The organism is Flavobacterium laiguense, from assembly GCF_003097655.1.
In the GTDB taxonomy this organism is placed as follows: Bacteria; Bacteroidota; Bacteroidia; order Flavobacteriales; family Flavobacteriaceae; genus Flavobacterium; species Flavobacterium laiguense.
In genome coordinates this window covers 115,344-173,014 of record NZ_QCZH01000004.1, presented here as the reverse complement: position 1 = coordinate 173,014, position 57,671 = coordinate 115,344, and the positions used below count along the sequence as shown (strand labels likewise).

The following is a 57,671-nucleotide window of genomic DNA, read 5'->3' as shown; positions in this document are numbered from 1 at the left end:
GTTGTGGTTGGGAATAAAGGAAGATTCAATACGTCTATTTGTTTTTTTCTTCGAATAGCAAACGTGTTTTTACGTTTTGAATCATTTGCTGTGATTGAAGCTACACGGTTTTTCACAACAGAGTTGTGTATTAGTTTGGATGTTTTGCGGTTTTCATTGGCAACGGTATTTTCAATGAATCGCAGTGAACTTTCGGCTTCTTGCTCATTCGATGCAAAAGATTTTAGAAGCGTTACTTCCTCAATCTTTTGTTTGGCAAAAGCCAGCCATTGTTTGATTTCGGGAGTCAAGGTGTCGTCATTGGTTTCCAAATCCAAATTACACGGGCTGTGAATAAGCGAACAAGAAGGAGCGATCATAATCCTGTCTTCACCTAGAGCATCGATTGCTTTTTTGATAGTCGCTAGTGATTTTGTGAAATCATTTTTCCAAATGTTCCTTCCGTCAACAACACCGAGGGAAAGCGTCGTGTTTTTGGATAAAAGTTTAGATTCTAAAATATCATCCAACTGAGACGAGCAACGCACCAAATCCAAATGCAAAGTGTGTACAGGCAAAGCCAAAACAGTGTCCAGATTCTCTCCAAAACAGTCAAAATAATTAGCTAGAATTATTTTTATAGTTGGGAACTTTTTGTTGATTTCGTTGTAAACATAAGTAACGGCATTGCGTTCTTTGTCGGTCAAGTTCAAGGCCAAAAAAGGTTCGTCAAACTGAATCCATTCTGCACCTTCTTTTTCTAATGCGCTTAGAATGTCAAAATATACAGGCAATAATTTTTCGATAAGGTCAATTCTATGGAAACCTTCTTCTTTTTCTTTTCCAAGTAATAAATATGAAACAGGCCCGATAAGTACCGGCTTTGTTGCTATTCCTAGTTTTTTTGACTCGATGAATTCGGCAATTATTTTGGTCGAAAACAATTCGAATTTTTGGTTTTTTGTAAATTCAGGAACGATATAATGATAGTTGGTGTCAAACCATTTGGTCATTTCCATAGCCACCACATCTTGTCCTTCTTTTTGAGCGCCTCTCGCCATTGCAAAATACAAATCAAGGGAATTGTTTGTTCGGGCAAATTCGTGGTAGCGCTCTGGAATTGCGCCAAGGGTTAGTGTCAAATCCAATACTTGATCGTAAAGGGAGAAATCATTGGAAGGAATTAAATCAATTCCTTTATCCGCTTGCAATTGCCAGTTTTGTTTTCTAATTGCTGCGGCTGTGGACAAAAGTTCTTCTGCCGAAATTTTGTTTGTCCAATACAGTTCATTGGCTTTCTTTAATTCTCTGTTGCTACCAATTCTTGGGTAACCTAAATTGTTTGTTTTCATTTTCTGTCAGTATTTATTACTGGACAAAGTTATTGTATTGGAAAATTAAACTTAAATTAGCGTCTTAATTCAGTAAAATGATGTGTATTGGGTTGTTTTGACAGTAATCTGTCCGAAATAAAACTTTGTAATCGAATGCTGACGGTAAAAAAAACTATGGAAAATATTGACACTATCGATTTGCAAATCTTAAAACACCTGCAGGAAAACTCAAATATCAATACAAAAGAGTTGGCTAGTAAATTATTCCTCACGGTTACTCCAGTTTACGAACGCATCAAAAGACTGGAACGCGATGGCTATATTATGAAGTATGTAGCTCTATTGGACAAGAAAAAACTCAATCTCGGGATGACCGTATTTTGCAATGTTCGCCTCAAAGAACACGCCAGAAATGTGGGAAGTAATTTTGTAAAAGATATAGTGGCACTTCCAGAAATCATCGAATGCTACAACATTGCAGGGGATTATGACTTTATGTTGAAAATTCTGGTCGAAGATATGTCCAGCTATCAGGATTTTGTGATGAACAAACTCTCGACTATCGAGAATATTGGGAATACACAGAGTGTTTTCGTGATGGGCGAAATCAAGCACAGTACGGCATTGGCTATTTGATAACGCTAAATTGTTATTTTAGGATTTGATCTTAATGATTTTTCAATGCTGAAGAAAGTCTTAAAATAAAATGTATTTTTGGTTCTTTTAAATCTAAAATCAATTCCGATAGTTATCGGGACGTTAATCTACAATCATAAATCACAATGAACTGGGAGCAATTATTATCACTAAAACGACAAGGAGACACAGGTAAAAGATTAAGAATCGAGCAGGACGAAACCCGTTTGGGTTTTGAAGTCGATTATGATCGAATTGTATTCTCAGCAGCTTTTAGAAGTTTACAGGATAAAACACAAGTGATACCGTTGTCTAAGACAGATTTTGTACATACCAGATTGACACACAGTCTGGAGGTTTCGGTTGTGGGACGATCATTGGGACGATTGGTTGGAAAAAAAATCTTGGAGAAATATCCATATTTACAAGAAGTTCATGGGTATCAGATGAATGATTTTGGAGCTATTGTGGCGGCCGCATCTTTAGCACATGATATTGGGAATCCTCCTTTTGGACATTCTGGGGAGAAAGCGATAGGCGAATATTTTTCTATAGGAAACGGACAAAAATACAAAGATGGGTTAACCGATAAAGAATGGCAGGACTTAATCGATTTTGAGGGAAATGCCAATGGATTTTCGGTTCTCAATAGTTCCAGACCCGGTGTGGAAGGAAGTTTGAGATTGTCGTTTGCAACCCTTGGTGCTTTTATGAAATATCCAAAAGAGAGTTTGCCTAAAAAACCAACGCGAAACATTGCCGATAAAAAATATGGTTTTTTTCAAACCGACAAATCTTTTTTTCAGGAAGTCGCTTCAGATATGGGAATGATTGCCAATAAAACCGGTGATGATATTGGTTTTGAAAGACATCCGCTTGCTTATTTGGTAGAAGCCGCCGATGATATTTGTTACACCATAATTGATTTTGAAGATGGGATCAATTTAGGTTTGGTTTCAGAAGATTTTGCTTTAGAATATTTAATCAAATTGGTGAAAGACAGTATTGATACCTCAAAATATAAAACATTAGAAACTAAAGAAGATAGAATTAGTTATTTGCGTGCTTTGGCAATTGGGAGTTTAATCAATGACGCCGTAAAAGTTTTTGTTGAAAATGAAGAAGCGATTTTGAATGGACAATTCCCTTTTGCATTAACGGATAAAAGCAAATACAAGGCACAAATGGATGATATTATCAAAATTAGTGTCAAAAACATCTATCAAAGCCGTGAAGTTATAGAGAAAGAGATTGTAGGCTATCAAATTATACAAACCATATTGGACAAATTCATTACCGCTTTCAATAATAAGTATGAAGGGAAAATGTCTAATTATGATGGGTTAATATTAAAAATGTTACCCGAAAAGCATCATTTGGAGAAAGAGAATTTATACGAAAGACTACTTCATATTTGTCATTTTGTTTCTATGCTAACCGATGGGAATGCTTTATTGTTTTATAAGACAATAACCGCGGCAAAAAGTTAAATAATTAACTTTAAAGTCTGTTAAAGTTTTAAAAACGCAAAAAACGTTTAAATTTGTACGTAATAACCAACATTTAAACAAACTTAACCGATTTATGAAAAAAATTACTCTTTTGTTCTTTTATTTAATTCCTTTGCTTGCATTTTCACAATCAAATAAAGAAATAATTCAAAAACACTTAAATTCAAACACTGCTAAGTCGGGGCTTTCTGCAAGTGATGTGAATGATTGGATTATAGAAAGTGAAGGAACTACATCAAATTCGGCTATTACCAACTGTTATGTACTACAAAGATATAACGGTATTGAAATATTTAGATCTGTTTCCAATTTTTCAATAAAGAATGGACAGGTTGTGAATGCTGATAAAAAATTTGTTGCCAATGTGTCTAAAAAAGCAAGCGCTAAAAATCCTTCTCTTTCAGTAACTGAGGCGTTGAAAAAAGCTTATGAGCAATTAAAAATTTCACCGACAACTTCATTTGCTATTTTGGAGACGATAAGTAAATATAAGTTTGTAATTAGTAATGGGTTAGAGAAAGGAGAGCCTGTTTCGGCTAATTTAGTGTATTTTACAACCAAAGAAAAAACATTGGTTTTGGCTTGGGATTTTACTATAAATACTAATGCTCCAGAACACAAATGGAGTGTTCGTGTAGATGCACAGACCGGTAAGATTTTAGAAAAAAAGGATTGTATTATTTCTTGTAATTTTGATAAAAAAAAGCAAATTTCAGTAGTTGCTGCGGATGTTTTGGTAGACGCAAGTCCATTAACTTACAAGCAATTGTATTCAAAAAGAATTGCTGTGGTTAATGAGGGAACCTATAATGTAATTCCATTTAATTATGAAAGTCCCAATCATACTGCTAGAAAATTAATTTCTAATGCAGCCAATTCAACGGCATCACCTTTTGGATGGCACGATACGAATGGTGTTTTAGGTTCTGAATATACAATCACTAGAGGGAATAATGTTTGGGCACAAGATGATATGGATGGAGATAACGACACAGCAGGAACAAGTCCTGATGGAGGTGCTTCATTAGTGTTTGATTTCCCATATTTGGGAGCAAATGTTGCCGCTTCCAATTCATTAAATGCCGCCAATACTAATTTGTTCTATATGAATAATGTGATGCATGATGTATGGTATCAATATGGGTTTGATGAAGCCAATGGTAATTTTCAAAAAAATAATTATGGTAAAGGTGGTGCAGGTAATGATTTTGTACATGCTGATGCTCAAGATGGATCGGCTGCCAGTCCACAGAAGATGAACAATGCCAATTTTTCGTCTGGGAATGATGGAAGAAATGCGAGAATGCAAATGTTTTTATGGAATTATTCGCCTCCAATAAAACCTTTGATAGTTACTTCCCCTTCTTCTATAGCGGGGAGTTATGTAGTAAAGCAAAACGGGTTTAATCCTGGTCGTGTTGATTTGCCTGTTGCTCCGTCTTTTTTGCAATCTGATTTAGTATTGTATGTAAATGCTACCAATCCAGCCGATGAGGGTTGTTTTTCGCCAGCTAATGGAGCGGCTTTAAACGGAAAAATGGTAATACTTAGAAGAGGTGGTTGTAATTTTTCAGTAAAAGTTAAATTTGCTCAAGATGCAGGAGCAATTGCTGTAATCGTAGTGAATAATAAAGCTGGAGAAATCACCATGTCTGGTGCTGATGCAACCATTACAATTCCTGCTATAAGCGTAAGTCAAGAAGTTGGAGAATCGTTAATTGCGCAAATGCAAACACAAGCTGTTAACGTAAAATTGCAATTGGAGTCAAATCCTTTTGTGAATTCTGATGGAGATTTTGACAATGGAATAATTGCCCATGAATACGGGCATGGTATTTCAACTCGTTTAGCAGGTGGACGTAACAATTCAAGTTGTTTGGATAATACGGATCAAATGGGGGAAGGGTGGTCAGATTGGATCGCATTGATGATGCAATTAAAACCCGGAGATGTAGGTACAGCCAGAAGAGGCATTGGGACTTATGTTTCCAGTGAGCCTACCGATGGCCTTGGAATAAGGGATTATCCTTATTCTACCGATAAAGGGATAAATCCTATGACGTATGCCAATACCAACAAGTATCAATATAAGGATGAAGAAGGTGTAGAACAAACAGAAGAACACGGAACTGGTGCTGTTTGGGCTACTGTATTGTGGGACTTGTCTTGGGCTTATATCAATAAATATAGTTACGATGACAATAAATATAATGGAAAAGGAGGGAATAATAAAGTGATGCAAGTAGTGCTTGACGGGATAAAATTACAGCCCTGCAGTCCTACTTTTGTAAGCGGAAGAGATGCGATTATAGCCGCAGATCAAGCGATAACTGGCGGTCAGAATTTCTGTATGATTTGGGAAGTTTTTGCCGCAAGAGGGTTAGGGAAAAATGCTTCTGCTGGGGATGCGAATGTAGGAAATGATCAAGTTGAAGATTTCACAATGCCTAGTTGTGTACTTGCCGTAAAAGATTTTGAAAATGAAGAGGTGATGAAATTATATCCTAATCCGTCTAGTGGAATTGTAAATATACGGGTAAGCCAATATATTGGTAAGGTTTCAATACAAATTAATGACATTACGGGAAGGGTTGTTTACACTCTTAAAGATGCCGATTTTGAAAGCGAAAAAACCTTGGATCTAAGTTCTCTTGCCAAAGGGGTATACATTCTTACCATGAAAGGAGAAGGATTGAACTATGTTGAAAAAGTGATTATAGATTAGATATCATATTTTAGAATCAAAAAAGAGTCTAAATACAGGCTCTTTTTTGGTTTTAAAAAGTATATTCAAGACCAATTCCCAGAGCTTGTTTTAATTGAATTTTCGCCCCTTTATTTACAGACACACCATTTTCAACCTCTATGATTTCGATGTCCTCATCATATATTAAATGGAGCCCAATGTTTACTTTAACGTGTTGGTTAACTTTGAAATCTGCCAGAAATTGCCAATCAACATCGATGTTGCCAAAATTATGAAGGTAGTCCGTAAACAATATCAAACGGTTTTTTACTGTTATATTGGTGGCAATTTCTCTTTCGATATAATTCGTAACCAAAATACCGAGTTCAGTTTTAGATTTTCTCCCTTTGGAGATTAAATTCCCTTGAGAGTCATAAACGGCTTTCTTTACACCATAAGCACCTTGATTGGCCAAAGTTTGATCTAAAACTAGAGTGTTCTTGAAGGTCAATGGAGAAGCATAAAAATTAAATTTTTCGGCTTTATTAATGTATTCAGAACCTATTCCTAAAAAGGTGTAGGCTGGAGCAAATGGCTTTGAAATAGGTTTTTTGGTATTTGGATAATTATATCCATTCGAGAATTGGGTGTTAAAGTTGAATTTAGCCGAATGGTACCAATTCGATAAAGTGTCTTTTCTGTAGCCGTAAGTAGAGTTTATTTTAAAGACATCATCCGTTTTTCTGAGTTCAATTCCTTCTTGTTTGTTTAAGCCATATCTAAAAATAAGTTCATTTGACCAAACTTGATAATTATCTCTATAATCTCGTTTGATGTGTCCTTTTAGCAATCCGGTTATGGAGCTTGTTCCCCCGGCACTCCAGTTGACAAAGGCAATCTCTGCAATATCTATGCCGAGAGTGTTTTTGTTTGTCCAATGCGAAATGGTGTCATTGGATTGGCTTTTCGTAATGGTGTCAGAAGGGGAGTCCGGTAGACTTGTAATTATTTTAACTTGCGAGAAACTACATATAGAAAATAGTAAAAATAAAATTACATAGGGTTTGCATAAAAAGATCATAGAAGGATAGTGGTATTTTAAGGGCGCAAAATAATTAATTTCAATAACTTGAGAAAATTATTTTCAAACTATCAACGGATATTTTGCAATATTGTTGTAGTTCGTCGATGCTGCCTTGCTCAATAAATTCATCGGCAATGCCCAATATTTTTATTTTTGAGGTATAACTATAAGTTGCTGCAAATTCCGAAATTGCACTACCAAATCCCCCTTTTATTACCCCGTCTTCAACAGTAATTATAGTTTCGAATTGACTAAAAATAGAATGCAGTTCATTTTCGTCTAATGGTTTGATAAAAGCAAAATCATAATGGGCAAAATTCTCGGGATGTTGAATTTTGGCTAGAGCCAAAGAGACATTATTCCCAATAGTTCCAGTGGATAAAATGGCTGTTTTCAACCCTCTTTTGAGTTGCTTGGCTTTTCCAATTTCGATTTTTTCGTACTTACCGAAACGGGAGGTTTTCCAATTAACCGTAACCCCACGACCTCGTGGGTAGCGAATGGCAATAGGATGATTTATGCCTAATTGGGCAGTATATAAAATGTTTTGTAAATCAATTTCATTCAAAGGTGCATAAACAATCATGTTTGGTATGCAACGTAAATAAGCCAAATCAAAAACGCCGTGATGAGTAGCTCCGTCTTCGCCTACCAAACCAGCTCTGTCCAAACAAAAGATTACGGGTAAATTTTGCAATGCCACATCGTGAATCACTTGGTCGTATGCGCGCTGTAAAAAAGTAGAATAGATATTGCAATACACAATCATTCCCTGTGTGGCCATTCCGGCAGATAAAGTCACCGCATGTTGTTCTGCAATCCCAACGTCAAAAGCGCGTTTCGGGAAAACATCCATCATGAATTTTAGAGAACTTCCAGAAGGCATGGCTGGAGTAATCCCAACAATTTTTTCGTTCTTTTTGGCTAAATCCAAAATGGTTAAACCAAAGACATCTTGATATTTCGGCGGTAAATTTTCTTCCGATTTTATAATGATTTCACCAGTTTTAGCGTCAAATTTACCGGGGGCATGGTATTTCACCTGATTTTCTTCCGCTTGTTGGAGTCCTTTGCCTTTGGTGGTAATTAGGTGTAAAAATTTTGGCCCTTTTATTTTTTGCAAATGCTTCAATTCTTTTACCACGGCAAAAATATCATTGCCATCTATCGGTCCCGAATAATCGAAATTTAAGGACTTAATCATATTATTTTGCTTCGGGTTCTTTCCCTCTTTCACGGAAGTGAAATATTTCTTGAGAGCGCCTACACTAGGGTCTATCCCGATTGAATTATCATTGAGAATGACCAATAAATTAGCATCAGTAACACCGGCGTGATTTAAACCTTCAAACGCCATTCCTGAGGCTATTGAAGCATCACCAATAACCGCAATGTGCTGTTTTTCGAAATCTTCTTTTAAATTGGAAGCAATCGCCATTCCAAGTGCTGCTGAAATAGAAGTAGAGGAGTGGCCTACGCCAAAAGTGTCATAAATACTCTCACTTCTTTTTGGAAAACCAGAAATGCCTCCCAATTGTCTGTTGGTATGAAAAACGGTTCGTCTCTCTGTTAGAATTTTATGCCCATAAGCTTGATGACCCACATCCCATACCAATAAATCTTCGGGTGTGTTAAAAACATAATGCAAAGCAATCGTGAGTTCCACCACACCAAGACTGGCGCCAAGATGACCTTCTTTGGTGGCGACAATATTGATAATAAAATCACGTAATTCTTGAGCCAATTGGGGAAGTTGCGCTTCATCAAGTAAGCGTAAATCGATTGGGGAATGGATATGTTCGAGTAAGTTGCTTTTCATTATAGTTTAAAAAGCGAATTTACGGTTTTGTTTTCTATTTTTGTATTTCAACTTAATAATTCCATTCGTGGGACTTTGGGACTTATGGAAAACATTTTTACGGACGAATACTTTATGAAGAAAGCTTTGCAGGAAGCTGAAATGGCCTTTGATAAAGGTGAAATTCCTGTGGGAGCCGTTATTGTGGTTAATAATACCGTTATTGCCCGAAGCCATAATTTAACCGAATTGCTCAACGACGTTACCGCTCACGCCGAAATGCAAGCCATAACCGCGGCTGCCAATTTCCTTGGCGGAAAATACCTCAAAGATTGTACGTTGTATGTTACACTTGAACCTTGCCAGATGTGTGCAGGCGCTTTGTATTGGAGTCAGATTACTAAGATAGTTTACGGAGCGAGCGATGAACATCGTGGTTTTATGAAAATGGGAACCAAATTACATCCTAAAACCGTTGTTGTTCATGGGGTTATGGCTAATGAAGCAGCTGATTTGATGAAGCGGTTTTTTGTCGAGAGAAGGAAATAAACCTGTTAAAAGGAATGTCGTAATTAATTCGCTTCCCTCACAAAAAGACACAAAAAAACCGCCAATCTCACGAAAGGCGGTTGTTTCTATTTTATTCTTTAATAACATTTCCTTTTTTATCATAGAAATGATATTCTAGATACGTGTAAGCGTCACGTGGTATGATTTTCACCCATTTTTTGTATTCAAAAAACCATTTTGAACGCAATGATGGAAAACCTTTACTGAGGTATGCAGCCACGAACGGATGTACATTAAGCACTACGTTTTTGTGGGTTTTTAAAACTCTTTCTAGATCGGAAGCAATTCTGTCAATGATCAATATTGGCGCTTCAATTTCGCCATGCTCATTGTTAGGATCTTCTTCTCTAGTTTTAATGTTAACTTCTGGTCTTACGCGTTGTCTGGTAATTTGGACTAGCCCAAACTTACTCGGTGGTAAGATTTTATGTTTCGCTTTATCATCGCTCATTTCTTCTCTCAAGAAGTCGAACAAAACTTTACGATTTTCGGGATTAGACATATCGATAAAATCAACTACAATTATTCCACCCATATCACGAAGACGCAATTGTCTCGCTATTTCGGCGGCAGCAATCATATTAACTTCCATGGCTGTATCCTCTTGGTTGGTAGCTTTATTAGAACGGTTTCCGCTGTTTACGTCTATAACGTGCAAAGCTTCAGTGTGTTCAATAATAAGATAAGCCCCTTTACTCATGGAAACTGTTTTTCCAAAGGAAGTCTTGATTTGTCTCTCTATATTGTATTTCTCAAAAATAGGCGTATCATTTGACTGATAGAACTTAACAATTGATTGTTTGGATGGTGCAATCTCTTGCAAATAATCCTTTGTTTGGTTGTACAACTCTTCATCATCAATCTGAATACCGCTAAAGGTATCATTAAATACATCTCTTAATATCGAAGAAGCTCTGTTGAGCTCTCCCAATACCTTGGATGGATGATGAGCAGTTGGTAATTTTTTACACATTGCATTCCATCTGCTGAGCAGGTTCTGCAAATCTTTTTCTAATTCTTCTGTATTTTTGCCTTCGGCTACTGTGCGAACAATAACACCAAATCCTTTTGGTTTGATGGATTGTACGAGTCGTTTCAAACGTTCCTTTTCTTTTTTGTCTTCTATTTTTTGTGAAATAGAAACACGATCAGAAAACGGAACCAAAACAATAAATCGTCCGGCTAGAGAAAGCTCTGCGCTAATTCTAGGTCCTTTGGTAGATATTGGTTCTTTGACGACTTGTACCAAAACAGATTGATTGGCGCTTATTACATCCGTAATAGTACCATCTTTATCTATTTCTTTTTCAAACTGAAAGTTTTTTAGGGAGAAATCTTTTATTTTACCTGCGCTTACAAGTTTTATGAATTTCAGTTGGGAAGCTAAGTTAGGTCCTAAATCGTGATAATGTAAAAAGGCATCTTTTTCGAAGCCTACATTTACAAAAGCAGCATTAAGTCCAGCAACGGGTTTTCTTATTTTGGCAATAAAAATATCACCTACTTGAAAGTTGCTTTTCTCTTCTTCTTTGTGTAATTCAATTAGTTTTCCATCTTTTAATAAGGCAAAATCTACGAAATCAGAACTAGATCGAATGATTAATTCTTTATTCATTTGTAAATTTTTATCTGTATTTTTAGATAAAAGAGAATAGATGAAGAGGATAGATTTTTAAAATTCTAAATTCTAAATTCTAAAATCTGAAATCTTATTTACAGATGGATTAAACAATAATTTAACAGGTATTGTACCCGGAGAGTAGAAGACTTTAAGATAATAGATTAATAGATAATAGACTTTTCAGTCTTTTATCTATTCGTCTTTCATCTATTCGTCTTTTTCTCAATTTCAATGAACTTAAAAAAGAAAAAAGTAGTTTAAAACTACTTTTTCTTTTTGTGACGGTTAGCTCTCGCTCTTTTTTTACGTTTGTGCGTCGCTACCTTATGTCTCTTTCTTTTTTTACCACTTGGCATATCTTATAGATTTTATGATTAATTAATAGTGTTATTTTGCTTCGTTGTTAATTTTTACTCCTTCTACAAATACTTTTGCAGGTTTGAAAGCAGGAATATTGTGTGCAGGAATTTTGATTGTGGTATTTTTAGAAATATTTCTTCCTGTTTTTTCAGCTCTTGTTTTTACAATAAAGCTTCCAAAACCTCTTAAGTAAACATTGTCTCCAGTTTCAAGTGAGTTTTTTACTTCGTTCATAAAAGTCTCAACTGTTGCTTGAACATCACCTTTTTCAAGACCTAATTTTTCTGAAATTTTCGCTACGATATCTGCTTTCGTCATTTTCTTTCCTTTTTATTATGTTGTAATAATTTTTTTGAGGTTGCAAATATATGAATTTAAAAAACAATTAATCAACCTAATTCGTTAAAATTTAATTACATAAACAATTACTTTTGTTTTTTAATATTTTACAATGAATTTTTATAACACGTTAAACAAGTGGTATTTACAAAACAAAAGGGATCTTCCTTGGCGAAATACGACCGATCCATACCCCATTTGGCTCTCCGAAATCATGCTGCAACAGACAAGAGTGGCGCAAGGAACGCCTTATTTTTTGTCTTTCACCACAGTTTTTCCAACTGTTTTTGACCTCGCAAACGCGAGCGAAGAGCAAGTTTTAAAACTTTGGCAAGGTCTTGGCTATTATTCTCGGGCCCGAAATTTGCATAAAACAGCCCAAACCGTAGCTCACGAAATGGGAGGTATTTTTCCGGATAATTACACCGATTTATTAAAGTTAAAAGGGATTGGCGAATACACCGCCGCGGCAATTGCCTCTTTCTCCTATAATGAGTGTGTTCCCGTGGTCGATGGTAACGTATTTCGGGTTTTGTCGCGCTATTTTGATCTAGAAACCGATATTGCCCAAGCTTCGGCCAAAAAAGAATTTGCTGCCTTGGCTTTCGAACTTATGCCAAAAGCTAATCCCGCACAATTCAATCAAGCGATAATGGAATTTGGTGCCCTGCAATGCGTTCCCAAAAGTCCCAATTGCTCTATTTGTGTGTTCAACAGCAGTTGTGCGGCTTTGCAAAAAAACAAAGTCGATCAATTGCCCGTAAAATCGAAGAAGCTCAAAGTCAGAAATCGCTACTTTAATTATATAGTAGCCGAAGACGATTTGCAGCATACCATCATCCAGAAACGCACCGCCAAAGGAATTTGGCACAATCTATACGAATTTCCATTAATCGAAACCGATACTGTTGAAGATTTTGATTGTATTTCCAGGCATATTCAGAAAGACTTTTTCCAAGAAAATGAAATTGTAAGTCTATTCGAATACAATTCCGAAAGCATAGTGCATAAACTCTCACACCAACATTTATACATCAAGTTTTGGAAAGTGAGTCTGAAAGGAACCGTCCAAAATGGAATCAACCTTGAAACCGTCAAAACATTCCCATTCCCCATAGTGATTCATAATTTTATAGAAGATAAATTGTAAAGTCTTTTGGGGGTAACCCTATAAAACAACGGGCCTACTTTTAGGAACGCGTATTCGGCCCATTGTTTTATAGCGTCGGGCTATCCACGCTACTTCGGTAGCTAGTTTCTATCCCTTACCCAAGCGGTAAAACGAGGTGTTTGTTGAATTTAAGAAGCAGCCCCAAGCAAAAGCTTTATACTTAAATGAACTTATATTTCTTACATGGTTCAAAATTTATTTTTGGAGGTAGAAAGCAATTCAATTTGTTAAATAAAAACTAAACCGCTTTGATTGTTAAGTAGGATATTTCTATCTTTCAAACATGAAAAAAATCTTTACTTTGAAAAAAATCATCCTTCTATTATGTCTGCATTGCGGATTAGTAACATTTGCACAAACCAATCCTTTAATTGTTCCTGTAAATGTCGTTTTGCCAAAAGACACTTTGGTTGCCAAACAATTGGTGAAATCATTAAATGGCTTTTTGAGTCAAAAAGAAAGTCCTAATAAAGAGAATGTTTTTGTCTTGAAAGAAGACTTGCTGGAAACGTCAATTCTTCTTGACGAAATGAAAGGAATCGAGAAAAGCGGAAAATACAAAGACAATAACTTCTACAAAGGCTATTTGACTAATGTGGTGCAAGTCGATAAAACTAATTTTATCATACAGTTATCTTATATAGGCGTAAATGAAAACACGCCTATTTTGGCCGCTAGTTTTGAAGTTTTAGCCAAGTATATGGATGATAAATTTTATTTCTTGTCGCCTTTACAACGCAACACCCTTTCTTGGCAAACCAAAAAAATAGGGAATTGTACCTTTCATTACAAAAACACCCTAAATACCAAAGTCGCTACCGAATATATAAAGGATGTGGCTCTTTTTGATAAAAAGCTAGAGGCTCCACAAGACAATATCGTTTGGTATGGCTGTAATGATTTGCCAGACGTACTGCAAAGCATAGGTGTTTTGTATAAACTGGAATACAATGGTCGCTCCGTAAGTACTTTTAATGCCAATGAAAACAAAACTACTTTGTTGGTTAACGGTACTTATAATACAAGTTTTAACAGTTTTGATCCGCACGATTTATGGCACGAAAGAGCACGAAATGCAATTCCAAGAAACACGATCAACAAACCGGTTGATGAGGGATGCGCCTATCTTTATGGAGGAAGCTGGGGAATTAGTTGGCAACAAATCCTGAAGACGTTCAAAGAAAAAGTAGCTTCGAATCCCAAAACCGACTGGCTTGCTTTGTTCGATGGAAAGCAATTGAATTTTGGAGAAAGTATGGAAAAGCATTTAATGGCTGACTATGTTGTAAATGCCCTAATCGTTGAAAAAATAGAAAAAGAAAAAGGATTTTCGGCTGTAAAAGAATTGCTTGGTTGTGGAAAATACGAGAAAGGGAATGAAAATTATTTTAAAGTGCTGGAGAAATTAACGGGAATCAACAGAGCTAACTTTAATGAAAGTGTTTGGGCGTTAATTAAAAAAAGCGGGAAGTAGTTTTGTTTTCTGTTTAATCGATTAATTTGCGTCTTTGTCTTGATGACTCAATGTTGTTAAGCTAAGGGTTTTGTGCTAGGGTTTTACTGAATTTGTCTCTCGCAAAGGCGCGAAGACGCAAAGGAAACGGTTGTGAGTTTTGCGACTTTGCGGCTTTGCGCGAAAAAACAGGCTTAATGGCATTGTTCGATTGTTATCGAGATTGTGGCAAAAAGTAATTTAGTCTTGCTGTATAGATGCAATTATTTCTAGAAATCCAATAAAAATAGTTTTCAAAAAAAATGTACCTTTGATAGAAATACCACCAAATCATGAACGGAACATTAAATAAAGTAATGCTTATAGGTTATCTAGGCGATGATGTCAAAATGCATTATTTTGAAGGCGGAAACTGCATTGGAAGATTTCAATTGGCAACAAATGAAGTGTACGTCAATAAAACCACCAACGAAAAAATTACGTCTACCGAATGGCATAATCTTGTGGTACGCAATAAAGCTGCCGAAATTTGCGAAAAATACCTTTCGAAAGGAGATAAAATTTACGTAGAAGGGCGTATCAAATCGAGACAATGGCAAGCCGAAGACGGCTCCACCAAACATACAATGGAAATTCAAGTAACCGAGTTTACCTTTTTGACAACAAAAAAAGATTCGGAAAACAATAAAATATCAGATTCTTCTGGAACGACAAAAAACACTAACTTTGACGCTCAAAATAAAGACTTGCCAATCAATGATTTGCCGTTTTAATTGTTTAACTAATTTATTATAATTTGGACCCAGAGCCCAGTTTAGAGATTACTTCACTTATAGATACCAATTTAGTCTTTGGTTTTATTGGGATATTTATTTTGTTGTTTTGTTCAGCAATAGTTTCAGGAGCTGAAGTGGCATTGTTTTCTTTGTCGCAAAAGGATATTGATGAAACGATTCAGGATAATGCTTCAAAAGGAAAAATTATTTCTCAGCTTTTGGAAAAGCCTAAAAAATTGTTAGCCACACTACTTGTAGCCAATAATTTTATCAATATAGGTGTTGTGATTTTGTTCTCTTTTGTTGGGAAAGATTTATTTTCCGCCATTACATCTCCTATTTTAAAGTTTACTACCGAAGTAATTTTGGTGACCTTTTTGTTGTTGCTTTTTGGTGAAGTATTGCCAAAAGTATATGCCAGTAGGAATAACGTAAAATTTGTCAAATTGATTGCTTATCCAATTTCGGGTTTAGACAAAATACTGTCTCCGGTTAGTTTGCCTATGCGTTCTGCAACTATTTATTTGCAAAATAAATTAGGAAAGCAAAAAACGAATTTTTCTGTAGATCAATTATCCCAAGCATTAGAATTGACTGCCATTGATGAAACATCTACAGAGGAGCAAAAAATTCTGGAAGGGATTGTCTCATTTGGAAATACGGATACCAAACAAGTAATGAGCCCGAGAATAGATGTTTTTGCTTTAGAAATATCAGAAACATTTGAGGCTATTTGCTCCAAAATAATTGAAAAAGGGTTTTCTAGAATTCCAGTTTACCGAGATAATATAGACCAAATAGAAGGGGTTTTATTTGTCAAAGATTTGTTGCCATATATTAATAGCACAGAATTTGACTGGACAGCCTTAATACGGGAGCCTTTCTTTGTTCCTGAAAATAAAAAGTTAGATAATTTGTTAAAGGATTTTCAGAGTATGAAGAGTCACTTGGCGATTGTGGTTGATGAATATGGGGGGACATCGGGATTGGTTTCGCTGGAAGATGTTATCGAAGAAATTGTAGGGGACATTAGTGATGAATTTGACGATACACCTGTTAATTATTCTCAAATAGACGATAAAAATTATATTTTTGAAGGGAAAATAAATCTTAAGGATTTCTACCGGATTATTGAAGTTGATGAAGATTTATTCGAAGAAAAAAAAGGAGAGGCAGAGACGTTAGCTGGATTCATTCTTGAAATTTTAGGTAATTTTCCGAAAAAAGGACAGAAGATAACTTTTGAAAACTGCCTATTTATCATTGAATCCGTAGATCAAAAACGGATCAAACAAATTAAAGTAACGTTTGAATAAAATTAAAATGCTTAAAAAAACGATTGTAATAGTTACGCTTTTCACATTATTTTTTGCCGTATTTGGATGTAAAGATGATGTATTGCCAAAGCCGGCCAGTTATTTACGCCTGGATTACCCAGAAGCAGAGTATGTGGATTTTAAGGGAAATTGTCCTTTTGTTTTTGAAATGAATTCAAAAGCAGTGATCAAAGAAGATAAGAATTGTGGGTTTTCGATCAATTATCCCAAAATGAAAGCGACTATTTACCTGACCTATAAACCAGTGAATAATGACATCAAAAAGTTATTGAAAGACGCTCAAAAATTGACTTACGAGCACGTTATAAAAGCAGATGATATTCTGGAGCAACCCTTTATAAATCCAGATCATAAAGTGTACGGGATGTTTTATCAAGTAGATGGAAATGCAGCTACCAATTCTCAATTTTATGTTACCGATAGTATTAAGCATTTTGTAACGGGTTCGGTTTATTTTTATGCCAAACCCAATTTTGATTCCATTATGCCTGCGGCGAGTTATATAAAAAATGATATGCAGCGCCTGATGGAAACTTTGAAGTGGAAGTAATAGAGTAAAAAATGCTTGCCAGAAATAGTTTCTAGCAGACGAAATGGCTCACGGATTATACGGATCAAACTGATTAGCGCGGATTTTAGATACGATTGTAAACATTGATTCGTTCTGAGATACCGATAAAAAAAGCATTCGCCCAACGACGAATGCTTTTTTTGTATAGGAAATCTGTCTGTTTACGACTTCATATTCGAAACCTTGTATGTCTTTCCGTCTCCGGTAGCTTGAACCACTTTGGTTAAGCTTTCTGGAGTTTGAACGGTTTTGTCAAAAGTTACGGTAGCCAGTTTTTTGTCAAAATCTACTTTGGCAGTTTGTACACCGTCTAAGTCTGTTAATTCTTCTTGTATGGTTTTGGCACAACCGATGGTGCAAGTCATTCCTTCTACAGTAAAGCTTGCGGTTTGAAGATTTACGGCTGCAATTTCTTTTTTAACTTTTGGTGCTGCAGTTTCCTTTGAAGCAGTTTCTGGTTTTACTTCTGCCTTGTTGTCTTTACAGCTTGCAAAAAGTAAGCCTGAAAGCGCTATAATTGCGATTGATTTTGTAAAATTCATTATAATAAGTTTTTAAGTTTCGGATGTTGGATTGCAAAATTAATAAAAAAAGCAGCTGTAGTTTCTAAATTTATTACAATTTTGCATCAAAATAGCGTTTATGATGTCAAAGCAGTTGAAGTGGGTTTATTTGACGGTGCTTGCCTTAATTTGGGGGAGTTCGTTTATATTGATAAAAAAGGGTTTAATCGGATTGACCGCTTTTCAATTGGGGTCTTTGCGAATTATTTTTGCGGCTCTTTTTCTGCTTTTAATTGGGTTTAAAAGTTTGGTTAAAATCCCACGCCATCAATGGAAATTTGTTGCATTGACTTCTGTATTTGGAACGTTTATACCGGCTTATCTTTTTGCTATTGCACAAACCCAAATAGATAGTTCGGTAAGCTCAATTCTTAATTCGCTGACACCGTTAAATACATTAGTGCTTGGAGCTTTGGCTTTTGGATTGCAGTTCAGAAGGAATCAGGTTTTTGGAGTACTAATTGGTCTAATAGGGAGTGCTTTGTTGATTTTGAATGGTGCGATTCATCATCCGGAACAAAATTATTATTATGCGATTCTGGTTGTCATAGCCTCTGTGTGTTATGCTACAAATGTCAATTTGATTAAAAGATTTCTGCCAGATTTGAGTCCGTTAAGCATTACCACCGGAAATTTTGCGGTATTGCTTGTGCCGGCTTCTTTAATTTTATTTTTCACCGGATTTTTTGATGTAATCCATGCTGTTGAGGTGCAACATTCCCTTTTGTTTATATTGGTTTTGGGAGTGTTAGGTACCGGAATTGCGAATATTATTTTCTTTAAGCTGATTCAGATTTCATCGCCTGTTTTTGCTACATCGGTTACCTATTTAATTCCTGTTGTGGCTTTCTTTTGGGGGTTGTTGGATAATGAAATGCTCACGTTTGTTCAGTTTATTGGTGCTTTTGTAATTTTGATTGGGGTTTATTTATCAGCTAAAAAGTAGTTCCCTAAATTTTAGATTGAAGATTTTAGATTTTAGATTGGGTGCACGACAAAAACCTTCTTTAAAAAAACTAAGAAATGCAATTTGTCGTGCACCCTTTTAAATTTAGTGTTGGTAAATAATAAGATTGTCTATTTTAGTGTGGGTGTCACATCTGAAATCAAAAATCGTTAATCAAAAATCAGCAATCATATTAATCTAAAATAAAAAAAAGACTGCCGATTAAGACAGTCTTTTGTGAGGTAAGGAAAGTTACGATTATTGAAAATCGGTGTCTTTTACTCCTTCATTGATGGTGATTTCAGACATTTTGATGTCCAATTCGATACCTACATTTTGAATGATATTAAATGGGACTTTTACGCTTTTTACTTCTTTGTAATCGGCAAAATTAGTGGTTACTGTCACCGTTTGTCCACCTTGTTCTACGATTTTGGATTCGGCTAGTTTTAGCCCAGTTTTGGTGTCGTAGAAATACGTGTTTTTTCCATTTTTGATGGCAAAAGTATCGTTTCCGTTTATGGTTTCGATTCGGTCAATGGTCAATGCTGGGTTTTTTAACAAAAGTACCTCTTCGAAGGGAGTGGCGGATGCTTTCATTTCGGCCAATTCAGCTCCGGTAAAGTCTTTGCGTTGTCCTTGCTGTACGGCGTAAGCTCCTTTTTGGTTGATTACCTGTTTCATCATGCTCATGGCACCCATGGCGATTTCTACCATTGAATTTCCTTTGGAGTCCATTTTTGAAGTGTATGTTAATGGCGCCGGAGCCTGTGGGATAGATGTTGATCCTACCATAGCGATAGATTTTACAGTTGCAACTGCTTTCTCTCCTCCAATGGCTTTGATGTAATTTTCAAATACATTTTTGGCAGTGATGCCTGCAGGGATTTCTTTCTTCAATACTGGTTTTTCGACAGGGGTTCCGTATTTGTCAAAATAGAACATTGGGATTTTTAGTTTTTCTAGTCCAGGTGCAATCTCAGATCCTTTTCCGGCAATTACAATTCGCATATTGTTGATCAAGAAATATTTGTTGGCCACGCGCAATACATCATCGGTTGTTACAGCGTTAATGGTTTGGATGTATTTCTCGTAAAAATCGGCAGGGAGTTTTTCGGTTTCTATATTCAATGCATATCGAGCTACAGTTTGAGGTTTCTCAACTTGCATTACAAATCTTCCAATATAACCTGCTTTAACAGTTTTAAGCACTTCTTCAGTTACTTTTTCTGCTCTTATTCTTTTTATTTCTTTTACAAATTCTACTACGGCACTATCAGTAACGGCATTTCTAACGGCAGATTTTGCGAAGAATTTGGTAGTGTATTTTCCAGCTCCTACGTTCGATCTTGCGCCATACGTCCAAGCGTGTTTTTCACGTAAATTCATGTTCAAATAACTATTGAAATCACCTCCAAGGATTTGATTGGCAATTACAGCTGGGAAAAAATCAGGGTCTCTCATTTTTAAATTCACAGTATTAACCAATGTGATTTCAGACTGAACCGCATTGGGTACATCTACCAAGTTAATTTGTAGATTCGAAACATTTGCGGGAGCATCATACGATGTTTTTGGAGTGCTTCTTTTCTCCCAAGTACCAAATAGTTTTTCAACGGCTACTTTTACATTGTTGTATTTAATGTCTCCAATAATTACTAAATAAGCATTCTCTGGAACGAAGTAATTGTGGTAATTGGCTTCTACATCTGCTAGAGTTATGTTATTTAATGTTGCTTCTGTCATAAACTCTCCAGAAGGGTGGTTTTTGCCATAGGCTAATGCATCTACTACACGGCCTGCAATTGCTGGAACGCTTTTTTCTTCGGATTTCATCCCTTCAATTAATTTGGCTTTTTCTTTGTCAAATTCTTCTTGAGTGAAATTTGGGTTTAAGGCTCCTTCGGCCATCAGTTCTAAAATTCTTCCGCTGTATTTAGAAAGCGAATTGGCTGTTGCTCCATGAGAACTAAAATTGATTTCGGCTCCCAAAAAGTCAATTTCTTCATTGAAGGCTACTTTTGTTGTTTTTTTGCTGCCATTACCAATTAAGTTACTGGTTAACTCATCTACTCCTTTTTTGTTTCCTTCTGCAAATGGTGCGTTGTCTAGCGTTAGGTTAAATGAGGCTCTTGGTAATTTGTGATTTTCTACAACCAATACTTTCATACCATTGGCCAAAACAAATGTTTGTGGTTTTTTGATATTTATTACGGGTGATTTACCGGGCTTGGGTTGCGTGCGATCTTGTGCTTGCATGATTCCTGTTAGTAATAAAAGGATGAATACTATATTTATTTTTTTCATGATATCGGTTTGTTTAGTTAAGAGGTTTTGCTTTGGCTGGGATATAATCTAAAAGTAAACGTTGGTTTGGATTTAGGTATTTTTTGGCAACGGCTCTTATTTCTTCACGAGTAATAGAATGGTACAGTTCGATTTCTGTATTGATTAGATTTACATCTTTGTAAAGTAGATAGTAAGATGCAAGGTTATTGGCAATTCCTTCTATAGTAGAGTTGGTGTCTACAAAGTTATTATCAAACTTGTTTTGTAGTTTTTGATAGTCGTTTTCGGAAATCAAATCGGTTTGGATTTTTACAATTTCTTCGTCGATTTCTTTTAGGACGTCAGTCGTAGTGAAAGTTCCCATTGGTAAACCATATAATATATACATTCCGTAATCTTCTTGACTGAAACCTACTGCTCCAACTTGTAAAGCCATTTTTTTATCATCTACTACTTTTTTGTATAATTTAGAACTTTTACCGTCGCTTAGATACGAAGAGATTAAGTCTAATACTCTTGCGTCTCTGGTTTTCATAGAAGGGGTACGGTAGGAGGCTACCAACATCGGAATTTGAATGTTAGGGTCTTCGTAGGTTGCTTTGATTGTTTGAGTAATAGGCTCTTCTAGGTAGGTTTTTTTAGGAACTACTTCACCTTTTGCAATTGGCCCAAAGTATTTTTGAATCCATTCTTTGGCTTGTTTCTTTTCAAAGTCACCTGCAACAACTAAAACGGCATTGTTTGGTAAGTAGAATTTCTTGTTGAAGGCTTGAAATTCATCAAGGGTAGCGGCATCCAAATCTTTCATTGCTCCAATGGTTGTCCATCGATACGGGTGGTTTTTGAACATGTTTTCTTTTACGGCAGCCAGTATGTTTCCGTAGGGTCTGTTATCGTAGCTGGTTCTTTTTTCTTCTTTTACTACTTCGTTTTGAGTGTCAACCCCAATTTTGTTGATTATCGGATGCATTAATCTTTCAGATTCCATCCATAGTCCCAATTCTAAATTGTTTGATGGGAATATTTCGTAATAATAGGTTCTGTCATCGGTAGTGTTGGCATTATTTGTGCCTCCGTTTGAAGTGACAATCTTAAACCATTCGCCTCTTTTGATGTTTTCGGTTCCTTCAAATAATAAGTGTTCGAAAAAGTGTGCAAAACCGGTACGATCCGGATTCTCGTCTTTGGCACCAACATGATACATAACAGAGGTAATCACAACAGGAGCCGAAGCGTCATGGTGCAAAATAACGTGCATGCCGTTATCTAAATCGTATTCTTCGAAAGCTACTTTTTGGGCGCTTGCAACGCCTCCAAGCATTAATGTAGCACTTAACATCATTATTGATTTTTTCATAGAGATTAATAATTTTATTTTCGATTAGTAATAGAAAATAGATTGTTGTTACGTCAAAAATACCTTTTTTCGCGCTTTCTATGTAAGTAAAATCTACTTTTGTTGTTTTTTTAATGCTTTTTTGTGAGATTAGTGAATTGATGTGTCTGAAAATACGCCGTTTAGAGTCTGAAATTAATATGATTATTTTTTTGGTTAAAGGATTGCGAGGTAAATATTTAATTGTATATTTGCAACCTTAAAAATTATTAAAACAATTCAGTATGTATGCAATCGTAGAGATAGCAGGGCAACAGTTTAAAGTAAGCAAAGACCTAAAGGTTTACGTTAATCGTTTGACAAATGAAGAAGGATCAAAAGTTTCTTTTGATAAAGTTTATTTGGTTGATGATAACGGTTCAATCTCAATAGGCGCCCCAGCTATAGAAGGTGCTTCAGTAGAAGCTAAAGTGTTACAACACTTAAAAGGAGATAAAGTTATCATTTTCAAAAAGAAAAGAAGAAAAGGATACAAAAAGAGAAATGGTCACAGACAATATCTTACTCAAATTGTAATTGAAGGTATTACTGCAGGTGGAACAGCTAAAAAAGCAGCTCCAAAAAAAGCAGCAGTTGAAGCAACTACAGAAGAAGCAGTAGCTCCTAAAGTAAAAAAAGCTCCAAAAGCTAAAAAAGAAGATACACAAGAATAATAACAAAATAAACTAATACGTCATGGCTCACAAGAAAGGTGTCGGTAGTTCTAAGAATGGTAGAGAATCAGAATCAAAACGTTTAGGCGTTAAGATTTTTGGTGGTCAAGCTGCTATTGCTGGGAACATCATCGTAAGACAAAGAGGTTCAAAACATAATCCAGGTGAAAACGTTTACATTAGTAAAGATCATACTTTACATGCAAGAGTTGATGGTGTTGTTTTCTTCCAAAAGAAAAAAGATAATAAATCTTATGTTTCTATACTTCCATTCGAAGCATAATCATAAAGATTTTATATTATTACAAAACCCGTTTCGAAAGAAACGGGTTTTTTTGTTTTTGGATATGTATCGAATGTATAATTAATTGATTCCTTGCGTGTAATTGTATTTAGGTTGATCCATATTTTGGATTATGTTAGTTAGGATCAGAATGTTTTAATAGGTTATAAAAAGCATCTGGGTTGCTTAAGCAAACAAAAACTGCCTCGCAATATAATTTTGAGGCAGTTGTAATAAATTGTCGCTTTTAGCGAGTGATGTTTTTTTTGTAAATGTTTTTAATTAGACGGATTGAATGAAAACCCTACGCTAAAAAATAATCTCACTTTATCAATATTATTAATCCATGAAGCATCAAAATGAATAGGACCTAAAATAGATTGATAAGAGGCAGCTGCTCCTCCTGACAATAAAAGACTGGCTTCTTTGCTGTTATCCCAATTCCCTTTAGGAGAAAAAGCGTCACCTATGTATTCGTTAAAATTAGTAAAGCCAACGGATGCGATATTGAAATGTGGAGTTAGATAGATTTTGCCAATAGGGTTAATCTGCGCTCCAAGTTTTATAGCCATAAATTGAGTTACGTTGAGTTCGTCTTCGTTTAGCCCAGGGAATGAAAAGCGGTTATTGCCGGAAGTAGGGATAATACCTCCAAGAAAATATTTTGCAGCATAACCATAATCAGAAAAAGAAACGTTATTGTCTTTGAGTTTGTCTTGAAAAATAAAGTTAGCATCGAATCCCATTATGTAGGTAATCTTCTTTTTTAGCTGCATTCTTTTTTCAACTCCAAATCCTAGTTTAGTGAATCCGTTTGTTGGGCCCGAAAAATCAGTTAAGTTTGCGTCCGTAAAGACTATGTTAACGTCACTCAATAGTGAACGGTTTATGTTAGCTTTTAAAATCGTTCCATTTGTGGCAAAGAAAACTTTGTCCATATCGTTATAGGAATAATGTGCATTTATTTCTATATTTTCAAAATTATAATTGTTGAGGGATAGAACGTTTGGATTTAAATTAGGGTCATTTTTGGGTTTTACCTCAGTGTAATTGTAGTTTAACCCAAGTCCTGCGTAGCTTTTTAAGGAATTCAAATTTCGGTTTGCCTCATTGTTGAATTCAAAAGCATTGTAAAGCATATCGTCTGCTGATTTTCCATCTATGAAAATTTCCTGATTTAGGAATGCGCCATAGAGTTCGGATCCCCACCACCAGTCTTTGTTTTTTCCGAAATTTTTCTGAAAATCTATTCTGGCTCTTGGTTGTTCTGCAATGTCTGCGGTAACAATAAGGCGAGAAGATTGGGCAAGAACGTTTCTGGCAGTATAATTAAGAACTAATCCAACACCTCTATAGGTGTCGTAATGGAGCGATGCATTGACTTGATTTTTTGCATATTCATGGCCTTCGAAAACGAAACCTATTTTGTCTCCATCATATAAAAAATTATTGTAGGTAATTTGGCTAAAAAGGTTGGTCCCCATAGCTCTGTCAACACCCCCGACAAGGTCTTTTGTGGAGTATTTCGTATGGGTCTTAATGTTAGTTCTAGCCATTACCAAAGCCATGTTTTCCTTGCTAATGCCTTTGTAGACAATAGTGTCGATGACAAATTCGTTGGCAACCTGTGGAAGTTCGTGAGTACGTTGTTTAAAACCTTTTAGTTTTTCTGCTAATGTCGCCAAGGCATTTAGGTTAAGGGCGGTTGCGATTTTTCCATCGTCATAAATTTCGTTACTTTTATTGAAGTCACCTGTAGAAAATCTTAAGTTAGGCAGGTGGTCAACTAGGATGTCACAAAGTTTACGGTTTTCAGGATCTTTTATGTTGCTAGGAAACATGCTGGTTTGTATCAAAACGGTTGCAAAATTGTCTAGCTTGTCTTTAGGTTCCATTCCGCCTCCTACATCACTCCCAATGATAATGTCGGCACCCATTTGTTTGGCAATATCAGTTGGGAAGTTATTCATTACACCTCCATCTACCAACAGCGTTTCTTCATAAGGCATAGTTTTGAAAACAGCGGGTAAGGACATACTCGCTCTCATGGCAAAGGCCAAACTTCCTTTGCTAAGAATGATTTCTTTACCATATACTACATCGGTAGCCATTGCTCGAAATGGAATGGGAAGATTGTCAAAATCTTTGACATTGTAAACAGGAAAAGTTAATTCTGAAAGATATTCTCTTAAGTTTTGGTCGTTTAATAATGAGCCAACGCTTGTTGGTTTTCCGTCTTTTATGCCAATTCCGACTAAATATCTTTGAAACTCACTTTTCTCTTCAACACTAACATTTTTTAGAGACATACTTCCTCCAAGAAGTTTGTCCCAATCGATACTTTTGGTTATTTTTTCGATACTGTCACCAGAATATCCCATGGCATATAGGCCTCCAATGACACTTCCCATACTGTTCCCAACGATAAGGTCAGGGACAATGTGTAGTGAGTCTAATGCTTGTAAAAGGGGAATATGTGCAACTCCTTTAGCACCTCCACCACTCAAAACTAAAACTACTTTGGGTTTCTTGTCTTGTGCAAAAATAATTTGAGGAATTGTTAGCAAAAACAATAGGGCGAATAAATTAGATGTTTTTTTCAAATCTAAAAGTGTTTTTGATAGTTATTGAAATAAAAGTCTTCTAATTTAATGAATTCCCTGTAGAGTTTGAGTATAATTTTAAGATAATTACCTAGAGAATGAGGTAGTAAACAAAAAAAACCCTCACATCTCTGTAAGGGTTTCGTAAATCTAAAATCTAAATTCAGAAATCTAAAATAGATTTAGTATCTGTAATATTCTGGTTTGAATGGACCATCAACTTCAACTCCAATGTAGGCAGCTTGATCATCACGTAAAACTTCCAATTCAACACCTAATTTTGCAAGGTGTAAGAACGCTACTTTTTCATCCAAGTGTTTTGGTAACATATATACGTCATTGTTGTATGCCGCACTGTTTTTCCACAATTCGATTTGAGCCAAAGTTTGGTTTGTAAAGGAGTTACTCATTACAAAACTTGGGTGACCAGTAGCACAACCTAAGTTTACCAAACGACCTTCAGCCAAGATAAGGATGTCTTTTCCAGCGATAGTGTATTTGTCAACTTGTGGTTTGATTTCAATTTTTGAAGCACCGTGGTTTTTGTTCAACCAAGCCATATCAATTTCGTTGTCAAAGTGTCCGATGTTACAAACGATAGTTTTATCTTTCATTTGTTCAAAGTGACTTCCAAGAACGATATCTTTATTTCCAGTAGTGGTAATGATGATATCAGCATTAGCAACAACTGTGTTTAATTTTTTAACTTCAAAACCGTCCATAGCCGCTTGTAAAGCACAAATCGGGTCAATTTCAGTAACCGTTACAATAGATCCGGCACCTCTAAAAGAAGCAGCAGTTCCTTTTCCTACGTCACCGTACCCACAAACGATTACTCTTTTTCCAGCCAACATAATGTCAGTTGCACGACGAACCGCATCAACTGCAGATTCTTTACAACCGTATTTGTTGTCGAATTTCGATTTAGTAACCGAGTCATTAACGTTAATTGCAGGCATTGGTAAAGTTCCGGCTTTTACTCTTTCGTAAAGTCTGTGAACACCAGTAGTGGTTTCTTCAGACAATCCTTTGATTCCAGCAACCAATTCAGGGAAACGGTCAATAACCATATTCGTCAAATCTCCACCGTCATCAAGGATCATGTTCAATGGTTTTCTGTCTTCACCAAAGAATAATGTTTGCTCAATACACCAGTCAAAATCCACTTCGTTCAACCCTTTCCAAGCGTAAACTTGAATTCCAGCAGCAGCAATAGCAGCAGCAGCTTGATCTTGAGTAGAGAAAATGTTACAAGAACTCCAAGTTACTTCAGCACCAAGAGCGATTAATGTTTCGATCAAAACGGCAGTTTGAATCGTCATGTGCAAACATCCAGCAATACGAGCACCAGCAAGAGGTTGTTCGTTTTTATATTCTGCACGAAGCGCCATTAAACCTGGCATTTCAGCTTCAGCTAGTTCAATTTCTTTTCTTCCCCAGGCAGCTAGAGAAATGTCTTTTACTTTGAAAGCCACAAAAGGCATAGTCGTTGTACTCATTTATAGTATATTTGTAATTGTAAATTTTCTGCAAATTTAGGTAATAACTTTAGAAAAAAGCTAATTTATAATAGATTTGTGATTTAAGATTTAAGATTGAGGATTAACGATTTGTGATTTTAATAGACTTAAAATGAAACACTTGTTTTTTTGAATGCAATTCGGTGCTGTAATCTGAAATCAAAAGTCGTTAATCAAAAATCAAAAATCTCCATGCCTTTATACAAAACTATAAACGTTAATCCATCAACTCAAATCTTGGTTTGGGAAATCACCGAATCTTTTCAAGAGCTTTTCGATGCAGTTGTTCTTAATGAGAGCAATACCATTCGATTAAACGGCATGAAGTCCGAAATGCACCAACGCGCTTTCCTCAGTGTTCGTAAACTGTTTCAGGAATCAGGTTATACTGATTTTGATTTGTATTATGACGAATTCGGAAAACCGCATTTACATGATGGGAAACACATTTCGATTACCCATTCGCATCAATTTTCGGCTATTATTCTAAGTGATGAAGTCGTTGGGATTGACATCGAATTGCAACGGGAAAAAATCATCCGCATCGCCGATAAATTTGCCGATACTGAGTTTTCTTATTTGATAACAAATGAAAAAACAGAATACATCAGGAAATTAACGGTGATTTGGGGTGCCAAAGAAGCTATTTTTAAAATTAGAAACGAAAAAGGAATTAGTTTCAAAGACCATATCAAAGTCAATACTTTTGAAATGAATGATGCTCAAACTAAAACCGAACTTCACTTTGATGGCATAATCAGAGGTTTTAAAGTTTGTTTTGAGGAATTTGAATCAAATGATGATAAAGGTTTTGAACAAAATTTTATTCTTGTTTACGCTTTTGAATAATAGAAAAATAATTTTAAATCTTTGTGTAGCTTTGTGTCTTTTTAGCGAATCTCTGTGAAATAGCCTATGACAAACATTTACAACAGTATCATTAAAGCGAAAGCTGAAAACCGAAAACTGCTCGCCATTCTTCTAGATCCCGATAAAATAGTTTGGGAGAACTTGGAGTATTTAATTCAAAAAATAAATCAATCACCTGCAACCCATGTTTTTATAGGCGGAAGCCATGTTCAAAATAACATTCTGGATGAATTAATTGTTCGTCTAAAAGAAAGCTTCCCCTTTAGGGGGCGGGGGGCTTTGCCAATCGTTCTTTTTCCGGGAAATTCATCCCAAATTTCAGCAAAGGCTGATGCAATTTTGTTTCTATCTCTAATATCCGGACGTAATCCAGATTATTTGATAGAACATCAGGTAAATGCCGTGCCGATTCTAAAGAAAACGCAACTCGAAATTATTTCCACTGGTTATATCTTAATCGAAAGCGGTAATGAAACTGCCGTTTCCAGAGTGAGCGAGACAAAGCCTTTAGATAGAAATAATAGCGATTATGCGACTCATACTGCCCAAGCTGGGGAAATGCTAGGTCACAAACTCATTTATCTCGAAGCGGGAAGTGGTGCGAAACAGGCCGTTCCTTTTGAAATGATAGAAAAGGTGTCAAATAATATAGAGATCCCTCTAATTGTTGGCGGCGGAATTATAGATTTGCAAGGTATTCAAAAAGCGTATGAAGCAGGAGCCGATTTAGTAGTAATTGGAACCGCTTTTGAGAATGATCCTAATTTTTTTGAGTATCAGGAGCAAAAATCTAAAATCGTTAATCATCATTCAACAATCTAAAATCTAATGTTCGACTATTTTTTTGCCCAATACAAAGGTTATCCTATCCATGAAGTGTACTTAGAACTTATTGCCATTTTTTTTGGACTTTGGAGTGTTTGGTTTGCCAAGAAAGATAATATTTGGGTTTTTCCAACGGGGTTAATCAGTACGTTTATCTACGCTTATTTGCTTTGGCAATGGAGTTTACTTGGAGATTCCATGATTAATGTGTACTATTTTATTATGAGTATTTACGGTTGGTATCATTGGACACGTAAAAAAGGAGACGTCGATGAATTTCCTATTTCTATAATGAGCAGCAAAGAGAAATTTATGGCAATAGTTATTTTTGCATTAACTATTGTATTTGTGATTTTGGTGTATCTTTATTTTGATAAATTTACAAGCTGGTACTCGTATGTGGATACCCTTTTGACGGCGTTGTTTTTTGTGGGAATGTGGCTAATGGCCAAAAGAAAAATCGAAAACTGGATCTTTTGGATTGTTGGAGATTTGATTTCCATTCCGCTTTATTTTGCAAAAGGATATACCTTTACCAGTTTTCAATACCTAGTATTTACAATTATTGCCGTTTATGGCTATTTAGAATGGAAGAAAATCTTCAACAGCTCCCAAAATCTGGAGCTTCGCCAATTATAAAAATCGCCATATTTGGTCCAGAATCTACTGGTAAAACCACATTGGCAACACAACTCGCCGAGTATTATAAAACGGTTTGGGTTCCCGAGTTCGCACGTGATTATCTACAAGAAAAATTAGATAGTGGTCGTGGTGTTTGTGATGTAAATGATATGCTGCCTATAGCGTATGGACAAACAAAACTGGAAAATAAAAGTGTATTAATAGCTAATAACTATCTTTTTTGCGATACTAATTTATTGGTAACCAAAGTTTTTTCCGAGTTGTATTATGATTTTTGCGATCCATCATTAGACAAAGCGGCTCGTGCCCATCAATACGATCTGTTTTTCCTGACCGATATTGATGTGCCTTGGGAAGACGATGGATTAAGGGATAGTCCAAAGGGTAGAGAATCCGTTTTTGATGTTTTTAAACAATCTTTAATTGATAATAAAAAACCATTCATAACCATTTCAGGAGATAAAGAAAGCCGTTTGAAAAAAGCGGTTGCTATCATTGAGGATTTAACCATGGCTTTGCAAATGGGATTTTCGTCTCTCGATTTTTTGCAAATCTATGAACATGGCATTCCTTTAAAAAATATAAAAGACCAGCTTGGGATTTTTAATGAAGGGGTTTTAAAAAGTGTTTTGGTGAATCCAGCTACTTTGAATCATGGAATCTTAAAGTTAACGGATACTGATTTTGAACAAAAAGCAAATTATTTTGACGCTAATAAATCTAAAATAAAATTAAAGAAATTTGTTCCGGCCTCTGGGGCTGCTTCCAGAATGTTTAAATTTTTGATTACTTTTTTGAATGAATTTGATTTCGGAAATGAAAGTATTAATGCCTATATCAACAGAAAAAAAGACACAGAGTTGTCTCTTTTTATCGTTGGGATGGATAAATTTGCCTTTTTTGAAGCGGTAGATGAAAAGCTAAAAGAAATATATCCTGATTTTAATTCTTTGGAACGGGACTATAAAAACTATTATTTTATAAAGACGCTCTTGTCTCCTGAATATTTCGATTTTGCCAACAAGCCAAAAGGAATACTTCCATTTCATAAATACATGACTCATATTGCGGCTCCTATTGAAGAGCATTTGTACGAATGTGCTTTTTATGCAACTTCAAATAATCAGTCCCATTTGCATTTAACGGTTTCTGAAAACCATCAAGAGCAATTTGAAGAAATTATTGAAAAGATAAAAGATGTAATTGAAGCAAAATCAAATTCAACCATAAACGTAACGTATTCGTATCAAAAAAAGGAAACCGACACGATTGCCGTAGATTCAGAAAACAAACCTTTCCGAAATGAAAAAGGAATGTTGGTTTTTAGACCTGGAGGACATGGCGCTTTGATTGAGAATCTAAATGCAATAGATGCGGATGTTGTTTTTATCAAGAATATTGACAATGTGATTCAAAATAACATTCAACAGATTTCTTTTTATAAGAAAGCTTTGGCGGGTATTTTGATAGAATTGCAACATCAAATCTTTGACTATTTGAGGGTATTGGATAGCCAAGAAATGAATCCGGAAAGCATAAATGAAATTTTGGCTTTTCTTCGAAGTCAATTGAATATTGAAATGAATATGGATTTTCATAAATTCAAACTGAATAACCAAATCAATGCATTAAAAGAGATGTTAAATAAGCCAATACGAGTTTGCGGAATGGTGAAAAACGAAGGCGAACCTGGCGGAGGTCCTTTTTGGGTAAAGGGTAATGATGGTAGTGTTTCTTTGCAAATTGTAGAAGCCTCTCAAGTTGATTTAACGAATAGAGATCAAGTGAAAATTTTATCCAGCGCAACCCATTTTAATCCAGTGGACTTGGTTTGTGGATTGAAGAATTATCAAAACGAGAAATTTGATTTAAAGCAATTCATTGATCCTAATAGTGGTTTTATTGTTCATAAAAACAATGCCGGTATTGATGTAAAAGCATATGAATTGCCTGGATTATGGAATGGTGCCATGGCCAATTGGTTGACGGTTTTTGTGGAGGTTCCGTTGTTTACTTTTAATCCGGTGAAAACCGTAAATGATTTATTAAAACAAGCTCATCAACCATTATAATACCGTTAGTTATTTCAAATTGCCCAATAATTCCGATAGCTATCGGGAGGACTAAATGAAATATACAACGGCATTATACCAGAAGTCTTCGGGCTAAAACATACTAATAAATGGTATAAAATGGAAATTCAAACAATCCTCTCGGAGATAAAATATAAAGCAGTTAGAAGCAGTGGTGCCGGCGGACAAAACGTAAATAAAGTTTCGTCTAAAGTAGTGTTGACTTTTGACTTGTCTAGTTCCCAAGCATTATCGGGGGAAGAAAAACTGCTTTTGGAAACCAATTTGCAAAACAGACTAACAGCAGATTTGGTATTGATTCTGAATTGCGATGAAGACCGAAGCCAACTCAAAAACAAAGAGATTGTCACCAAGCGTTTTTTGGATATTATAAAAAAAGGACTGTATGTCCCTAAAGAACGTAAACCCACTAAAATCCCAAAATCGGTGATCCGAAAAAGGATTAAGGATAAGAAAAACGTTTCGGAGGTGAAGAAAAATCGCAGAAGACCTGATTTTTAGAATTAAGATAAGAGTATTAAGAATTAAGACTAGATGAAGTTTAAAATCTTATTATGTTAAATTTCACAAATTAATCTGTATGAATCTGTGAAATCGGTGTCGAATGTTGTTCAATGGAAACTTATGTGGCTGCTCCGAAAAATCTTAATACTTAATTCCCTAATCTTAATACTTTTGTCTTAATTCTTTTTCTACCTTTGCGCTGTCTCAAAGGGGTGCTCCAAATAACGAGCTGAGATCATACCCAAAGAACCTGGACGGGTAATGCTGTCAAGGGAAAAAACGACAAGAATTAGCATTTGCGCTAACTGTTTGTGGTAGAACAATCATTTTTAATTTAAACAAAAGAATAATTCCCCCTTTTATTCGTAAACTTTTTACGGATGAAATTTTCAATTCATTTTTCGAGCCTAAAAGGCATCAACACGAAAACGACTCAATTCTCAAAACGTTTTCTATTTTCTATTTTCTTTTCTCTAACATCTATTCTCTCTTTCTCTCAAGTAAAAGATACTACAAAGGTTAATCAACTCGATGAAGTCTTGGTTTCGGCTATACGCGTTACCGCAAAAACGCCAGTGACGTTCAGTAATTTGGATAAAAAAGACATCAAAACCAGAAATTTAGGTCAAGACATTCCTGTTTTGATGAATTATTTGCCGTCTGTGGTGACTACTTCGGATGCTGGAAATGGAGTGGGTTACACTGGTATTCGAGTACGTGGTAGTGATGCGACTCGAGTAAATGTGACCATCAACGGAATTCCATACAATGATTCCGAAAGTCAAGGGACATATTGGGTAAACATGCCTGATTTCGCTTCTTCGGTAGAGAGTTTACAATTGCAACGCGGAGTGGGAACTTCTACCAATGGGGCTGCGGCTTTTGGAGCGAGTTTGAATATGTTGACCGATTCCTATTCGGATAAAGCTTCGGGTGAAATCTCCAGTTCATACGGAAGTTTTAATACATTCAAAAATACCGTAAAATTCAGCACAGGCTTGATGAACGACCATTTTGAAATTGCAGGCCGTTTATCAGCATTAAAATCTGATGGATATGTTGATCGAGCGACTTCTGATTTGAAATCGTATTTTCTTCAAGGGACTTATGTGGGAAAAACTACTTTAATCAAAGCATTGGTTTTTGGCGGAAAAGAGCGAACCTATCAATCTTGGAACGGAGTCGATGCTTTGACTTTAGAATCTAATAGAACGTATAATTCGGTTGGGGAAAAATTTGATGGCAATGGAGTTTTTGAAGGGTTCTATAATGATCAGGTAGATAATTATAATCAAGATCATGCTCAATTGCATTGGAACGAGAAAGTTTCTGAACACTGGAGTACCAATTTGGCTTTTCATTATACCAAAGGGAAAGGGTATTATGAGGAATTTGTAGATGACTGGAAATATACTAATGTATTTGGTTCTGAGGATTCTCAGTTTACGTTCTTGGGGTTAGATCCAATTACTGTAAACGGTGAAACAATAACTTCAACAGATTACACCCGCAGAAAATGGTTGGATAATGATTTTTACGGCACGACATTTTCGGCTAATTACAAAGCCGAAAAGCTTGATGTGATTTTAGGTGGAGGTTATAATAAATATGAAGGCGATCATTTTGATCAAATTATTTGGGCGCAATACCCTTCTAATAGTCAGCCGGGGGACATTTATGATTCCAGTTATGCAACTAAAACGGATGGTAACATTTTTGCAAAAGTCAATTATCAATTATTAGACAACTTAAGTGTTTATGGTGATTTACAACTTCGTAATGTGCATTACAAAACGGATAGTGATGAAACAGGATTAGTAAACGATAATTTCAATTTCTTTAATCCAAAGGCAGGAGCTATTTTTGATATTAATAAACAAAATGCCTTGTACTTTTCGTATGCGAGAGCCAATCGTGAGCCTAACAGAGGAGATTACAAAAATGGAAGCCCAAAACCAGAGAAATTAAATGATTTTGAATTGGGGTGGAGACACGAATCCGAAAAAGTAAGGTTTAATGCCAATGCCTATTATATGGGTTACAAAGATCAATTGGTCTTGACAGGGGAATTAGATAATGTGGGAAATCCAATTCGAAAAAACAGCGGAGACAGTTATAGAATGGGAGTAGAAGTTGATGCCACTATTAAACTTTCAAAAATGTGGACAGTTTCTCCAAATTTCACCTTAAGTAACAACAAAAATGTTGATTTTGTTTCTAAGGATAATACCGGAAATTTAATAAATCTAGGAAATTCAAATATCGCTTATTCGCCTAATTTTATTGCGGGCAATATTTTGACTTTTTCACCGCTTTCACCGTTAAAATTTAGTTTGTTGTCTAAGTTTGTTAGCGAACAATATATGAACAATATTGATGATGTAACTGGTAAACTGAAGGATTATTTTGTTAATGATTTAAATGCTGCGTATGAAATTACAACAACATCAATTTTTAAATCTATCGCGATTAATTTATTGGTAAACAATATATTTAATGTTGATTATGTTTCAAATGGTGCGGATTATGGAGGAGGATATGTTTACTATTATCCACAAGCTGGAACTAATTTTTTGATAGGGTTGAGCTTGAAGTTTTAATACCTTTTTATCATATAAACCAAAAAATCCTGAGAGTTTATAGCTTTCAGGATTTTTTGGTTTTAAACGATGTTGTGAGTCATGCCCACACAGGCTTAAGCGAACAGACGAAGTAAATGATTTTAATCCCAATAGTCGCAGCTAAATATAATAAAAGCCAGAAAGTGTTGACAGATCTAGCTTTAGGGCAATTGTTGTCTCACCAAAAAGGTGTAATTTGTCTTTGCAAAAATTCAAATTCAGACTAGGAACAAAGTATAATATCTTCGAAGAATGTCACCGCTTTTGGAGGATTAAATTTGATATACGATGCAGTAAATAGCAAAAACATCCCGCAATTCATTGACAATACAATTGGCTTTCGTCATGTTAGAGCCAAATATTCCACTTCTGATGTTGTCTTATCTTTGTTTGGAAATTCATTGTGTCAAGGTGACTATATTTTTGACTTAAAACAACTTAACGCTAAATACAATAGCCAGGCTTTTTTTAATATTCCCTCTGCTGACACTATTGGGTATGCTTGTCAAGAATTAAAAAAGACAACTATTGTAGAAACAACAACAAAGGGAATTGTCCATGAATTAAATTTCAATAACGATTTGAGTAATTTCCTTGTAGCGCTTTGTGTTATGACAAATCAATTAGATGCAAAAGTTAGAAACTATATTGTAGTCTTTAATAATGTGGTAATTGTATCTGAAAAACAGGATGTCAGAATGAGTTGCAAAAAAATAAAAGGATTTCAGCCGAACTTTGCTGTTATTCGTCGTTTACCTGTTCATATTAAAAACCATAATGGAAACATTTCTGCAAATATGATCAAAGTGGTACTTAAAAAAGATGTTTTTATAATTTAGATGCTCATAGAATCATAATTGCTCACTTTAGGGCAGACTCAGCATTCTTTCAAAAAGCAGTAATTGAATTGATAACCAAAAGAGACTGTTGTTTTTACATTCGAATTATAAATTCCGAATCATTTAAGAAACATTGTGCTTTGATGGAAAAATGGGAAACCCCGAAGGGGAGGAAATACCATCAACAATGTGGTGAAACTTTACAAGTAATATTTTATTTAATTTATCGAGATTAAATATTGTTTTAAAAAACTCTACTTCTTGTGAATAATATAATCGATTACGAAGTGTATTAACAGTTTTAAATAGTTACTTTCGCACAAATTTTCTCCACCTGATAAAAATAGTGTGGCGTTGTAAATAATTAAAACTATGATTATAAAAAATTGGTTGCTTGATAAAATAGCTGAAGAATCAGGACTTGAAAAGGATACTATTAATTGCGATGAGCCTATAGAAAATTTTGAATTAGACTCTTTGTCATCAATATCTATAGCTTTTGATATAGAAAAAGAATTCAACTTAGATGAAATAAATCCTACTGTTTTTCAGGAATTTAATACTATTAATAAATTAGCTCAATGGATTCAGAATCAAATATAAAATGGAATCCATTTTCGCCAAATTATTCTGAAGATCCTTACCCACACTTAAAGAATTGCAGGGATAATAATCCGGTTCAAAGAATGTCTGATGATTCTTATTTTATTTTTGACTATAAGCACGTAAGTAAATTTCTAAAAGAAAAAAAATTCAAAGTTCATTCACTAAGCGAATATTTAGGAGAAAAAGAGACTTACATTTTTAAAAATGTTGAAAATGGCTGTCCCTATCTAAGTAAAGCAACTGAGTTATGGCCAATGTTTTTGAATGATGACATTCATAGAAAAATACGCCGAGCAATTACAAAAGCGTTTTATTCTTTAGAATTAGCTGATCTACTAAATGAAAGTTTAGAAACAACGCTAGGAACATTTGAAAATAAGGAAACTTTCAACCTTGTAGATTTTTGCGGAATATATATTAATCATTTTATAAAAAAAGCACTTAATATTGATGTAGAAGAATACGAACAAATTAAACAGTACTCAAATCTGTTAGCTAAATCTCAAGAATTATATATTCCAAAACAAGTCTATCAAGAAATAAACGCTGAGATACTATCGCGGAAAAATGTTTTTAAAAATTCGATATTCAAGGACGTTATTTTAGAAGAAACAAAAGGTTTAAATCTTGATGACGATCAATTGTATTCTATTATGATGATTTCATTCATGGCGGCTTTTGAGACATCAAAGGATAATTTATCGTTGGGTTTATATGAGATTTTAAAGAACCCTGAACTCATAGAATTTATTTTAAAAAGTGACACTAAAGAGCTTAAAACAATAATAGAAGAAATATTTAGGTTCAGCACTCCGCTTCAGTATACCATTCGAATAAATCCCTATTCCATAAATGTAGGAGATTGTTTTATACCCGAAAACTCAAAACTTTATCTATGTATTGCAAGTGCCAACAGAGATGAAAAAATATTTACACAACCTGATGAATTAATACCTAACAGAGTTGTGAATCCTCATTTATCATTTGGGGCTGGTGCACATCAATGTATAGGAGCAACTATCGCAAGACAAGAAATGGAAATTTCATTAGTGCCCATGTTGCGTTTTTTAAAAAACTATAGCGTTACCGATGTGAAATGGTCTAAACAAATACTCATGAGAACAGCAAACACAATTACCGTTTGTAAAAAAAGCTAATATGCCAAATATAAGTTTGATATTACTGTTTTTGTGCGTAATCCTGACAATGATTGCAATACAGTTTTTTCATAAAAAAAATTATTGGAAAGTATTGTCATTTACAAGTTTTCTCTTTTTATTTTTTATATCAGGAGAAGGTATTATGCTCATTTTGTATTTAGCAATCTTAACCTATTATTTTTCATTGAATATTAATAGGTTAATAAGCTTTAAATGGTGGATGGTAGTAGTAATAATGGTTCCTCTCTTAATTAAAAAAATATTTATCAAAGAATCTTATTTTGATACTCTTGTCACGCCATTTGATACTACAACTAAACTTATAAGTTTGGTTGGTTTATCCTATATTACATTTAATGCAATTGGGTATTTAATAGATATAAAACGAAAATATATAACCCCTGAAACAAATTTTTTTAAATTATTATTATACTTAACTTATTTCCCGATAATTTTCTCAGGTCCGTTAACCAGAGCAAAGTATTTTTTTTCTCAAATAGAAAACATAAGTTTTAAAAGAGATTCTATAGTAAACGGATTAAGGTTAATCTTATGGGGTTTATTTAAAAATTTAGTAGTTGGAGCACGGTTATTTGTGCTTTTGACCAATATAAATGAATTGAATTTAAAAGGATCCTACTATTTACTTAATGGATTTGTTTTTTTTCTTTTCCTTTATTGTACGTTTAGTTCTTTTATCAATATTTTTCAAGGTATTTCTTTAATTTTCAATATTAAACTTAACGAAAATTTCAAAAACAGAGTGTATCTATCTGCCTCCCGAGATAAATTTTGGAAAGGTTGGCATATTTCGCTTAATCATTGGTTTAGAGATTATTTTTTTTATAGTATTATTCGATTTGATAGAAAAAGAAAATATACAAATTTGCTGCTGTTTATTACTTTTATTGCTATAGCGTTATGGCATGATTTTACAATAATCTTTTTAACCTGGGGAATTTTAAATGCCATTTGGTTAATTGCTGAAAGGAAATCTAAAAAATATATAAATGTAGAAGGTCGTTTTTCTTTTTTAGGGATTGTGTATCATTTAGTAATCGCCTCCCTATTGTCCACAGTTTTTATTTCAAAAGATGTATTTGAACTATTTAAAACTCTTTTTGGTTTTTCGAAATACGATTACCCTTTTGAAAATTTAGTAACTCTCAATACTTTTATTGTCATTTTGTTATTTATCTATATGGATTTTTATGAACGAAAAACAACGTCGATTAGAATAGATGAATACATCGAAAAACAAAGTGCCTGGCACAGATATTTTTTTTATTATACACTTTGTTTGTTCATCCTATTCCTCTCGATTAGTCCAAAAGTTGTAAACTTTTACAATTTATTTTAAATTTTGTTAAAATGAAATTATTTACCAAAATCATAGTTTTTTTATTACCTCTATTTTGCCTCATATGGGTCATTATGTATTTTTCGAATCAAAACGAAACAGAAAAATTTCCCAGTCACGGTATTTATTTTATTGGGTCCAGTAGGGTACAAAGAGGTATAGATCATCAACTATTAAACAAAAAAAATAAAGGGGATAAAGCATATAATTTGGGTATTTCAGGTGCTACTTTTATACATAATATTACTTTAGCAGAGCATTTAATTTTACATTGTAATGCCAAAAAGTTATTTATAGAATTATCACCCATAATATATAGTTTTCATCCTGTTCATGAATCACTAAATGTCAATAGGTCAAAGATTATGAAAATTTATAATTTGGATTATATTGAGTTTTATTTGTTTAGTAAGTTGAATTTAAGATCTTCTTTAAAAAAAATAGTAACACCTTCTAATAATATATCAAAAGAGTATGGTTACGTTTTTGGCAACCAAAATAACTATCATAAAACTAAATCATTTCTAAAAATTGAAGATTTAGAAAAAAATTGGAATTCTGATGTTTCAAAATATTTTGATATTATTTCAAACTTCAATAAAATAGCATTAAAGCATAATACTAAAATTTATTTTTTCTTGCCTCTCACTTTTAGAAAAGAAAAGGAAAGAGAAATAGTTTCAACTATTTATCAACTACTTCCAAACAATCAAAAAGTAATTTACACTGAACATTTTATAAATAGTATTCATGATCCTGATTATTTATTTGATGAAAATCATTTCAATTATAAAGGAGCAAAAATTATGACTAGCTATTTTAAAGAAATGTATTTTACCGATTGAGTACTTTTAGTGGTCGGTATCTAACCACATATTATTTCTTAACTTTCTGTGAGGGCTAAGATAGCATGTCCATAATACCCCTGTAAAATAGGATCAAAGGGGTACTTTAGAAAGATGTTTTAATAATTTAGAAATCATGGAATTAAAATTGGTCACTTTAGGGCAGACTCAGTATCCTATCAAAAAACAGTAATTGAATTGATAACCAAAAGAGCCTCTAGTTTTTACATTCGAATTATAAATTCCGAATCATTTAAAAAACATTGTGCTTTGATAGAAAAATGGGAAACTATTGAAGTTAATTTTGAAAAAAAAGAAGTGGCTACAACAAATTACACCCCATTTCAAGGGGATAAATCATATCGGATTGTAGTTACTCGTTCTTTAAGAGAAGATCAACAAATCGATTTGCTTTCAGGATTTTTTGGTTTTAAATGATGTTGTGAGTCATGTCCACACAGGTTTAAGCGAACTTACGAAGTAAATGATCTAATTGTAAACTCTAATAATATTCCCGTTTACTTCTACTCGGTATTGTTTCATGGGATATTGCATGTTTCCCAGTCCTGTGAATAAACTATATTCCTTGCTGTCACATGCGCAAATGGCATTGATTCCTTTGATGGTCATGGTAGAACAACTGCTCAGTTCCTGATTGGGACAAGCAGCATCGAAGGCATTGTAGGTATTGCCGTTGGTGTTAAAAACAATAATTCCACGAGCACCGGCATCAGGGTAATAAACAGAGTTGCTCGCGTATTTCAATGTAGAATAGGTCGGCAAATTCGTGTTCAGTTCTATAGAGAAGTTATAATTAGGGATGTACGGATTTGTATTGGAATTTTCATTGTTACTGCAATTAATAAAAAAGGGAATTGCAATTAGTAAAGGTTTTGAAATAAAGCATGCAAAATTTGACGAAGTTATTTTGGTCATTTTCAAGGCAAAAAATCTTTGAATAGCTGGGTTATTGAAAGGTTTTTTAACGAAGAAAAAGGGCGAAAGAATGAGGCAAATTGTATGGTTTGTTTTGAAATATTTACTTGTCAGGAGGAGAGTCTTTTTTATCATTTAAAATAAATTAAAAGTATTAGTGAAACAAATTTAATTTATTTAACTTTGGAATTGATATGATTAACATATAATTATAGACTAAAACAAAATTGTAGTATCTTTGTGGAAAGAAATCCCGTCCTGATGGGATTTTTTCTATTTATATAAATGACCAAATTATGAGCGCAATATCGTATTACACAGCCGAAGGATTAAAAAAATTAAGAGAAGAATTAGATCATTTAAAAAGCGTGATGCGTCCAAAAGCATCTGCTGATATAGCTGAAGCAAGAGATAAAGGAGATCTTTCTGAAAATGCGGAATATGATGCGGCCAAAGAAGCCCAAGGTATGCTGGAGATGAGAATCGCTAAGCTGGAAGAGGTGCATTCTAACGCCAGATTGATTGACGAAACACATTTAGATCTTTCTAAAGTATTGGTTTTATCGATTGTAAAAATCAAGAACCAAACTAATGGAATGGAGATGAAATACACGCTTGTTGCTGAAAGTGAAGCCGACTTGAAAACCGGAAAAATATCGGTTACTTCTCCTATTGGAAAAGGATTGTTGGGTAAAAAAGTAGGCGAAGTTGCCGAAATCACAGTGCCTAATGGTGCTTTGAAATTTGAAATTCTGGAAATTTCTAGAGAGTAGTGTTTAGTAATCAGTGGTCAGTTTTTAAGTGATCAGAGGAAAGCTTTTAAGTTCTAAAATTTTAATTTTTTTATCTTTAATCTTTTTTCTATACTCTATTTTTTTATTCTAAAATCTAAACTCTTAAATCTAAAATCACTATGAGTTCTATTTTTAAAAAAATCATTGATGGAGAAATTCCATGTTACAAAGTTGCTGAAGACGAAAACTTTTTGGCTTTTCTGGATGTAAATCCCAATGCAAAAGGACATACGCTCTGTATCCCTAAGCAAGAAATAGACAAGTTTTTTGATATTGAAGATGATTTGTATCTTGGTTTGATGCAATTCTCCAAAAAAGTGGCCATTGCACTTGAAAAAACGGTTCCTTGTAAAAGAATTGGGATGGCAGTAATTGGACTTGAAGTTCCTCACGCACATGTGCACTTAATTCCTTTGAACGAAATGGGAGAAATGACATTCAAGCATAAAGTGAGTTTGACAAAAGAAGAATTTGAAGCTTTGGCTAAAAGTATTCAAGAGAATTTATAAAATATAATGGTTAAAAACACGAATCTTTTAAGGAGTAATTTAAAAGATTCGTGTTTTTTTATGCTAAAAAATAAATGTCATGAAGGGTGTACTTTGGTTTTTAATGTTTACGGTTATTGGTTTTGGTCAAACGAAAGTGACTTATGCTTTGGTGGATTCTAAAATGGATAAAATCCCTCATGATTTAAGTACTACCACGACTGGAATCGCGGAATATATTAATGCTAATTTTAAATCTGAAAATGATAAAGTGAGAGCCGCTTTTTATTGGACAGCATCAAATATTAGATACGATATTGAGAATATAGAATCCATTGATTATAAAGAAATTTCACAGGATAAAATAAAAAATGCGGTACTGACCAAGAAAGGAGTTTGCATTCATTATGCGGAAGTCTTTAACGATATTGCCAAAAGAGTAGGTGTAAAATCCTATCTGGTTTACGGATACACCAAGCAAAACGGAAAAATTGATATACTGGCTCATGCCTGGTGTGCTGCCAGAATTGATAACACTTGGTGGCTTTTTGATCCCACTTGGGGAGCTGGCTATGTTGATAAAAAGAAGTTTTTCAAGAAAATAAATAACCTTCATTATAAGGTTGCTCCAAGCCAATATATTGCAACCCACATGCCTTTTGATTATTTGTGGCAGTTTTTAAAGTATCCAGTTACCAATCAAGAGTTTATTGATGGGAAAACTCAACTGAACAAAACCAAACCAACTTTTGATTTTGTAACTCAGATTGAGGATTATGATGGCTTATCAGATTTGGATAAAGCTAGAGTGACTTTAATCCGAATGAAGAAAAATGGGATTGAAAATAATTTGATACGAGAGATGACTCTTTCAAAAAAGAGTGAAGTCGATGCTGTCTAGAATAATGAAGCAATGGCTAAGCTGCAGTCAATTAGCGACGATTATAATCAAGCGATAACGATGTTCAATGATTTTGTTTCCTATCGAAATAATAAATTCAAACCGACCTTACCAGATTTTGCTATTAAGGCAATGATTGAAACTCCAAAAGAAAAAATAGTCGATTGTCAAAAACGTATTTATGCCATTGGCGCGTATAATGACAATAATATTGCTAATGTAAAGATGTTGAAAAATGAACTAATCAATTTTCTTAAGCAAATAGAAATACACGAAAAATTCGTAAATGATTATTTAAGCAAAAGCAAATCGGCTAGAAAATCAATGTTTAGTACAGTGACATTTTTTGGCATTCCTGTTAGATAGAAGTTTGTGCTTTCCTAAAACTGATTTGCATTGTAGTTCCTTTTCCAATCTCGGAACTCAATACTTTTATGTGTCCTTTGTGGTATTTCTCCACAATTCTTCTAGTTAAAGAAAGACCTAATCCCCAACCTCTTTTTTTGGTAGTAAACCCCGTTTCGAATATTCGATTAAATTCTTTTTTAGGAATACCACTTCCGGAATCAATAACGTTTATTTTTACAAAATGGGCATCTTCTTCAATTTCCAAAGATAATTTGCCTCTTCCTTTCATGGCATCAATCGCGTTTTTGACTAGGTTTTCTATCGTCCAACTATGTAATGCTGGGTTGAGGAGCACATTTATTGGAGTTTGTGGAGACTTGAAAGTAAAATCGATTTGGTTTGAAAAACGGGAAATTAAATAGTTATAGGACTGTTTGGTTTCTTCAATAATGTCTTTGTTTTCCAATTTAGGTTCAGATCCAATTTTAGAAAAGCGTTCTGTAATGGTTTGTAGGCGTTCTATGTCTTTTTCAATTTCTATCGTTACGGATTCGTCTACATTATCCAGTTTTAAAATTTCTAACCAACCGATTAAGGAGGAGAGAGGCGTTCCTATCTGGTGCGCTGTTTCTTTGGCCATACCAGCCCAAAGTTTGTTTTGGGATGCTACTTTATTGCTTTGGTAGAAATTGTAGATTAAAAAAGCAATTAAGATGATAATAAGTGACAACGCAATAGGGTAATATTTTAGTTTGTCTATTAAAGAGGAATCTCCATAATATAATTCTTGTGATTTTCCGGGGGCGTAAATGATTTTGATAGGCTCATTTTCACTTTTTAATTCCTCTAAATATTCCTTAGCTTTTACTTTGTCTTTTATGATTTCGTCTTCAATATTAACATAATTGATAATGCTGTCATTCTCTGTTAGAATTAAAGGAATTGTGGTGTTATTGCTAAATATTTGAAGCGGTAAATCGACTTCCGTATTTTCTCCGGCATTGATTAGCGTTTTTTGTGCGGTTGCCCAAAGGTTCATTTTTATCCGTTCCTCATTTTTGAATATTTGAAAAAAAGTATAGGTATTCCAAAGGATAATGGAGATAATCAGAAAGGAAATAAAAACGATAATCCAACGAATGGGGTTTTTGCTTTGTGAAAAATTCATAAATGTAAATTTGTGGTATAAATATAACGAAATAATGGAAGTGAGATTGTGTTCTGCAAAGAATCATTGTTTTTGGGAGCTTATTCCTGCTTCCCGATATTTATCGGGACGTTATATCTTTTTTACTAGACCTGACGGGTTTTTAAAACCCGTCAGGTCTAGTAAAAAAGGTAATTGCAAGAGCAATTCGACCATCAGGGCATTTGTTTTTCATATATAGATAATATTTAAATTTCTGAAATATGGTATCGCCAGATCTTTATTGGTGTTTGCGACAAACGGTGTCATGGCGATTTCATAATATAATCTTTCAAACAGACTACAATCTAAGTCCAATTTTACTATTTTTGTCCAAATAAGAAATTTATGATTACTATTGATCCAAAAAGTATAGATACTGTAAAACTACAAGGGTATTTGCAGAGTTCCGTTGGTCCTCGACCTATTGCATTTGCTAGTACTATAGGAGAGAACGGTGTTCCTAATTTGTCTCCATTTAGCTTTTTTAATGTATTTAGTGCCAATCCGCCCATACTTATTTTTTCGCCTGCAAGGAGAGTGCGTGACAATACGATTAAACACACTTTAATCAATGCCGAAGCCACTAGAGAAGTAGTAATTAATGTGGTGAATTATGATATAGTGCAGCAAACCTCTTTGGCAAGTACAGAGTATGCTAATGGAGTGGACGAATTTTTAAAATCTGGGCTAACGCCTGTGCCGTCTGATGTTGTGAAACCTTTTAGAGTTAAGGAATCTCCAGTGCAGTTTGAATGCAAAGTGACTCAAATCATTCCGCTAGGGACAGAAGGAGGAGCTGGAAATTTAATTCTTTGTGAAGTGGTCCGGATGCACATCAGTGAAGCGATTCTGAATGAGAACGGCGCCATCGACCAACATAAAATAGACTTGGTTTCCAGATTAGGGGCTAATTGGTATTCTAGATCAAATCAAGGGTTGTTTGAAGTGCCAAAGCCACTGACGACATTAGGAATTGGTGTGGATGCTATACCGGATTTTGTAAAAAACAGTCCCGTTTTTGATGGAAACGATTTAGGTATGCTAGGAAATATAGAAGCCTTGCCCACTACGGAAGAAGTTAGTATCTTTGTAAACCAAAATTTTGCTGTAAAAGCAGTTTTGAGTTCGGATGATCAGGAAAAAGTGCACTTAGAAGCCAAAAGGTATCTTTTAGATAATGATGTACTTTCGTCTTGGAAAGTGCTTTTAGCAAAAAAAATAAATTCAAAGTAACAATAATAAAACAAAAAGAAGATGGAAGTATTAGGGAAAATTAAAGTTGTTAATCCAGAGCAACAAGTAAGTGCAGCATTCAAAAAAAGAGAATTGGTTGTTACGACTGATGAGCAGTATCCACAGCACATTATGATTGAATTTACGCAAGATAAATGTGATTTGTTAAGCAGTTATAACATAGGAGAGGCTGTAAAAGTTTCTATCAATTTAAGGGGAAGAGAGTGGATTAATCCACAAGGAGAGACTAAATATTTCAACAGTATTCAAGGTTGGAGAATTGAAAGAATGGCTGCAGATGCACCAGCTCAACAAGCACCTCCAATGCCGGCAGCAGCAGCTTTCGCACCAGTAACAAACTTAAATGAAGAAGAAGCAGACGATTTGCCATTCTAAGAGATAAAGAAGTAAATAGAATTAGAAGTCAGAAGTTTGAGTTTACTTGAATTTCTGACTTTTTTATTTTTTGAAACTGCCATTGCAATTGATTTTTATTTTTGAAATCGCCATTGTTATTGAAATTGCCATTGTCATTGATTTTTGAAATTGAAAATGTATTACTTATCTAAAGCTTTATTCTTTCCGCCAGTTTCTCACGCCGATAGTGATGGAATCCTTGCCTTTGGGGGTGATTTGTCTCCAGAGCGTTTGCAACTCGCCTACAAAAGCGGAATTTTTCCTTGGTTTAACGAGGGGGAACCTATTATTTGGTGGTCACCCAATCCTAGAATGGTATTGTTTCTGGATGAATTGATCGTTTCAAAAAGCATGCGAAATATTTTGAATCGGAATCATTTTACAGTTACTTTCAATCAAAATTTTAGAGATGTTATTTCCAATTGCCAACAGATAAAACGAGACGGACAAACCGGAACCTGGATTACCAATGAAATGATTGAGGGGTATTGTAAACTCAATGAATTGGGAATAGCAAAATCAATAGAAGTTTGGCAAAACGACCAATTAGTTGGAGGATTGTACGGGATCGATCTAGGGCATATTTTTTGTGGAGAAAGTATGTTTTCGTTGGTTTCAAATGCTTCCAAAGTCGCTTTTATTGCTTTGACGAACCAACTCAAAAAAGAGAATTATCGCTTGTTAGATTGTCAAGTATATAATGAACATCTCGAAAGTTTGGGATGCAGAGAAATAGAGCGAGAAGTTTTTATGACAATTTTGAAGAGTAAATAGTTGTCAGAATCGCTATTCACGGTCTAATTTATTAGCCCACTGATTTTACGGATTAAACCGATTTACACAGATTTTACACAGATTTTAATCAGTGTAAATCCGCTCAATCTGTGTTATCTGTGTGCCATTTTTATTTTTTGTAATATATTACGAATTACGATTAAGACTTGTTTTTAAAATTTCAACTTTGTAAAACTCCAATTCAAAGTACTAAACAATACCAATTCATTTTCTAATGTTGGTAAATCCATTATCAGTTTTAAGGTTTCATGCGCCATCATAGTGCCGATGATTCCGGGTAATGTTCCCAACACACCATTCAAGTTGCAATTTGGGACATCTTTTGGGTTGGGTGGTTCCGGAAATAAATCCCGAAGGTTCTTTGTTCCATTGTGATTGAAAACAGCCAGTTGCCCTTCAAATTTTAGAATACTTCCGTAAACCAATGTTTTTCCTAGAGTGACACAGGTGTCGTTTACCAAATAACGGGTTTCAAAATTATCGGATCCATCCACAATAAAATCAAAATCTTGCATGATTCGGATTGCGTTTTCGGAGGTTAATTTTTCTTCGATAGCCATAACGGTAATCAAAGGATTCAACGTCTCCAATACTTTTTGTGCAGTTGTTGCTTTGCTTTGTCCCACTTGGTTCTCGGTATATAGAATTTGTCGGTGTAAGTTATGAAGCTCAATTTTGTCAAAATCGACTATGCCAATGGTACCAACTCCTGCCGTAGCAATATATTGTAATATTGGGCAGCCCAATCCTCCGGCACCAATGACTAAGACTTTGGCTTTTTTTAATTTTTCTTGTCCCGAATCGCCTATTTCGGGCAGCATCATTTGGCGGTTGTATCTTAAATAATCTTGAACTATACTCATGGGATTTTAGATTGTTGAATGATGATTAACGATTTTAGATTTAGGCTCCCTCTCCTTTGGAGAGGGTTGGGGTGAGGTGACTAGATAAGGATTGTCTTTCCAAACAGCTTCATATCCTTTATTACTAATTATTTTGGCTATTTCTTGAGCCGAGCGCTCATCGCTAATCTCAAATTGTTCCAGAGATTGCGGGTCAACAACGTAACCGCCCGGATTGGTTTTAGATCCCGCACTCATGCTCGTCACTCCAATTGGAATGATGTTATTCCTGAAATTTTCGTTCTCTCGGGTAGATATAGAAATTTCCAAATCTTCATTCCACAAGCGATATGCGCAAATCAATTGAGTGAGATCTTTGTCGTCCATAATAAAGTTGGGTTCAATAATTCCCTCGGCTGGACGTAATCTCGGAAAAGAAACCGAATATTTTGTCTGCCAATAGGTTTTCTGTAAGTAATCCAAATGCAAAGTATTAAAAAAACTATCCGTTCGCCAATCTTCCAGACCTAATAATACGCCCAATCCAATTTTATGAATTCCTGCTTTCCCGATTCTGTCGGGTGTTTCCAGTCGAAAATCAAAATTGGATTTTTTGCCTTTGGTGTGATATTTTTTATACACTTCCTGATGATAGGTTTCTTGATATACCAAAACCGAATAAACCCCAGCTTCATGTAGTTGCTGATATTCTTCGGTGGACAGCGGTTGTACTTCTACAGATATAGTTGAGAAATCATTTTTTATTTGTTCAATCGCATTTAGAAAATAATTAATGTTTACGGTGTAATTGGCTTCTCCCGTGACCAATAAGACATGATCAAAACCCGCTTCTTTCAAAGACTCTACTTCTAGCTTTATTTCAGCATCTGATAATGTTTTGCGTTTAATTTTATTGTCTAAACTAAACCCACAATAGGTACAAATGTTTTGGCATTCATTGCTCAAATACAACGGAGCATACATTTGAATGGTTTTACCAAAGCGTTTTTTGGTCAGCTCGTGGCATTCTTGTGCCATTTGCTCCAAATAAGTTGTTGCTGCAGGCGAAATCAAAGCGATAAAATCGTCTAGATTTCTTTTGCTTTTCGCTAATGCCTGTTCGACTTGTTTGGTGGTCGTTTGGTATATTTTGGATTGAATGGTGTCCCAATCATAATCTCCAAAAACCGATTTGAATGTTTCCATAATGTTTAGTTTTTTACCGCAAGGGTCGCAAAGGTTTATGTTTTATTTCTAAAGTTAAGTTCGCAAAGCTTTGCGTCCCGATAACTATCGGGATTGCGTAAATCTTTGTGCTCTTTGCGGTTAATTTAAAGATACTTACTCATACAAAAAAGCCGTCAATGGACTAGAAGCAACAGCTTGTTTGTATTGCTGTCCCAGTTTGGCTTCAAAGGCTTTTCGTCCAGCGATTACAGCTTCCTTAAAAGCTTCGGCCATAAATTTAGGATTACCGGCTACAGCAATTGCGGTGTTGACCAGTACGGCATCGGCTCCAAGTTCCATAGCCTTGGCTGCATCAGAGGGAGCGCCAATACCCGCATCAATTATGACAGGAACCTTACTTTGTTCAATAATTATTTCTAAGAAATCTATCGTTTTTAATCCTTTATTACTGCCAATAGGAGAGCCCAACGGCATTACCGCCGCCGTTCCCGCATTTTCCAGATGTTTGCACAAAACGGGATCGGCATGGATGTAGGGTAAAACAATGAATCCCAATTTTGCCAATGCTTCAGTTGCTTTTAGGGTTTCTATGGCATCTGGCATTAAATATTTCGGGTCGGGATGAATTTCGAGTTTTAACCAATTGGTTTCTAAAGCTTCTCTAGCCAGTTGGGCGGCAAAGATCGCTTCTTTGGCATTTCGCGCTCCCGAAGTGTTGGGCAATAAATTAATTCGGGGGTGTTTTAGGTGATTTAAAATAGCATCGGTGTCGGTTTCTAAATCAATTCTTTTTAGCGCTACAGTTACCAATTCGCTTTCGGAAGCCAGAATCGCTTCTTCCATTTCTGTGTTGGATCCAAATTTCCCAGTTCCTAAAAACAGTCTGGATTTTAGCGTTCTGTCTCCTATTTTAAACAATGACATTGCCATATAATTTTTCGTTAAGTTCAGTTATGATTTTGTTTTTATGCTCGCTTCGGGTGATGATTCCCGAAACCGCAATGCCATGAATCCCTGTAGTCATGAGTGCATCCACATTTTCTAATGTAATACCCCCAATGGCATAAATGGGCGTTTCTTTTTGCGTAGGATTGAGTTGGTCTATAATAGATCGATAGCCGTCCAGCCCTAAAATTGGACTTAAATTGTCTTTGGTTTTTGTGAATTGAAAAGGCCCTAACCCAATATAATCACAACCGTTATTGATATGATTTGTTACGTCTACAAAGGTGTTTGCGGTTGCTCCGATGATTTTGGTATTGCCTAAAATAGCTCGTGCTTCTAAAATGCTCATGTCCGAAAGTCCTAGATGAACACCATCGGCAGCCATTTGTTCGGCTAAATGCACATCGTCGTTGATGATGAAGTTGGCTAGGTATTCTTCACACAAAAAATGTACGGCTTCGGCCAAAGCAAATGACTTTTTTGCTTTTTGATTCTTGAATCGCAGCTGAATCCAATCACATCCGCTATCCAACGCTTGCTGGATGTTGTACAATTGCTCTTTGATCGTGTCTCCTTGGGAAATGTACTGTAGTTTATTATACATAATGAAATCCTAGTTTAGTTGAATTAGATAATAAATAGTTCTCTGTGTATATTTTTGCATTTTCGCAAGCCGTTTTTAGGTTTTGCCCCAATGCAAGATTGGCTGTAATTGCCGAGGAAAGTACGCAGCCAGACCCATGTTTTTCGTGACAATTGTCGGTTTTGGGTGAATACCTATAAATGCCATTTTGGGAATATAGATAATCAACGCCTATTTCGTTGGGATTATGCCCGCCTTTTAGTAAAACAGAACAATAATGGGAATAAGAGTTTGCAATAGTATCTGCATTTTTTTCTTCGAGATTAAATTGTCTGATTTCATTGAAATTTGGAGTAATCAAATCGATTTGATTTAAAATATCGATTAAAATTTGTTGGTTCGAAAGGGTTAAAAAATCAAATTCGGTTGTGGATTTTAAAATGGGATCCCAAATAATTTTGATAGTTGGCGAATGTTTTTTCAGAAAAATAATGATTTCATTCAAATAACCCAATGAGGGTACAATGCCAATTTTGACCGCTTTGACTGGATAATTATTCAAAAATGTTATTATGGATTCTACAACGAAGTCAATAGGAGTCCATTGTATTCTATGGAATTCATTTTCGGTTTGTATTGTATTTGCCGTGTTGATGGCAAATCCATACACTTTATGTTGCTCAAAAGTTTTGATGTCTGCCAATACTCCTGCGCCACCCAAAGGATCGAAACCTGCTATACTTAAAACGATTGGACGATTCTCTGACATAATTTAAAGTTTTTAATTGGATTCTTACTGTTCCAAATGGTTCCCAAAAGAGCCACTCTGTCAAAGCCATTTTCCAATGTTTGATTTATTGTATTTGAGTTCATTCCGCCCAATGCAACGAGTTGAGTTGTAAATTTTTCTCTTTTTTTTATTTCTTCAAATAAATCTGTTTTCGAAGTATAATTTTCTTTCGAAATACTGGGAAAAACTGGGCTCAAAAAGGCATAGTTGAAACTGTCATCCAATGTGTTGAAATCTTTAATGGTATGAACCGATGTACTCAATCGAAATTCTTGGCTTTTGAATGTGTCAAATGGCACTCTATTTGGCTGTATTAGTGTGGATTTTCTTTCGCTTTCGCTAAAGTGAATGCGCTTTATGCTTAATTCTTCTGCTAAATCATGATGACTGTGTAAAACCAAACGATCTCTATACTTGGGATTGATTGCTAGTAGAAATTGTTTCATTTCAGAAATTCCAAAATAGGGCTTCCGAACATGAAATGACACCAATCCTTCCTCAAAAAGAGAATGGATGATGTTGATTTCGTTAGCTACTGAAATAGGATTTGAAATTACAATCATTTAAAGAGTATTAAGATGGGGAGTATTAAGTATTAAGACAGGAGTGTTAGGAAGGGGGGTATTAAGTATAAAGAAGTGAGGATTGTCTCATTGTTAAAAACTTGATACTTAATACTCCAATCTTAATTCTTATACGTATATCTCTTTACCTTGTTCAATGAATTTCTTTGATTGCTCCTGCATTCCTTTTTCGGCCTCGGCAACATCACGGATTTCCTGTGATATTTTCATAGAGCAAAATTTAGGACCGCACATAGAACAAAAGTGAGCTACTTTTGCGCCGTCTGCAGGTAAGGTTTCATCATGGAATTCTCTTGCTGTATCAGGATCTAATGATAAATTGAACTGATCTTCCCAACGGAATTCAAAACGGGCTTTGCTCAATGCATTGTCACGGTATTGTGAACCGGGGTGACCTTTGGCCAAGTCGGCAGCGTGTGCGGCAATCTTATAGGTGATCACTCCATCTTTTACGTCTTTCTTGTTCGGTAAACCAAGATGTTCTTTTGGTGTTACGTAACATAACATGGCGCAACCATACCAGCCAATCATCGCAGCTCCAATGGCTGAGGTGATGTGGTCGTAACCTGGGGCAATATCGGTTGTCAATGGACCTAATGTATAAAATGGAGCTTCGTCACAATGTTCTAATTGTTTCTCCATATTTTCTTTAATCATGTGCATTGGGACATGACCTGGACCTTCAATGAATACCTGTACATCGTGTTTCCAAGCTACTTTTGTAAGTTCTCCTAGTGTTTCCAGTTCTGCGAATTGTGCTGCGTCATTGGCGTCTGCTATAGAACCAGGACGTAAACCATCTCCCAAAGAGAAAGCCACATCGTATTGTTTTATGATTTCGCAAATGTCTTCAAAATGAGTATACAGGAAGTTTTCTTTGTGGTGGAATAAACACCATTTTGCCATGATTGAACCACCACGGGAAACAATACCCGTTACACGCTCTGCAGTTAAGTGAATATAGCGCAATAATACTCCAGCATGAATGGTGAAATAGGAAACTCCTTGCTCTGCTTGCTCAATAAGGGTGTCTCGAAAGACTTCCCAAGTTAGATCTTCGGCTATTCCGTTTACTTTTTCTAAAGCTTGGTAAATAGGAACGGTTCCGATAGGCACTGGTGAATTACGAATAATCCATTCTCTGGTTTCGTGGATGTTTTTTCCGGTTGACAAATCCATAATGGTGTCTGCTCCCCAACGGCATGCCCAAACTGCTTTTTCTACTTCTTCTTCTATGCTTGAAGTGACTGCACTGTTTCCGATGTTGGCATTTATTTTGACCAAAAAGTTGCGACCTACAATCATAGGTTCGCTTTCTGGATGGTTGATATTGTTGGGGATAATGGCGCGACCTCTTGCGACTTCGCTTCGTACGAATTCGGGAGTGATTTTGCTTTTTGGAGTGTGGGCTCCAAAACTATTTCCTTTGTGTTGACATTGCATGGCTTTGGTTTGCTCATTCAATTGTTCGATGCGTTGGTTTTCACGAATGGCGATGTATTCCATTTCGGGAGTGATAATACCTTGTTTCGCGTAATACAATTGGGATACATTGGCTCCTTTTTTGGCACGCATGGGTTTGTGTAGGTATTCAAAACGCAAATGATCCAGTTTTTCATTGTTCAAACGCTCTTTACCATAATTTGATGTGACTTCGGTTAATTCTTCGACGTCATTACGGTCTAGAATCCATTGTTCGCGGATTCGAGGCAATCCTTTTCGGATGTCAATTTCGATATTTGGGTCGGTGAAAGGTCCTGAAGTATCGTAAACAGTTACAGCTGGATTTTTCTCTATTCTTCCGTTGGACATTTTGGTGTCGGCCAAAGAAATTTCTCTCATGGCTACTTTTATCGGGTGAATTTCTCCATCGATATATATTTTTTTTGAATTTGGAAACGGGGTTCTTGAAATTTTTTCTTCGTTGTTCATTGGTTTGTGATTAGATTAGACACGTATAAATACGGATTTTTACTTTTGAATTGGAATTATGTTCAGTTTTTGGAACTGAATATTGCAAACCGCAATCTGCAAACTGAATACTATCCCCCTTGGGTTGCTGAAATGATTAAGATGTCGTCGGTTTCTGTTATAAAATGGGAATTCCAATGGGTTTTTGGAATAACAGTATTGTTTATGGCAATAGCAATTCCGTTTTGTTTTTCGGGAATTTCTAAGTCAAGAAGTGCTTGTACAGTGAGACTGTCAAGGGGAAATTGTTTGGTTTGATTGTTGATTTTTAGTTCCATTCCTTTTTGAATTTAGTATAGGTTATACTTTAGGAATGGCTACAGGAGTACACGCAATGGTACACGGAAGTCATCTTACTTTTCCCTACGCTAGTATGAACTAGATCAGGTTCAGAGGGTAAAATCTCAGCCTACAATTGTAGACACCCCTAAAGTTGGAAACAAATGTAATTAAAAAAGTTTAATAGTTTAAAAGTTTAATGTTTAAACTTATTGCTGCTTAGATGTTTTTGTGATATTTCTGAAAAGTGAAATCTGCTTTCTGAAACCTGCTTTCTGTGATCTAATTCCTCTTCCAGCAATCGGCTACGTGATCATCAACCATGCCCGTGGCTTGCATGTGTGCGTAAACTACAGTTGAACCTACGAATTTGAATCCGCGTTTTTTTAAATCTTTGCTGATGGCGTCTGATAGGGGAGTTGTGGCTTGAACTTCGCTTAGGCTTTTTCGATTATTTACAATGGGTTTTCCGTCTGTAAAACCCCAGATATACTTGGAAAAACTGCCAAATTCATCCTGAACTTTCATAAAGGCAATGGCATTGGAAACTGCTGAGCGCACTTTTAACTGGTTGCGAATGATACCCGCATCTTGTAGTAGATCCTGAATTTTGTCTTCGGAATAGTTGGCTATTTTTTTATAGTCGAATGCGTCAAAGGCTGCTCTGAAATTTTCTCTTTTGTTGAGGATTGTGATCCAACTCAAACCTGCTTGAAAAGTTTCTAAGAGTAGAAATTCAAATAGTTTGGTGTCTTCATACACGGGAACGCCCCATTCTTCGTCGTGGTATTTTTGATATAATTCGCTGGAATTGCACCAGCCGCATCTTGTAAGTTCTTTGTCCATTATTTATTAATATCCCAGTGGTAGCCTTTTACGGTAGGAATATAGGCTGCTCCGTTATTAAGTATCAAATCAGTGTATAATTTTTTATTGTACTTTATTCCGATGGCACCGCCAGATACGTAAGTTTTGTTTTGTTTGAAGGTGAAAATCAATGTGTCGTTTTCGAATTCGGCATCAGATACTTTTTCAGCAATCCAGGTATTGCCCCATTTGAAATATAATTTATTAGAACCTACACAAGTTACTTGTTTGATGAGGTCAACCGCTTCTTTGGGGAACTTGTATTCTTCAATAAGCTCTTTTTTGGTGTATGATTTTCCTGTTTGTGCCTGTTTTAATAGGTTTCGTAAAGGAGAATTGATGACAGTTTCGGCTTCTTTTGTTGGGGATGAAATGCTTGTTTCGCTATTTCGTTTATCCATATTGTTTTTGCCAGAATCTTTTGTGTTGCTTGCGGAACTACTTGATGTGTTGAAATTCCCGTGAGTGAATTTTACGGTACTAGTGTCGTTTGAAAGCTCAGTGTTCATACTATCTGAAATAACTTTAGAAGTTTCAGACAAACTGGTTTCTTTTTTGTTTTTTTCTTCAGCTTCATTTTTGCCACCACAACTGATTAGAGATGCAAGAAATAAGAATGAGAATATTGTTTTTAAATCCTTCATGGTAAGTGTGTTGTAATGCTGAATTAATTGTACAAATTAAACTATTTTCCGAACCTTTTTAAAAGGATTGTTGAATAAAGCAAATAAAAAAATCCCAAACATAATGAATGGGATTTAATTATTATAAGGATGTATTTGTTGTAATTGGTCTAATTTATTTGTTTTACACCTTTAGCGTTGTCAAATACATAACTCACTAACCAAGCAATTTGGCCTTGTTTAGCAAAAAAGATTTTTTTGTTTTGTACGTTAGGAATAACTTCAAGAGAAGTTTCCAAAAGATTAAAAGCAGCTATCAATGATTTTTGTTGGTATGTTTTTAATACTTTTTGCATTTCAACATTGCTTTCGGCAGCAGTTACAAATCTTTGGTAATTGTTTTCGGCAATGGTTCTGATCGCTAGGATGTCATCATATTGTACTTGTGTGAAATTTTCCTCTGCCTTAATTCCTGTAGTTAGGGTGTAAAAAGCCCAGGCTGCACCACCAGAGATGTAAACATTGCTTTTTTCTTGTGACTCAGGTCGGCTAGTATACATTTTTTTGAAACTCTCCCTCATTGTAGGTAGATAATCAAATAAGTTTTCACTGAATTCGAATATCGTTTTTTGTTTGCATTTTTTATTGATAAGTTCAGTCAAAGTAACCGTTCCTAGATCACACGAAATTGGAAAAAAGACGGATGAGCCATTGATTTCTTTGGCATAGCCTCCTTTAGCGTTTCCACCTCCTATGTCAACAATTACAGAATTTAAATAGTTCTTAGGCGGAATACATCCTCTTAAAAGTAATTTAGCTTCTAGTGATGAAGAGATAATTTCAATTTTTTTATTGGTTACCTCTTTAATTTTTACCACCAAGTCATTAGTGTTGTTTGCCAAACCTACTCCTGATGAGGCTACGATAAAAATATTTTTGTCTTCAATTCGGTATTCTGTAAGCATTCTTTTGTAGTTGTTTGCAACTACTGTACCAGCTTTATCGATGTCTTCTTTTAATAGAGCACCGTCTATTCCGATACCAGCTGCGATTCCTACGTTTTCAGTCCAGAACTCCTTAACGTCGTAGGTGTTTCTTTTAAGATTCTCCACATCAAGAACGGTCATTTTTATACCTTTACTTCCTATTTCTATTCCACCATAGAGCTGTGCCTGTGTAGAATAGGAAAGGATAAGGCATGTTATCAAAAAGTAAATTTTTTCTTTCATGTTTATTATTGTTTGGGGTTTTTGATTGTTGCAAATCTATATTAAAAATCGATATATTCCTTTTTTTATTGTTTTTTTTATATAAGTTTTTTTTTTACGCAGCTATGTTATGAAATTGTTATGTATTTGTTTTGTTTTTTAACAACTCGATTGTTGGTTGATTTAAAAAAAAATCTATTTTTGCCAATATAGAAAAATTTTTTGCCCCAAAAAAAATTAATTATGATAAAAAAATACCTCAACAATTTTAGAGATTTTCCAAAAGAGATTTGGATACTTACTTTAATTACATTCATCAACAGAGCAGGGACTATGGTTATTCCCTTTCTGTCAAAGTACATGAAAGAAAACTTAGAATTCAGTTACAGTCAAATAGGCTGGGTAATGGTTTTCTTCGGTATTGGTTCCATAATTGGAACTTGGCTTAGTGGTAAATTATCTGATAAAATTGGCTTTTATAAGGTCATGGTGTTCAGTTTATTTACCAGTGGAATCGTGTTTATCGTGTTGCAATATGCGACTACTTTTGAATCGCTTTGTATGGGCATACTCGTATTGACAACTGTTGCCGATATGTTTCGACCAGCTATGTTAGTATGTCTAAAAACATTTACCACAAAAGAAAATAGAGCTCGTGCTTTTGCATTAACACGCGCAGCTGTTAATTTAGGATTCCTTTTTGGACCAGTATTAGGTGGTTTAATTATCATGCAACTGGGATATGGATATATCTTTTATGTTGATGGTGTAACCTGTATATTGGCAATAATCGTTTTCGTGTTTTTTGTTAAAGAAAAAACATTGCCAGTAAAATTGAAAAAGCAT

55 protein-coding genes and 1 riboswitch (2 of these 56 cut by a window edge) are annotated in these 57,671 nt (G+C 35.1%); of the genes, 32 read left to right on the top strand and 23 right to left on the bottom strand.

What is annotated here, in order from left to right; genetic code table 11:
* Window positions 1–1,331 carry the 5' portion of a 5-methyltetrahydropteroyltriglutamate--homocysteine S-methyltransferase gene (gene metE, locus DB891_RS05965; RefSeq protein WP_116761578.1) on the bottom strand. It extends 994 nt beyond the left edge of the window, so only the first 1,331 of its 2,325 coding nucleotides appear in the window; its start codon is at window positions 1,329–1,331; the stop codon falls past the left edge of the window.
* A 156-nt stretch (window positions 1,332–1,487) separates the two neighbouring features.
* Here metE and DB891_RS05960 point away from each other — a divergent pair, with 156 nt between their 5' ends.
* The 3 genes from DB891_RS05960 (at window position 1,488) to DB891_RS05950 (ending at window position 6,185) form a co-directional block, all read left to right on the top strand.
* Window positions 1,488–1,949, top strand: coding sequence for an Lrp/AsnC family transcriptional regulator (locus tag DB891_RS05960; RefSeq protein ID WP_116761716.1), 462 nt, complete (start codon window positions 1,488–1,490; stop codon window positions 1,947–1,949).
* A 146-nt stretch (window positions 1,950–2,095) separates the two neighbouring features.
* On the top strand, window positions 2,096–3,439 hold the full coding sequence (gene dgt / locus DB891_RS05955; RefSeq protein ID WP_116761576.1) for a dGTP triphosphohydrolase: 1,344 nt from the start codon (window positions 2,096–2,098) through the stop codon (window positions 3,437–3,439).
* Between the two features lie 94 nt (window positions 3,440–3,533).
* Window positions 3,534–6,185 (top strand): T9SS-dependent M36 family metallopeptidase, encoded by a 2,652-nt coding sequence (locus tag DB891_RS05950; protein ID WP_116761574.1) that lies wholly within the window; start codon window positions 3,534–3,536, stop codon window positions 6,183–6,185.
* 52 nt (window positions 6,186–6,237) lie between these two features.
* Here the strand turns inward: DB891_RS05950 and DB891_RS05945 are convergent, their stop codons facing one another.
* The gene (locus DB891_RS05945; protein ID WP_116761572.1) at window positions 6,238–7,227 is read right to left on the bottom strand and encodes a DUF3078 domain-containing protein; all 990 of its coding nucleotides are present in this window, start codon (window positions 7,225–7,227) and stop codon (window positions 6,238–6,240) included.
* A gap of 40 nt (window positions 7,228–7,267) precedes the next feature.
* Window positions 7,268–9,049, bottom strand: coding sequence for a 1-deoxy-D-xylulose-5-phosphate synthase (locus tag DB891_RS05940; RefSeq protein ID WP_116761570.1), 1,782 nt, complete (start codon window positions 9,047–9,049; stop codon window positions 7,268–7,270).
* Between the two features lie 84 nt (window positions 9,050–9,133).
* Between DB891_RS05940 and DB891_RS05935 the strand changes: the two genes are divergently transcribed.
* Window positions 9,134–9,577 (top strand): nucleoside deaminase, encoded by a 444-nt coding sequence (locus DB891_RS05935; RefSeq protein ID WP_116761715.1) that lies wholly within the window; start codon window positions 9,134–9,136, stop codon window positions 9,575–9,577.
* Window positions 9,578–9,668: 91 nt separating this feature from the next.
* On the opposite strand, the gene DB891_RS05930 is transcribed toward DB891_RS05935, so the two are convergent.
* Both DB891_RS05930 and DB891_RS05925 read right to left on the bottom strand, forming a co-directional pair.
* Window positions 9,669–11,213: an Rne/Rng family ribonuclease gene (locus tag DB891_RS05930; protein WP_116761568.1), complete on the bottom strand. Its 1,545-nt coding sequence runs from the start codon at window positions 11,211–11,213 to the stop codon at window positions 9,669–9,671.
* Window positions 11,214–11,606: 393 nt separating this feature from the next.
* Window positions 11,607–11,897, bottom strand: coding sequence for an HU family DNA-binding protein (locus tag DB891_RS05925; RefSeq protein WP_016989051.1), 291 nt, complete (start codon window positions 11,895–11,897; stop codon window positions 11,607–11,609).
* 133 nt (window positions 11,898–12,030) lie between these two features.
* Between DB891_RS05925 and mutY the strand changes: the two genes are divergently transcribed.
* The 5 genes from mutY to gldD all read left to right on the top strand — a co-directional run bounded on the left by mutY (window position 12,031) and on the right by gldD (window position 17,205).
* Window positions 12,031–13,068, top strand: coding sequence for an A/G-specific adenine glycosylase (mutY, locus tag DB891_RS05920; protein WP_116761566.1), 1,038 nt, complete (start codon window positions 12,031–12,033; stop codon window positions 13,066–13,068).
* Window positions 13,069–13,372: 304 nt separating this feature from the next.
* Window positions 13,373–14,563 (top strand): hypothetical protein, encoded by a 1,191-nt coding sequence (locus tag DB891_RS05915; RefSeq protein WP_116761564.1) that lies wholly within the window; start codon window positions 13,373–13,375, stop codon window positions 14,561–14,563.
* Window positions 14,564–14,874: 311 nt separating this feature from the next.
* Window positions 14,875–15,315 (top strand): single-stranded DNA-binding protein, encoded by a 441-nt coding sequence (locus DB891_RS05910; RefSeq protein ID WP_116761562.1) that lies wholly within the window; start codon window positions 14,875–14,877, stop codon window positions 15,313–15,315.
* A 23-nt stretch (window positions 15,316–15,338) separates the two neighbouring features.
* On the top strand, window positions 15,339–16,634 hold the full coding sequence (locus DB891_RS05905) for a gliding motility-associated protein GldE (RefSeq protein ID WP_116761559.1): 1,296 nt from the start codon (window positions 15,339–15,341) through the stop codon (window positions 16,632–16,634).
* A gap of 7 nt (window positions 16,635–16,641) precedes the next feature.
* Window positions 16,642–17,205 (top strand): gliding motility lipoprotein GldD, encoded by a 564-nt coding sequence (gene gldD / locus DB891_RS05900; RefSeq protein ID WP_116761557.1) that lies wholly within the window; start codon window positions 16,642–16,644, stop codon window positions 17,203–17,205.
* 182 nt (window positions 17,206–17,387) lie between these two features.
* Here gldD and DB891_RS05895 read toward each other — a convergent pair whose 3' ends face one another.
* The gene (locus DB891_RS05895; RefSeq protein WP_116761555.1) at window positions 17,388–17,768 is read right to left on the bottom strand and encodes a heavy-metal-associated domain-containing protein; all 381 of its coding nucleotides are present in this window, start codon (window positions 17,766–17,768) and stop codon (window positions 17,388–17,390) included.
* Between the two features lie 100 nt (window positions 17,769–17,868).
* On the opposite strand from DB891_RS05895, the gene DB891_RS05890 reads away from it, so the two are divergent.
* Window positions 17,869–18,735 carry a DMT family transporter gene (locus DB891_RS05890; protein ID WP_116761553.1) on the top strand — a complete coding sequence of 289 codons (867 nt, stop codon included), beginning with the start codon at window positions 17,869–17,871 and terminating at the stop codon, window positions 18,733–18,735.
* A gap of 258 nt (window positions 18,736–18,993) precedes the next feature.
* On the opposite strand, the gene DB891_RS05885 is transcribed toward DB891_RS05890, so the two are convergent.
* A complete protein-coding gene (locus DB891_RS05885; protein WP_189337106.1) occupies window positions 18,994–21,042 on the bottom strand; it encodes an insulinase family protein in 2,049 nt (682 codons plus the stop codon).
* 13 nt (window positions 21,043–21,055) lie between these two features.
* On the bottom strand, window positions 21,056–22,381 hold the full coding sequence (locus DB891_RS05880) for a M16 family metallopeptidase (protein ID WP_116761551.1): 1,326 nt from the start codon (window positions 22,379–22,381) through the stop codon (window positions 21,056–21,058).
* A 263-nt stretch (window positions 22,382–22,644) separates the two neighbouring features.
* Between DB891_RS05880 and rplU the strand changes: the two genes are divergently transcribed.
* Entirely contained in the window at window positions 22,645–23,073 is a 429-nt protein-coding gene (rplU, locus tag DB891_RS05875) for a 50S ribosomal protein L21 (protein ID WP_116761549.1), read from the top strand.
* A gap of 22 nt (window positions 23,074–23,095) precedes the next feature.
* Window positions 23,096–23,356 (top strand): 50S ribosomal protein L27, encoded by a 261-nt coding sequence (rpmA, locus tag DB891_RS05870; RefSeq protein ID WP_116761547.1) that lies wholly within the window; start codon window positions 23,096–23,098, stop codon window positions 23,354–23,356.
* 278 nt (window positions 23,357–23,634) lie between these two features.
* Here rpmA and DB891_RS05865 read toward each other — a convergent pair whose 3' ends face one another.
* Complete coding sequence (locus tag DB891_RS05865) at window positions 23,635–25,959, bottom strand: patatin-like phospholipase family protein (RefSeq protein ID WP_116761545.1); 2,325 nt, start codon at window positions 25,957–25,959, stop codon at window positions 23,635–23,637.
* A 182-nt stretch (window positions 25,960–26,141) separates the two neighbouring features.
* The gene (gene ahcY / locus DB891_RS05860; protein WP_116761544.1) at window positions 26,142–27,458 is read right to left on the bottom strand and encodes an adenosylhomocysteinase; all 1,317 of its coding nucleotides are present in this window, start codon (window positions 27,456–27,458) and stop codon (window positions 26,142–26,144) included.
* Window positions 27,459–27,671: 213 nt separating this feature from the next.
* Here ahcY and DB891_RS05855 point away from each other — a divergent pair, with 213 nt between their 5' ends.
* The 12 genes from DB891_RS05855 to DB891_RS05800 all read left to right on the top strand — a co-directional run bounded on the left by DB891_RS05855 (window position 27,672) and on the right by DB891_RS05800 (window position 40,282).
* A complete protein-coding gene (locus DB891_RS05855; RefSeq protein ID WP_116761542.1) occupies window positions 27,672–28,328 on the top strand; it encodes a 4'-phosphopantetheinyl transferase family protein in 657 nt (218 codons plus the stop codon).
* A gap of 66 nt (window positions 28,329–28,394) precedes the next feature.
* Window positions 28,395–29,171 (top strand): geranylgeranylglyceryl/heptaprenylglyceryl phosphate synthase, encoded by a 777-nt coding sequence (locus DB891_RS05850; protein WP_116761540.1) that lies wholly within the window; start codon window positions 28,395–28,397, stop codon window positions 29,169–29,171.
* Window positions 29,172–29,177: 6 nt separating this feature from the next.
* Complete coding sequence (gene pnuC, locus DB891_RS05845) at window positions 29,178–29,813, top strand: nicotinamide riboside transporter PnuC (protein WP_116761538.1); 636 nt, start codon at window positions 29,178–29,180, stop codon at window positions 29,811–29,813.
* Window positions 29,762–31,888 (top strand): DUF4301 family protein, encoded by a 2,127-nt coding sequence (locus tag DB891_RS05840; RefSeq protein ID WP_116761536.1) that lies wholly within the window; start codon window positions 29,762–29,764, stop codon window positions 31,886–31,888. The genes pnuC and DB891_RS05840 overlap by 52 nt, the downstream gene beginning before the upstream one ends.
* Before the next feature lie 120 nt (window positions 31,889–32,008).
* Entirely contained in the window at window positions 32,009–32,410 is a 402-nt protein-coding gene (arfB, locus tag DB891_RS05835; RefSeq protein WP_116761534.1) for an alternative ribosome rescue aminoacyl-tRNA hydrolase ArfB, read from the top strand.
* A 383-nt stretch (window positions 32,411–32,793) separates the two neighbouring features.
* Window positions 32,794–35,013 (top strand): TonB-dependent receptor, encoded by a 2,220-nt coding sequence (locus DB891_RS05830; RefSeq protein ID WP_116761532.1) that lies wholly within the window; start codon window positions 32,794–32,796, stop codon window positions 35,011–35,013.
* 299 nt (window positions 35,014–35,312) lie between these two features.
* The gene (locus DB891_RS05825; RefSeq protein WP_116761530.1) at window positions 35,313–35,873 is read left to right on the top strand and encodes a hypothetical protein; all 561 of its coding nucleotides are present in this window, start codon (window positions 35,313–35,315) and stop codon (window positions 35,871–35,873) included.
* Between the two features lie 372 nt (window positions 35,874–36,245).
* Window positions 36,246–36,476 carry an acyl carrier protein gene (locus DB891_RS05820; protein WP_116761528.1) on the top strand — a complete coding sequence of 77 codons (231 nt, stop codon included), beginning with the start codon at window positions 36,246–36,248 and terminating at the stop codon, window positions 36,474–36,476.
* Window positions 36,455–37,636, top strand: coding sequence for a cytochrome P450 (locus tag DB891_RS05815; RefSeq protein ID WP_116761526.1), 1,182 nt, complete (start codon window positions 36,455–36,457; stop codon window positions 37,634–37,636). The genes DB891_RS05820 and DB891_RS05815 overlap by 22 nt, the downstream gene beginning before the upstream one ends.
* 49 nt (window positions 37,637–37,685) lie before the next feature.
* Window positions 37,686–38,999 carry an MBOAT family O-acyltransferase gene (locus DB891_RS05810; protein ID WP_189337105.1) on the top strand — a complete coding sequence of 438 codons (1,314 nt, stop codon included), beginning with the start codon at window positions 37,686–37,688 and terminating at the stop codon, window positions 38,997–38,999.
* A gap of 11 nt (window positions 39,000–39,010) precedes the next feature.
* Entirely contained in the window at window positions 39,011–39,844 is an 834-nt protein-coding gene (locus tag DB891_RS05805) for a hypothetical protein (protein ID WP_124019498.1), read from the top strand.
* A 198-nt stretch (window positions 39,845–40,042) separates the two neighbouring features.
* Window positions 40,043–40,282, top strand: coding sequence for a hypothetical protein (locus DB891_RS05800; protein WP_116761520.1), 240 nt, complete (start codon window positions 40,043–40,045; stop codon window positions 40,280–40,282).
* Window positions 40,283–40,333: 51 nt separating this feature from the next.
* On the opposite strand, the gene DB891_RS05795 is transcribed toward DB891_RS05800, so the two are convergent.
* On the bottom strand, window positions 40,334–40,780 hold the full coding sequence (locus DB891_RS05795) for a Rieske (2Fe-2S) protein (protein ID WP_223256059.1): 447 nt from the start codon (window positions 40,778–40,780) through the stop codon (window positions 40,334–40,336).
* Window positions 40,781–41,076: 296 nt separating this feature from the next.
* Between DB891_RS05795 and greA the strand changes: the two genes are divergently transcribed.
* The 4 genes from greA (at window position 41,077) to DB891_RS05775 (ending at window position 43,329) form a co-directional block, all read left to right on the top strand.
* Window positions 41,077–41,553, top strand: a complete 477-nt coding sequence (greA, locus tag DB891_RS05790) for a transcription elongation factor GreA (protein ID WP_116761518.1) — start codon at window positions 41,077–41,079, stop codon at window positions 41,551–41,553.
* Window positions 41,554–41,693: 140 nt separating this feature from the next.
* Window positions 41,694–42,083, top strand: a complete 390-nt coding sequence (locus DB891_RS05785; RefSeq protein ID WP_116761516.1) for an HIT family protein — start codon at window positions 41,694–41,696, stop codon at window positions 42,081–42,083.
* Window positions 42,084–42,162: 79 nt separating this feature from the next.
* Window positions 42,163–42,963 (top strand): transglutaminase domain-containing protein, encoded by an 801-nt coding sequence (locus DB891_RS05780; RefSeq protein ID WP_116761514.1) that lies wholly within the window; start codon window positions 42,163–42,165, stop codon window positions 42,961–42,963.
* 12 nt (window positions 42,964–42,975) lie between these two features.
* The gene (locus DB891_RS05775) at window positions 42,976–43,329 is read left to right on the top strand and encodes a hypothetical protein (protein ID WP_124019497.1); all 354 of its coding nucleotides are present in this window, start codon (window positions 42,976–42,978) and stop codon (window positions 43,327–43,329) included.
* On the opposite strand, the gene DB891_RS05770 is transcribed toward DB891_RS05775, so the two are convergent.
* On the bottom strand, window positions 43,322–44,479 hold the full coding sequence (locus DB891_RS05770; RefSeq protein ID WP_116761510.1) for a sensor histidine kinase: 1,158 nt from the start codon (window positions 44,477–44,479) through the stop codon (window positions 43,322–43,324). The two genes, DB891_RS05775 and DB891_RS05770, sit on opposite strands and share 8 nt — an antisense overlap.
* 366 nt (window positions 44,480–44,845) lie before the next feature.
* Here DB891_RS05770 and DB891_RS05765 point away from each other — a divergent pair, with 366 nt between their 5' ends.
* The 3 genes from DB891_RS05765 to aat all read left to right on the top strand — a co-directional run bounded on the left by DB891_RS05765 (window position 44,846) and on the right by aat (window position 46,924).
* Window positions 44,846–45,733, top strand: a complete 888-nt coding sequence (locus tag DB891_RS05765) for a flavin reductase family protein (protein ID WP_116761508.1) — start codon at window positions 44,846–44,848, stop codon at window positions 45,731–45,733.
* Window positions 45,734–45,754: 21 nt separating this feature from the next.
* Window positions 45,755–46,129 carry a DUF3127 domain-containing protein gene (locus DB891_RS05760; protein WP_116761506.1) on the top strand — a complete coding sequence of 125 codons (375 nt, stop codon included), beginning with the start codon at window positions 45,755–45,757 and terminating at the stop codon, window positions 46,127–46,129.
* Between the two features lie 156 nt (window positions 46,130–46,285).
* Window positions 46,286–46,924 (top strand): leucyl/phenylalanyl-tRNA--protein transferase, encoded by a 639-nt coding sequence (aat, locus tag DB891_RS05755; RefSeq protein WP_116761504.1) that lies wholly within the window; start codon window positions 46,286–46,288, stop codon window positions 46,922–46,924.
* A 173-nt stretch (window positions 46,925–47,097) separates the two neighbouring features.
* On the opposite strand, the gene DB891_RS05750 is transcribed toward aat, so the two are convergent.
* The 11 genes from DB891_RS05750 to DB891_RS05700 form a co-directional block, all read right to left on the bottom strand.
* The gene (locus DB891_RS05750) at window positions 47,098–47,808 is read right to left on the bottom strand and encodes a HesA/MoeB/ThiF family protein (RefSeq protein ID WP_116761502.1); all 711 of its coding nucleotides are present in this window, start codon (window positions 47,806–47,808) and stop codon (window positions 47,098–47,100) included.
* 6 nt (window positions 47,809–47,814) lie between these two features.
* On the bottom strand, window positions 47,815–48,993 hold the full coding sequence (gene thiH / locus DB891_RS05745) for a 2-iminoacetate synthase ThiH (RefSeq protein WP_116761500.1): 1,179 nt from the start codon (window positions 48,991–48,993) through the stop codon (window positions 47,815–47,817).
* Between the two features lie 135 nt (window positions 48,994–49,128).
* The gene (locus DB891_RS05740) at window positions 49,129–49,899 is read right to left on the bottom strand and encodes a thiazole synthase (RefSeq protein WP_116761498.1); all 771 of its coding nucleotides are present in this window, start codon (window positions 49,897–49,899) and stop codon (window positions 49,129–49,131) included.
* Window positions 49,886–50,524, bottom strand: coding sequence for a thiamine phosphate synthase (locus DB891_RS05735; RefSeq protein WP_116761496.1), 639 nt, complete (start codon window positions 50,522–50,524; stop codon window positions 49,886–49,888). The genes DB891_RS05740 and DB891_RS05735 overlap by 14 nt, the downstream gene beginning before the upstream one ends.
* Window positions 50,517–51,272 (bottom strand): hydroxymethylpyrimidine/phosphomethylpyrimidine kinase, encoded by a 756-nt coding sequence (locus DB891_RS05730; protein ID WP_116761494.1) that lies wholly within the window; start codon window positions 51,270–51,272, stop codon window positions 50,517–50,519. Before DB891_RS05730 ends, DB891_RS05735 begins: the two co-directional genes overlap by 8 nt.
* Complete coding sequence (locus DB891_RS05725) at window positions 51,245–51,856, bottom strand: thiamine phosphate synthase (RefSeq protein WP_116761492.1); 612 nt, start codon at window positions 51,854–51,856, stop codon at window positions 51,245–51,247. The genes DB891_RS05730 and DB891_RS05725 overlap by 28 nt, the downstream gene beginning before the upstream one ends.
* A gap of 129 nt (window positions 51,857–51,985) precedes the next feature.
* Window positions 51,986–53,809, bottom strand: a complete 1,824-nt coding sequence (gene thiC, locus DB891_RS05720) for a phosphomethylpyrimidine synthase ThiC (protein ID WP_116761490.1) — start codon at window positions 53,807–53,809, stop codon at window positions 51,986–51,988.
* Window positions 53,810–53,919: 110 nt separating this feature from the next.
* Entirely contained in the window at window positions 53,920–54,126 is a 207-nt protein-coding gene (gene thiS / locus DB891_RS05715) for a sulfur carrier protein ThiS (RefSeq protein ID WP_116761488.1), read from the bottom strand.
* Window positions 54,127–54,191: 65 nt separating this feature from the next.
* Window positions 54,192–54,287: riboswitch (TPP riboswitch) on the bottom strand.
* Window positions 54,288–54,409: 122 nt separating this feature from the next.
* Window positions 54,410–54,973, bottom strand: coding sequence for a DNA-3-methyladenine glycosylase I (locus DB891_RS05710; RefSeq protein WP_116761486.1), 564 nt, complete (start codon window positions 54,971–54,973; stop codon window positions 54,410–54,412).
* Window positions 54,973–55,638, bottom strand: coding sequence for a hypothetical protein (locus DB891_RS05705; RefSeq protein WP_116761484.1), 666 nt, complete (start codon window positions 55,636–55,638; stop codon window positions 54,973–54,975). The genes DB891_RS05710 and DB891_RS05705 overlap by 1 nt, the downstream gene beginning before the upstream one ends.
* A gap of 149 nt (window positions 55,639–55,787) precedes the next feature.
* Window positions 55,788–56,846: a Ppx/GppA phosphatase family protein gene (locus tag DB891_RS05700; protein ID WP_116761482.1), complete on the bottom strand. Its 1,059-nt coding sequence runs from the start codon at window positions 56,844–56,846 to the stop codon at window positions 55,788–55,790.
* 222 nt (window positions 56,847–57,068) lie between these two features.
* On the opposite strand from DB891_RS05700, the gene DB891_RS05695 reads away from it, so the two are divergent.
* Window positions 57,069–57,671, top strand: the start of a protein-coding gene (locus DB891_RS05695) for an MFS transporter (RefSeq protein ID WP_116761480.1). The gene runs 636 nt beyond the window's last position; the window shows 603 of its 1,239 coding nt (coding positions 1–603); the start codon lies at window positions 57,069–57,071; its stop codon lies off the right edge, out of view.

Excerpts from the sequence above, each read along its gene's own strand:
- DB891_RS05960 (WP_116761716.1), top strand. The coding sequence starts at position 1,488 with ATGGAAAATATTGACACTATCGATTTGCAAATCTTAAAACACCTGCAG.
- dgt (WP_116761576.1), top strand. The coding sequence starts at position 2,096 with ATGAACTGGGAGCAATTATTATCACTAAAACGACAAGGAGACACAGGT.
- DB891_RS05950 (WP_116761574.1), top strand. The coding sequence starts at position 3,534 with ATGAAAAAAATTACTCTTTTGTTCTTTTATTTAATTCCTTTGCTTGCA.
- DB891_RS05945 (WP_116761572.1), bottom strand. The coding sequence starts at position 7,227 with ATGATCTTTTTATGCAAACCCTATGTAATTTTATTTTTACTATTTTCT.
- DB891_RS05940 (WP_116761570.1), bottom strand. The coding sequence starts at position 9,049 with ATGAAAAGCAACTTACTCGAACATATCCATTCCCCAATCGATTTACGC.
- DB891_RS05935 (WP_116761715.1), top strand. The coding sequence starts at position 9,134 with ATGGAAAACATTTTTACGGACGAATACTTTATGAAGAAAGCTTTGCAG.
- DB891_RS05930 (WP_116761568.1), bottom strand. The coding sequence starts at position 11,213 with ATGAATAAAGAATTAATCATTCGATCTAGTTCTGATTTCGTAGATTTT.
- DB891_RS05925 (WP_016989051.1), bottom strand. The coding sequence starts at position 11,897 with ATGACGAAAGCAGATATCGTAGCGAAAATTTCAGAAAAATTAGGTCTT.
- mutY (WP_116761566.1), top strand. The coding sequence starts at position 12,031 with ATGAATTTTTATAACACGTTAAACAAGTGGTATTTACAAAACAAAAGG.
- DB891_RS05915 (WP_116761564.1), top strand. The coding sequence starts at position 13,373 with ATGAAAAAAATCTTTACTTTGAAAAAAATCATCCTTCTATTATGTCTG.
- DB891_RS05910 (WP_116761562.1), top strand. The coding sequence starts at position 14,875 with ATGAACGGAACATTAAATAAAGTAATGCTTATAGGTTATCTAGGCGAT.
- gldD (WP_116761557.1), top strand. The coding sequence starts at position 16,642 with ATGCTTAAAAAAACGATTGTAATAGTTACGCTTTTCACATTATTTTTT.
- DB891_RS05895 (WP_116761555.1), bottom strand. The coding sequence starts at position 17,768 with ATGAATTTTACAAAATCAATCGCAATTATAGCGCTTTCAGGCTTACTT.
- DB891_RS05890 (WP_116761553.1), top strand. The coding sequence starts at position 17,869 with ATGATGTCAAAGCAGTTGAAGTGGGTTTATTTGACGGTGCTTGCCTTA.
- DB891_RS05885 (WP_189337106.1), bottom strand. The coding sequence starts at position 21,042 with ATGAAAAAAATAAATATAGTATTCATCCTTTTATTACTAACAGGAATC.
- DB891_RS05880 (WP_116761551.1), bottom strand. The coding sequence starts at position 22,381 with ATGAAAAAATCAATAATGATGTTAAGTGCTACATTAATGCTTGGAGGC.
- rplU (WP_116761549.1), top strand. The coding sequence starts at position 22,645 with ATGTATGCAATCGTAGAGATAGCAGGGCAACAGTTTAAAGTAAGCAAA.
- rpmA (WP_116761547.1), top strand. The coding sequence starts at position 23,096 with ATGGCTCACAAGAAAGGTGTCGGTAGTTCTAAGAATGGTAGAGAATCA.
- ahcY (WP_116761544.1), bottom strand. The coding sequence starts at position 27,458 with ATGAGTACAACGACTATGCCTTTTGTGGCTTTCAAAGTAAAAGACATT.
- DB891_RS05855 (WP_116761542.1), top strand. The coding sequence starts at position 27,672 with ATGCCTTTATACAAAACTATAAACGTTAATCCATCAACTCAAATCTTG.
- DB891_RS05850 (WP_116761540.1), top strand. The coding sequence starts at position 28,395 with ATGACAAACATTTACAACAGTATCATTAAAGCGAAAGCTGAAAACCGA.
- pnuC (WP_116761538.1), top strand. The coding sequence starts at position 29,178 with ATGTTCGACTATTTTTTTGCCCAATACAAAGGTTATCCTATCCATGAA.
- DB891_RS05840 (WP_116761536.1), top strand. The coding sequence starts at position 29,762 with ATGGAAGAAAATCTTCAACAGCTCCCAAAATCTGGAGCTTCGCCAATT.
- arfB (WP_116761534.1), top strand. The coding sequence starts at position 32,009 with ATGGAAATTCAAACAATCCTCTCGGAGATAAAATATAAAGCAGTTAGA.
- DB891_RS05830 (WP_116761532.1), top strand. The coding sequence starts at position 32,794 with ATGAAATTTTCAATTCATTTTTCGAGCCTAAAAGGCATCAACACGAAA.
- DB891_RS05820 (WP_116761528.1), top strand. The coding sequence starts at position 36,246 with ATGATTATAAAAAATTGGTTGCTTGATAAAATAGCTGAAGAATCAGGA.
- DB891_RS05815 (WP_116761526.1), top strand. The coding sequence starts at position 36,455 with ATGGATTCAGAATCAAATATAAAATGGAATCCATTTTCGCCAAATTAT.
- DB891_RS05810 (WP_189337105.1), top strand. The coding sequence starts at position 37,686 with ATGATTGCAATACAGTTTTTTCATAAAAAAAATTATTGGAAAGTATTG.
- DB891_RS05805 (WP_124019498.1), top strand. The coding sequence starts at position 39,011 with ATGAAATTATTTACCAAAATCATAGTTTTTTTATTACCTCTATTTTGC.
- DB891_RS05795 (WP_223256059.1), bottom strand. The coding sequence starts at position 40,780 with ATGACCAAAATAACTTCGTCAAATTTTGCATGCTTTATTTCAAAACCT.
- greA (WP_116761518.1), top strand. The coding sequence starts at position 41,077 with ATGAGCGCAATATCGTATTACACAGCCGAAGGATTAAAAAAATTAAGA.
- DB891_RS05785 (WP_116761516.1), top strand. The coding sequence starts at position 41,694 with ATGAGTTCTATTTTTAAAAAAATCATTGATGGAGAAATTCCATGTTAC.
- DB891_RS05780 (WP_116761514.1), top strand. The coding sequence starts at position 42,163 with ATGAAGGGTGTACTTTGGTTTTTAATGTTTACGGTTATTGGTTTTGGT.
- DB891_RS05775 (WP_124019497.1), top strand. The coding sequence starts at position 42,976 with ATGGCTAAGCTGCAGTCAATTAGCGACGATTATAATCAAGCGATAACG.
- DB891_RS05770 (WP_116761510.1), bottom strand. The coding sequence starts at position 44,479 with ATGAATTTTTCACAAAGCAAAAACCCCATTCGTTGGATTATCGTTTTT.
- DB891_RS05765 (WP_116761508.1), top strand. The coding sequence starts at position 44,846 with ATGATTACTATTGATCCAAAAAGTATAGATACTGTAAAACTACAAGGG.
- DB891_RS05760 (WP_116761506.1), top strand. The coding sequence starts at position 45,755 with ATGGAAGTATTAGGGAAAATTAAAGTTGTTAATCCAGAGCAACAAGTA.
- aat (WP_116761504.1), top strand. The coding sequence starts at position 46,286 with ATGTATTACTTATCTAAAGCTTTATTCTTTCCGCCAGTTTCTCACGCC.
- DB891_RS05750 (WP_116761502.1), bottom strand. The coding sequence starts at position 47,808 with ATGAGTATAGTTCAAGATTATTTAAGATACAACCGCCAAATGATGCTG.
- thiH (WP_116761500.1), bottom strand. The coding sequence starts at position 48,993 with ATGGAAACATTCAAATCGGTTTTTGGAGATTATGATTGGGACACCATT.
- DB891_RS05740 (WP_116761498.1), bottom strand. The coding sequence starts at position 49,899 with ATGTCATTGTTTAAAATAGGAGACAGAACGCTAAAATCCAGACTGTTT.
- DB891_RS05735 (WP_116761496.1), bottom strand. The coding sequence starts at position 50,524 with ATGTATAATAAACTACAGTACATTTCCCAAGGAGACACGATCAAAGAG.
- DB891_RS05730 (WP_116761494.1), bottom strand. The coding sequence starts at position 51,272 with ATGTCAGAGAATCGTCCAATCGTTTTAAGTATAGCAGGTTTCGATCCT.
- DB891_RS05725 (WP_116761492.1), bottom strand. The coding sequence starts at position 51,856 with ATGATTGTAATTTCAAATCCTATTTCAGTAGCTAACGAAATCAACATC.
- thiC (WP_116761490.1), bottom strand. The coding sequence starts at position 53,809 with ATGAACAACGAAGAAAAAATTTCAAGAACCCCGTTTCCAAATTCAAAA.
- thiS (WP_116761488.1), bottom strand. The coding sequence starts at position 54,126 with ATGGAACTAAAAATCAACAATCAAACCAAACAATTTCCCCTTGACAGT.
- DB891_RS05710 (WP_116761486.1), bottom strand. The coding sequence starts at position 54,973 with ATGGACAAAGAACTTACAAGATGCGGCTGGTGCAATTCCAGCGAATTA.
- DB891_RS05705 (WP_116761484.1), bottom strand. The coding sequence starts at position 55,638 with ATGAAGGATTTAAAAACAATATTCTCATTCTTATTTCTTGCATCTCTA.
- DB891_RS05700 (WP_116761482.1), bottom strand. The coding sequence starts at position 56,846 with ATGAAAGAAAAAATTTACTTTTTGATAACATGCCTTATCCTTTCCTAT.